Here is a 52267-nt window from a genome sequence, read left to right as displayed (position 1 = left end):
GATACAGTCATGACCCAACCCTCCCATTCCCTCGAATAGAGTTGAATCAGAGATCTCCAATATCCGCAACTGTAGTACTAGGCATGGGCAAGCGGCGGATCGGTCCAGTAGCCGTCGGTTTGCTGCATGAACAGCGCAAGGTTCACCGCCGCGCTGGTCTCGCCCAGGCTGACCGCTTCCTGATAGAGGGTAAAGGCCGCCACCGGATCGACCGGGCCGCCCTGCCCCAGCTCGTGCATCACGGCCAGTTGCGCCATCGCCGGGCCATCGCCCATTCGGGCAGCACGGACAAGGACGCTGCGGGCCCGGGCATAGTCCTGCGGCAGATCCGTGCCTTCGATATACAGCCCCGCCAGCGCCAGACCGGCTTGCGGGGCACCAAGATCCAGCGCGGTCAGCAGCAGTGCGGCGGCGGCGGTCGGATTTGCCGGTGCCCCGGTGCCGTCCAGCATCATCTGCGCACGCGCCAGGTAGGCATCGGGCACACCTTGCCCCATGGCCCGTTTCAGCCAGTCCGCCGCAAGCTGCGGATCGGGCGGCACTCCCTCGCGTCCGTTCAGCGCGATCAGACCCAGCGCCAGTAGCGCAGGACCATGGCCCTGATCGGCGGCGCGGGTGAACCAGTCCTGCGCCAGCGACGCCGACTGCGCCTTGCCCTGCCCGGTGTCATAGGCCGTGCCAAGCAAGGTCTGCGCCACCGGATCGCCTGCGCGCGCGGCAGGTTCGATCACCGACAGGGCCTCGTCAAACCGGCCTTCGGCAAAATCCTGCTCGGCAGCCCGCAGCGCCGCATCATCGTCCTGTGCCGCCGCAGGCATCGCAAGGCACAACATCAATGCAACAAGAACGACACGCATGGCTTGATCCCCGGGCAGATTCCGGCCCAAACTACAGCATGACCCCGTATCAGCAAGACCGAGCGCAACCAAGATGATCCACCTTTTGCGCATGGCCCGTTGGGCACGCCACCCGCCAAGCTGGAAACGCGTCAAGCTGGTGCTGATCGTGCTTGGGCTGTGCCTGGCCCTTTTGGGCATAGAATGGATTTTCGGCTGGCCCGAGGTTCTGACGCCCAACAGTGGCGGCGGGCGGTTCATGCGGTAGGTTGCGCGCGCTCACGTTTTGGTGACTGCACCAAACCGTCATATGCAATGAAAAAAGCGATGTTAAGCTGGAAGGTACAGCCAAAGAGCCAAAAGGGAGCGTCACTATGAAGACCATGACAATTGCAGGGCTGACCGCCGCCTGCCTTCTTGCAACACCCAGCTTTGCCCAGGATTTTTCCGCCGAGCTGAAGGCACGTCAGGGCCAGTTTCGCATCATGGCGCTGAACCTTGGCATCATCGGCAGCATGGCGCAGGGCCAGCGCGAATACGACGCCGAGGCCGCGCAATCGGCTGCTGACACGCTGGTGGCGGTGTCGATGATCCAGCAGGGCCCGCACTGGCCCGAAGGGTCGGACGACATGAGCATCGACGGCACCCGCGCCCAGCCTTCGATCTGGGAAGACATGGATGATTTCTCGTCCAAATGGGCGGATTTCGGCGAGGCGGCACAGGCCATGCAAGCCTCGGTTGCCAACGGTCAAGAGGCTCTTGGCCCGCTGATGGGCGAGATCGGCGGCACCTGCAAGGCGTGCCATGACAACCACCGCGCCCCTGAAAGCTGATCCTTGCGGTTCATTTTGACAACGGTGGCGGTGCTGGGTCTTCTGGGGCTTGGCGCCGCCTGGTGGATCACGCGGCCCGACCCCCTGCCCGAGGATGCGCTGGCCGGGGTTACCGGCGATGCAGATCGGGGCGAGGCAGTGTTCTGGGCTGCGGGATGCGCGTCCTGTCATGCCGCCCCCGACGGCGACGATCCCCTTATCCTGGCAGGCGGTCAGGCGTTTCCCAGTGAGTTTGGCACGTTCCATGCGCCCAACATCTCGATGGACCCGCAGCACGGCATCGGGGACTGGTCCGATCTTGATATGGCCAACGCGGTGATGCGCGGGCTGTCTCCGTCTGGCGCGCATTATTACCCAGCCTTTCCCTACACCGGCTATGCGCGGATGCAGACGCAGGACATGGCCGATCTGGTGGCGTTCCTGCGCACCCTGCCCGCGGATGCCACGCCCAGCCGCGACCACGACGTCGGCTTCCCCTTCAACATCCGCCGCGCGGTGGGGGGGTGGAAGACGCTCTATGCCGACCCCGACTGGGTTTTGAGTGATCCCGAAACCGAGCAGGTCGAACGAGGCCGCTATCTGGTCGAGGTTCTGGCCCATTGCGGCGAATGTCACACACCGCGCAACGCGCTGGGGGGCATGGACCGCAGCCAGTGGCTGCGCGGTGCGCCCAACCCCTCGGGCAAGGGTCGGATTCCGGGCATTGCGCCGGATCAACTGGACTGGAGCGCGGGCGAGATCGCCTATTACCTCGAATCCGGTTTCACCCCCGACTATGACAGCGCGGGCGGGTCGATGGCCAAGGTCGTCAGCAGTTTTGCCCGGCTGACCGCCGAGGATCGCGAGTCGGTGGCCGCCTATCTCAAGGCGCTATAGCCCCGCCACTGCGTGATGGTGATCGGTCAGCGGGCGGCGGATGATGCCAAGCCGGCGCGCCTCGTCCGTCTTGCCCTGCCGCATCAGCGCCGACATCAGCGTGTATTCCAGCAGGTCGCGCTGCGCACGGCTGCCACCGAGCCGCGCGTGATCGGCCATCACCGGCAGGATCGCCGCCTCGGCCCCCGCCCAATCCTGCGCCGCCATGGCGCGAAACGCCCGCGCGCAAGGCGCCACAAGATCGGCCGAGGGACCGGCGGCCCCCTCAAGGATTCGGATCAACGGTTCGTCGCGCCCGGCCATGGCATGGGCCAAGGCCGCGTGAATGTCGGCAAACCCCAGCGCAGGGGACGGAAAGCAGCGCGCGGCATAGTCCGACACCTGCGCCCAACGCGCAGGGGGGACGGTCACGCCCGCCATCTCGGCCCGCCACAGCAGCGAGGCCAGGTCGGTCAGCAGGTTCAGAGGCGGCACCTCGGCCCGCTCTGGTGACAGATCGGTATCGGCTATGGCCCACATCGCGTCCGTGTCGCCCATGGCCAGCGACCACAGCGCCACGTGCCAGGCGTTGTGCCCGTGCATCAGCCCCGTGCGGGCGTATTCCGCCATCCAGCGCGACAGGTAATCGCGCCCCTGTTCGGTCTGGCCCGCCTCGTAGAACAGATGCGCGCGCACATGCGCCCCGTGCCCGGACCGCGGACGCTTGGCCATCGCGGCGTCGATCGTGGTTTCCGCCTGCGCCAGTTGCCCCACCTCGACCTGCGCAAAGGCCAGTTGCCCCAGAAACCAGCCGTCATCGCCATAGGCCGGGGCCAGTTGCTCGGCCACGGCCAGATGCGCCGCCTCGCGCCCCGGCTGGCCGGAAAAGCCGATCAGCGAGAACACCCCAAGCACGCTTTGCGCCACCAGCGTGTCGCGCGGATAGTCCAGCAGATGCGCGCGGATCATGGCATAGCCCTGTGCCGCGCGGCCATGGATCAGGTGATCGAAGATCGCCACATGGGCGGCAGCCTGCGCAGGCAGGACCGGCGCCACCTGCATGGCGCGGGCGATGCTGTCGCGCGCCTCGTCCATGCGGGCAAAGACCTGCGCATTACGCGCTTTCAGCACCCAGGCCTGCACAAACTGCGGATCGGCGGCCAGAGCACGGTCCAGCGCATCCTCGACCCCCGGCAGCGCATCCAGATAGACGTAAAGCGCCACGTTATAGGCGTCAGCGGCCTGCGCGCTTTCGGTGTGCAGCGGGTTTCCGTAGGGGTCTGTCAGCATCGCAACGCTCCGGTCGGGTTGGCAATCTTGCCCACCCTACGCGCAGCGTCGTGCGGATGCCTAGGCCCGTCCCAGCTTTTTCAGTCGGTTTTCCCGCAGCCGCGCAAAATCGTCGCCCGCGTGATAGGATGACCGCGTCAGCGGTGTGGCCGAAACCATCAGGAACCCCTTGCCATAGGCCGCTTTTTCATAGGCAGCAAACTCTTCGGGAGTCACGAACCGATCCACCGCATGATGCTTCGGCGTCGGTTGCAGATACTGCCCGATGGTCAGGAAATCGATATCGGCGGCGCGCATGTCCTCCATCACCTGATGCACCGATTGCCGGTCCTCGCCCAGACCCACCATGATGCCGGATTTGGTGAACATGGTCGGGTCCAGTTCCTTGACCCGTTGCAGCAGGCGCAGGCTGTGGAAATAGCGCGCACCCGGCCGCACCCCGGGGTAAAGCCCGGGCACGGTTTCCAGGTTGTGGTTGAACACGTCCGGTCTGGCGGCCACCACGACCTCCAGCACCTCGGGGGCGCATTTCAGGAAGTCGGGCGTCAGGATCTCGATCGTCGTGCCGGGGCTGCGGTGGCGGATGGCGCGGATGGTCTGGGCGAAATGCTCGGCCCCGCCGTCCTCCAGATCATCGCGGTCCACGCTGGTGATCACCACGTGGTTCAGCCCCAGTTTCTGCACTGCATCGGCCACGCGGCCCGGCTCGAACGCGTCCAGCGTCTGCGGCTTGCCGGTGGCGATGTTGCAGAAGGTGCAGCCGCGCGTGCAGATGTCGCCCATGATCATCATGGTGGCGTGCCCCTGGCTCCAGCATTCACCGGCATTGGGGCACCCGGCCTCTTCGCAGACCGTCACCAGCTTGTGCTCGCGCATGATGTCACGAGTCTTGCGATAGCCGTCGGATGTGGGCGCCTTGACCCTGATCCAGTCAGGCTTGCGCGGCTGGGCATTGTCGGGGCGATGCGCCTTTTCGGGGTGGCGTTGCTCGGGGATTTTCAGATCGCGCACGTGCGGTGTCCTGTCGTTTGAGTCCCCTTGACTATAGGCGCGCGTGACGGGAATTGCCAGCCGACGGGCATGTGACCCTATGGCCGCGGATTTGCCTACATTGTGTTTACAAGTTGGTGCTATAATCGGCCCGAGGCAGGTCGGGTGCGTGGCGTCAAACCGGTATCGTGCGATAACGAGTAACCTGCCGGTGTTCCACTCTCCCATGGTATTGCGCCCTGCCCTTGGCGGTATATGCTGGCCACATATGCGCGACGGAGGCCGCGATGGATGGGCAGAACCAGCGTCAGACAGCGCACAAGCTGGGGCGCGTTCAGGAGTTTCTGAAACAGATCGTCTATGGCGGCAATGACGGCATCGTGACCACATTTGCCATCGTCGCGGGCTTTGCCGGGGCAGCGGCTGATGGCGTGGCCCAGATCGGCGCGCTGGCTGTGCTGGTCTTCGGGCTGGCGAACCTGTTTGCCGATGGCGTCAGCATGGGGCTGGGCGAGTTCCTGTCCGCGCGCAGTCAGGCAGACCTGTATCACGCGCGTCGCCATACTGCGCGCCACGACATCGCCCGCGACCCCGAGCACGAGCGCGCGGGGCTGATCGACATCCTGCGCCGGCGCGGCCTGCCCCTGGCCGATGCCCGGGACACCGCAACGATCATCGCGCGCCATCCCGATTTCATGGCCGATCTGGTGATGACCTATGGCATCGGCATGTCCGACCCGGCCGAGGATACCCCGGCGCTGAACGGGATGATGACCTTTGCCAGCTTCGTGGTGTTCGGCGTGGTGCCGCTGGTGCCGTATTTCCTGCTGGAGCCTGTTGCCGGCACCTTCGCGTTGTCGGTGCTGTCGACCTTTCTGGCGCTGACAGCCCTGGGCCTGCTGCGCTGGAGCGCGACGGGCGAGCGGCTGCTGCGCTGCGTGGGGGAAACCGTGCTGGTCGGTACGATCTGCGCGGTGGTGGCTTACGCCGTGGGCTGGATCGTCGGGGGGTAAGCGATGAGCACGCCGGTTTCCAGCATTCGCAACCTTGGCCCGGCGTTCGAGGCGCAATGCGCCCGCGCGGGCATCCACAGCGCCGAAGATCTGCGCGCGCTGGGGGCCGATGCGGCCTATGCGCGGATGCTGGCCACCGGGGTGCGGCCGCATTTCATCGGCTACTATGTGCTGGTCATGGCGTTGCAGGGCCGTCCGTGGAACGATTGCAAGGGAGAGGAGAAAATTGCCCTGCGCGCCCGGTTCGACGCCTTGAAGGCGCAGACCGCAGCGCTTGCCGATGACAGCCTGCCGCGCGATCTGGCGACTTTCCTCGAGGCACATGGATTGCATCGGAAGCCGCGCGGCACATAGCGATTTCTTCAAGAAGAAATCGGCACTGAAACTCTGGAAGTTTCCGTGTTGCCCGCCCCGAACGAAAACCGCCGCCCTCTTTCGGGGCGGCGGTATGGTCCGTCAGCGCTGAAAGACGGGCTCAGCCCACCAGTTCGAGGCCCGAGAAGAAATAGGCGATCTCGGCCGCGGCGGTGTCTTCGCCGTCCGAGCCGTGAACCGAGTTCTCGCCGATCGACAGGGCGAATTCCTTGCGGATCGTGCCTTCGGCAGCGTCGGCGGGGTTGGTGGCGCCCATGACTTCGCGGTTCTTGGCAATGGCGTCTTCGCCTTCCAGCACCTGCACCACGATCGGGGCAGAGGCCATGAATTCGCACAGTTCGCCGTAGAACGGGCGTTCCTTGTGCACTTCGTAGAACACACCGGCCTGCGCGGGGGTCAGGTGAATGCGCTTTTGCGCGACGATGCGCAGGCCTGCGGCCTCAAGCTTGGCGTTGATCGCGCCGGTCAGGTTGCGCGCGGTGGCGTCGGGCTTGATGATCGAGAATGTGCGCTGAATGGCCATTTTATGTCGTCCTGTCTGGGTGTGGCCGCGACCCGATGCCGCCGCCGATGTGGGTTCGGCCGGGCCTTAGCATGGCTGTACGGGGTTGAAAAGCCACCCCGGATCCATCTGTCAGCCAAGCGCCATGCGCGCCTCGATCCGGTAGGCATAGCTGGCCGAGATCAGCGCCAGCGCCGAGACCACCACCAGCAGCGACAGCAGCGCCGCCGCCCCGCCCGTGCCGCCGACGACAAGGCCCGAAATCGCCGTCAATGCCGCTCCGCCGCCCAGCGTCAGCGCGCCCGACAGGCCCGATGCGCTGCCCGCCAGATGCGGGGCGACGGACATGACGCTGGCATTGACGCCCGGAATGGTCAGCCCGTTGCCCAGCCCGATGAACATCACGCAGCCGAACATCAGCAGCGCGCTGTCCGCCCCCAGCGCGAACAGTGCCACGCCAATGCCCGGCCCGATCAGCGCCAGCCAGCGCCCTGCCAGAACGATGCGCGACAGCGCCACCCGCCCCGACAGCCGACCCGTCAGGTAGTTGCCCAGCATGAACCCGGCCGAAATGCTGCCCATGCCAACCCCGACAAGGGCAGGCGTCATGCCGAACTGTGCCTCGGCCACCTGCGGCGCGCCGCCCAGAAAGGCGTAGAACCCGCCGACCGAGAACACCAGCGCGCCGCAATGCGCCCAGAACAGCGGAACGCCCAGCAACTCGGGGTAACTGCGGAACTGCGCGGTAAAGCTGGGATTGCGCATGGTGTTGGTCTCGGGCAGGTCCACCCAGGTCAGCGCGAACAGCCCCACCCCCATCAGCACAAAGGCCGCAAAGCTGGCCCGCCAGCCGAAAAGCTGGTCCAGCACGCCGCCCAGAACCGGCCCCAGCAGCGGGGCCAGCGCCATCGCCGTGCCGATCAGCCCCAAAAGGCGCGCGGCCTGATCGGCGGGGGCGATGTCGCGCACTACCGCGCGGCTGATCACCATGGCGCAGACCACCGTGCTTTGCAGCAAGCGGAACCCCAGGAACACCCAGATATCCTGCGCCAGCAGGCACCCGATCGAGGCGACGATGAAGATCCCCAGCCCCGCCAGCAGCACCGGCCTGCGCCCGTACATGTCCGACAGCGGCCCCATGATGACCTGCAATACCGCCGACACCGCCAGATACCCGCCGATGGACAGCGACACGAGGGCGTAATCCGCCTCGAACTCGGCCGCGATCCGGCTGAGCGAGGGCAGAAACAGGTTCAGCGACAGCACGCTGATTGCGGTCAGCAGGATCAGCGTCAGAAGCGACGGTTTTTTCGGCAGGGTCATGGTGGCGGGGCGTTCCTTGTTGCCCGCAATGGGTAGGCCGGGAACCGCACGGGTGCAAGTGCGCTGCCTCTGGCAGAGGCGCAAACCCTCTGCTAAAGGGCGCGCATGTTGAAGATTTCAGATATCACCTATTCGGTCGAAGGCCGCCCGCTTTTCGAAGGCGCGAGCGCCACCATTCCCGATGGCCACAAGGTCGGCCTGATCGGGCGTAACGGGGCCGGCAAGACCACGCTGTTCCGGCTGATCCGCGGCGAGCTTGTGCTTGAGGGCGGCAGCATCACCCTGCCCTCGGGCGCGCGTGTGGGCGGCGTGGCGCAAGAGGTGCCGGGCAACGAGGTCTCGCTGATCGACACCGTGCTGGCCGCCGATACCGAGCGTGCCGAGCTGATGGCCGAGGCCGAAACCACGACAGATCCGACCCGCATCGCCGACGTTCAGACCCGTCTGGCCGACATCGACGCCTGGTCGGCCGAGGGGCGGGCCAGCGCGATCCTGCGCGGACTGGGCTTCGATGCCGAGGAGCAGCGCATGCCGTGCAGCGCCTTTTCGGGCGGCTGGCGGATGCGCGTGGCACTGGCCGGTGTGCTGTTCGCGCAGCCCGACCTGCTGCTGCTGGACGAACCGACCAACTATCTGGACCTTGAAGGCGCCTTGTGGCTGGAAAGCTATCTGGCGCGTTATCCCCACACGGTGATCATCATCAGCCACGATCGCGGGCTGCTGAACCGCGCCGTGGGGTCGATCCTGCATCTCGATGAGCGGCGGCTGACCTATTACACCGGCAACTACGACCAGTTCGCCCGCCAGCGCGCCGAACAGCGCGCCCTGCAAGCTGCCGCCGCCAAGAAACAGGACGCGCGCCGCGCGCATCTGCAATCCTTCGTGGATCGCTTCAAGGCCAAGGCCAGCAAGGCGCGCCAAGCCCAAAGCCGGGTCAAGATGCTGGAAAAGATGGAAACCATCCGCGCGCCAGAGGATGCGGCCCGCACGGTGTTCACGTTCCCCGTGCCCGAGGAACTGTCGCCGCCCATTCTGGCCACCGAAGGCGTCAGCGTCGGGTACGATGGCGTGCCTGTGCTGCGCAAGCTGGACCTGCGCATCGATCAGGACGACCGGATCGCCCTGCTGGGCAAGAACGGTCAGGGCAAATCGACACTGGCCAAGCTGCTGTCGGACCGTCTGGCGCCGATGGAGGGCAAGATGCACCAGTCGTCCAAGCTGCGCATCGGGTTCTTTGCCCAGCATCAGGTGGACGAGCTGCACATCGACGAAACGCCGCTGCAGCATCTGGCCCGCGCCCTGCCCGACGTGATGCCGCCCAAGCTGCGCGCGCGGCTGGCGGGGTTTGGCCTTGGCGCCGATCAGGCCGAATCGCAGGTCGGCCGCCTGTCGGGCGGGCAAAAGGCGCGGCTGTCGCTGCTGCTGGCCACCATCGATGCGCCGCATCTGCTGATCCTCGACGAACCGACCAACCATCTGGACATCGAAAGCCGCGAGGCGTTGGTCGAGGCGCTGAATGCCTATACCGGCGCGGTGATCCTGATCAGCCACGACATGCACCTTCTGTCGCTGGTGGCCGACCGGCTGTGGCTGGTCAAGGATGGCGCGGTGCGCCCTTACGAGGAGGATCTTGAATCCTATCGCAAGATGCTGCTGACGCCCGATGCCCCGCCCAAGGCGCAAAAGCCCAAGGCCGAAAAGAAGCGCGCCACCCGCGACGAGATCCTGGCCCTGCGCTCCGAGCTGCGCAAATGCGAGGAGCGCGTGACCAAGATCGAAGGCATGCGCGACAAGCTGGCGAAAAAGCTGGCCGATCCGACCCTGTACGACGACGGGCGCCTGGGCGAGCTTGAGGTCTGGAACAAGAAATACGCCGAGGTGATGGACGGTCTGGAACGCGCCGAGGCGATGTGGGCCAAGGCGCAGGAAAGGCTGGACGTGGCGCAGCAAGGCTAGGCCGCTCTGGCAAAAGCCGCGGCCAGCCCCTAAACCCTCTGCCATGGACTCCGCATTTTTCATCACCGCCTTTGTCACGCTGTTCGTGATCATCGACCCGATCGGCCTGACGCCGCTGTTCGTGGCGCTGACCCAGGGGATGACGGCCAGGGCGCGGCGGGCCATCGCCCTGCGCGCCTGCATCATCGCGGCGCTGATCCTGTGCCTGTTCGCCGCCTTCGGCGAGGCGGTGCTGGGCTTTGTCGGTATCTCGATGCCCGCGTTCCGCATCGCGGGCGGTGTGCTGCTGTTCCTGACCGCACTCGACATGCTGTTCGAACGCCGCACCAAGCGCCGCGAGGGTCAGGCGGACGAGGATGAAGGCCCCGATCCGTCGGTCTTTCCGCTGGCTATTCCGCTGATCGCCGGGCCGGGGGCGATTGCCTCGGTCATCCTGCTGTCGGGGCAGAACCCGGGGATCGAGGGGCTGGCCGCCACGCTGGGCGTGATGCTGGCGGTGCTGGCCATCGTGCTGGTGCTTTTCCTGGGGGCCGGGCTGCTGGAACGTGCACTGGGCAAGACCGGGATCAACGTGGTCACGCGCCTGTTGGGCATGCTGCTGGCCGCTTTGTCGGTGCAGTTCGTGCTGGACGGGCTGCGCGCCTTCGGCTTTGCCGGCTAGCGCGGTTGCCGCGCCTGCCCTGCCCGCCTATATCAAGGCGATGCGCGCCACGAGGCACCGAAGATGAGCGATATCCAACTTGGTAACCTGTTCTACCTGATCCTGCTGGGTGCAGCGATCACGTTCTGGTTCATTGCGCAAAACCGCAATGCACTGGGCAAGACCCTGCAACACGCGATGGTCTGGGGGCTGATCTTTGTGGGGGTGATTGCGACGGTCGGCCTGTGGGGAGATATCCGCCGCACGGTGATGCCACAGCAGTCGGTGATGGCCGGCGAGGGCCGGATCGAACTGCCGCGCGCGCAGGACGGGCATTACTACATGACCGCACAGATCAACGGCCACCCCACCCTGTTCGTCGTGGACACCGGCGCTACCGAGATCGTGCTGAGCAAACAGGACGCCGAGGCCGCCGGCATCCGGCCCGAGGACATGATCTTTTCGGGTCGCGCCTACAGCGCCAATGGCCCCGTTGCCACCGCGCCCGTGCGGCTGGACAGCCTGTCCATCGGCCCGATCGAGGATCGCGGCGTGCGGGCATTCGTCAACGATGGCGAGATGCGCATTTCGCTGATGGGGATGAGTTACCTCAACCGCTATTCCAAGATCGAGATCACCGACGGTGCGCTGGTGCTGACGCGCTAGCAAGCCTTGGCCCGGTGCGAAAGAAGCTGACATCATTGGTGAATATGCTTTCCGGCATCAGCCGGATCAGACGGCCCTTGGGATCGCTGATACGCGCGATGTTTTCAAGGAACCACGGGTTCCATGCGGTTTCATCGGGCCCAAGATAGCGGGTCAGCAGCCGCCGGAACAAGGCGCGGTCCATCGGCATGACCGTGGCGCGGCCCCGCAGACCGACATGGCGCATGAGGCCCTGCGTGTTGTCGTAATCGACGATTTCCACGGCCACGCGCGAGTCATGCCCGATCCTGCGCACCGAACTTGCGCCCTCGTCCGACAGCATGAACAAGGCCCCGTCTTCCCAGTGAAACCAGACCGGGGCGTTGCGCGGCGCGCCGTCGGCCGCGCAAGTGGCCAGATTGGCGACGAGCGGCAGGCGCAGGACGTCTTCGGGATCAACGGGTGTGGGCATGAAGTTCCTGCTTTCTGGACACACCTCACAGTAAATGGCCACAGCCGGACCCACGCAAGGCGGGAATTTCCGGAACAGATGGGCGGTCTGTTCAGGCGGTGCGCGCCCGCGTCAGGCCTTTTGCGCCTTCATTTCCCAGCGCCCGGATGCTTCCGACCAGTATTGCGCGGGGCAGCCCGCATCGGTCAGGGACTTCCATTGCACCCGCGCGGCGGCAAGCGCGCGCTCGTCATTGCCGTCGAACAGGATGCACACCCGCTCCAGCCGCTGCACCTCGTCCGGGGCCACGTCGGCCCCGTCCACCGACATCAGGCAGGCTGGATCGTTCGGGGCATCCGCCGCGCAGGTCAGCAGCACGGGTTGCAGCGCGTCATGCGGCCCACCGGCCAGACCGTGCGGCAGAAAGCCATCCTCGGCCCCCTGCCACAGCTTCTGGTCCAGCCAGTCCATGCGCGCAGGGTCCGTGCCGCGCACCGACACCCGCCAGCCATTGCCCAGCGACCGGTCCAGCAGCATGGGCAGCGCGCGCTCCAGCGGGCTGTGCGTCAGGTGATAGAAGAACGCGGCACCCACGGCCCGGCCTAGCCTTCCAGCGTGTCGGCGATCAGCCGGTTCAGCGCCATCACGCCCCAGCCGCTGACGCCCTTGGCGGCATAGGCGCTGTCGCTCGGCGTGCGCGTGACGCCCGCGATGTCCAGATGCACCCAGGCGCAGTCGTCCTTAACGAACCGTTGCAGGAACTGCGCGGCGGTGATCGACCCGGCGGTGCGCCCGCCCACGTTCTTCATGTCGGCAATCGGGCTTTTGATCAGGTCGTCATAGGCCTTGCCCAGCGGCAGACGCCATGCGCCTTCGCCCTCGGCCTGCGCGGCCTTCAGGAATTGCCCCGCCAGATCGTCATTGTTGGAAAACACCGCCGCGTTCTCGTGCCCCAGCGCGATGATGCAGGCCCCGGTCAGGGTGGCCAGGTCGATCATGCCGCGCGGGCTGAATTTTTCCTGCGCGTACCACATCACATCGGCCAGCACCAAACGCCCTTCGGCGTCGGTGTTGATCACCTCGATCGTGTCGCCCTTCATGGATTTCACCACGTCGCCGGGACGCGTGGCATTGCCCGAGGGCATGTTTTCGACCAGCCCCACAAGGCCCACGACATTGGCCCTGGCCTTGCGCAGCGCCAGCGCGCGCATCACGCCCGCGACCACACCGGCCCCGCCCATGTCCATGGTCATGTCTTCCATGCCGGCCGCCGGTTTCAGGCTGATGCCGCCGGTGTCGAACACCACGCCCTTGCCGACCAGCGCCAGCGGTGCCTCGCCCGCTGCGCCGCCGTCCCAGCGCATCACCACCAGCTTTGACGGGCTGTCGCTGCCCTGACCCACCGACAACAGGCTGCCCATGCCAAGGGCCTGCATGTCGCTTTCTTCCAGCACCTCGACGGTCAGGCCCAGCGATTGCATTTCGGTCAGACGATCGGCGAATTCTGTGGTTGTCAGGATGTTGGCGGGCTCGTTCACCAGATCGCGGGTAAAGAACACGCCCTCGGCCACGGCCAGCAGAGGTGCGGCGGCGGCCTGCGCCTCGTCGGGTTTCGACACCATCACGGTGGCCTCGGGGCTGGTGTCATCGTCCTTGTCGCTGGTGCGATGGTCGGTGAACGCATAGGCGCGCAAGGCCAGACCCAGCGCCACATGCTCGGGCCGGGTGGTGGCCCCCAGCAGCACCAGCAGCGGCTTGCCGCCCTGCACCTTGGCCAGTTCCGCACCGGCGCGGCGGGCCTGATCGACAGACGGGCGGCGCGGCAGGCAGATCACGTCCAGCGCCTCGGCCTCGAAACCCACCGGCATGGCAAGGCTGATCACATCGCCCGGCTTGGCCTTTTCCCAACGCGTGGTTTCCACCAGCCGCGCCAGCGCGCCCTTGGCCAGCCGGTTCACCCGGCGCGCGCCGGGGTCCATCTTGCCTTCGGGTGTCACGGCCACCGCGACGCGGCCCTGCGCCCCGGCAATCGCATCGAGATCGGTGGCGGCGAAACGGATGGTCTGCGGCGTGGTCATGTCTGTCCCCTTGATACTGTGCTGGCCCGAGTCCTAGCGCGCCCCTGCCCCATTGACCAGATAGCAGTTTTCGCCGCCCCGGCGATGGGCTAACAACAGACCATTCTGAACGTGCCCGAGGGGGATTGGTGTCACGATTCGACAGATATGTGCTGTCGCAGCTGATTGTGCTGTTTGGGTTCTTTGCGGTCGTTCTGGTGTCGATCTACTGGATCAACCAGGCGGTGCGCCTGTTCGACCGGCTGATCGGCGACGGGCAGACCGCCTTCGTGTTTCTGGAATTCACTGCGCTGACGCTGCCCAACGTGATCCGGCTGGTGCTGCCGATGGCGGCTTTTGCCGCGTCGGTCTATGTCACCAACCGCCTGAGCAGCGAAAGCGAGCTTGTGGTGATGCAGGCCACCGGGTTCAGCCCCTGGCGGTTGGCGCGTCCTGTGCTGGTGTTCGGCCTTGGCGTGGCGCTGATGATGTCGGTCCTGACCCATCTGCTGGTGCCTGCCAGCCTGTCGCAGCTGCAACTGCGCGAGGCCGAGGTGGCGCGCAACGTCACCTCGCGGTTCCTGACCGAGGGCACGTTCCTGCACCCGACCCAGGGCATCACCTTCTATATCCGCGAAATCGACGCAGATGGCGCCCTGCAAGGCCTGTTCCTGTCGGACAGGCGCGACCCGGCCCGCACGGTGACCTATACGGCGGCACAGGCCTATCTGGTCAATGACGGCGACGGTGCGCGGCTGGTGATGGTCGATGGTCTGGCCCAGACCCTGCGCAACGCCGATCAGCAATTGCTGACCACGCATTTCAGCGATTTCACCTATGATATCAGCGCCCTGATGGAGCGCGCGCAGGACCCGCGCCTGCGCGTGCGCGACATACCGACCCATGCGTTTCTGGCCGATTTCAGCGGCGTGTTGCGCGACCGTGGCTTTGACAGGGGCGACGTGACCGAGGAACTGCACAGCCGCATGGCGCAAGCCTTGTTATGCGTGGTCGCCGCGCTGATCGGCTTTGCCACGCTGCTGGTCGGCGGGTTTTCGCGCTTTGGCGTCTGGCGGCAGATCATGGGCGCGCTGGTGCTGCTGGTCGTGGTCAAGTTGATCGAAGGGCTGGTGACCGACCCGGTGCAACAGGATCCACGGCTTTGGCCGCTGCTCTACCTGCCGGTGGTGTTCGGCCTGAGCGTGGCGGCCGGGCTTTTGTGGTTTGTCGCGCGGCCGCGACGGCCCAACCGTGCGGGGGCGGCGGCATGATCCTGCATTTCTATTTCGCGCGCAAATTCGCACTGTTCTTTGCCGGCGTTCTTGGGGTGTTCCTTCTGCTGCTGGTGCTCATCGATCTGGTCGAGCAGCTGCGCCGTTTTGGCGACACCGGGATCAGCTTTGGCGCGGTGCTGGAACTGACGCTGCTGAACGCGCCCGAGGGGATCTACGGCATCATGCCGCTGATCATGATCCTGGCCACGGTGGCGATGTTCCTGGGCCTGGCGCGGTCGTCCGAGCTGGTGGTGACACGGGCGGCGGGTCGATCCTCGCTGCGCGCCCTGCTGGCCCCGGTGACGGTGGCGCTGCTGATCGGCGGGCTGATGGTGGGCATGCTGAACCCGATCGTGGCGGCCACCTCGAAACGCTACGGCGAATTGCAGGAACGGTACCAGAGCGGCGGGCGCGAGGCGTTCTCGATCTCGGCCGAAGGGCTGTGGCTGCGGCAGGGCAACGAAACGGGCCAGACCGTGATCCGCGCCGCCCGCGCCAATCCCGATGGCACGGTGCTTTACGAGGTCACGTTCATCGCCTTTGCCCCGGGCGGTGGTCCCCAGCGCCGGATCGAGGCGCGCAGCGCCCGGCTGACCCCCGGCGCGTGGGAGTTGACCGATGCCAAGGTCTGGCCCCTTGTGGCGGGCCTGAACCCCGAGGCGACAGCAGCCCGGCACGACACGCTGCGCGTGCCCTCAAGCCTGACGCTGGACCGGATCCGCGACAGCTTTGGCGATCCGTCGGTGATCTCGGTCTGGGACATGCCGGCCTATATCGCGCAACTCGAAGAGGCCGGATTTTCCGCGCGCCGCCATGCCATGTGGTTCCAGATGGAACTCGCCAGACCGCTGTTTCTGGTGGCCATGCTGCTGGTCGGCGCGTCCTTCACCATGCGCCACGCGCGGGCCGGGCGTGCCGGCGTGGCGGTGCTGTCGGCGGTGGTGCTGGGCTTTTCGCTTTATTACATCCGAAATTTCGCGCAGATATTGGGGGAGAACGGTCAGATACCCATACTGCTAGCGGCCTGGGCCCCTCCCGTGGCTGCGCTGTTGCTGGGGCTTGGCCTGCTTTTGATCCTTGAGGAGGGCTGATGCGCGCCCTGATCCTTGCCCTTGGCGTAATGCTTGCCACCGTTCTGCCCATCGCCGCACAGGACGCGCGACGCCCCGCCGCCGTGCTGGTGGCCGACCGCGTTTCAGTGACCGCCGACGGCCGCCTGATGGCCGAGGGCAATGTCGAGGCGCTGTATGATACGACCCGGATCACCGCGCAGCGCATCACCTACGATCCTGACGCCGACAGGCTGACGCTCGATGGCCCGATCATGCTGATCGAGGGGGACAACGCGATGATCCTGGCCGATGCCGGGGCGCTGGACGCAGACCTGCGCAACGGGTTGCTGCGCGGTGCGCGGCTTGTGCTGGAGGACCGCGTGCAGCTGGCCGCCAACCGCATCGACCGCGTGGGCGGGCGGTATACGCAGCTGTACAAGGTGGCGGCGACCTCGTGCCGGGTCTGCGCCAGCGACACGCCTCCGATCTGGCAGATCAGGGCGCGCCGGGCGATACATGACCAGCAGGAAAACCAGATTTATTTCGATCAGGCGCAATTGCGCGTGCTCGACGTGCCGATCCTGTGGCTGCCGCGCCTGCGCCTGCCCGATCCGACGCTGAAACGCGCCACCGGCTTCATGATTCCGTCGCTCAGCCAGGATTCGCAACTGGGCGTGGGAATCCGCATCCCGTATTTCATCCGCATCGGCGATCACCGCGACCTGACGATCACGCCCTTCATCTCTGCCGACAGCAAGACGCTGGAACTCCGCTATCGTCAGGCGTTTCGCAACGGCGATCTGGAAGTCACCGGCGCATGGTCCGACGATACCCTGCGCCCCGAAAACCGCGGCTACGTCTTTGCCGAAGGCGCGTTCGACCTGCGGCGCGGGGTTACGCTCAGCTTTGATATCGAGGCGGTAACCGACAAGGCCTATCTGGTCGACTACGGGTATTCCGACAAGGACCGGCTGGACAGCGAGATCGCGCTGACGCGGGTCCGGCGCGACGAATATGCCAACGCCAGCCTGATCACCTATCGCACCCTGCGCGATGGCGAGGAGAACTCGGATATTCCCACGATCATCGGCGATCTGCGCTATGAACGGCGGCTGTTTCCCAGAGGGCTGGGTGGCGAGCTGCGCATGGGGTTCGAGGCGCATGGCCACCGCCGCTATTCCGATGTGGACGTGCTGGGCCGCGATGTCGGGCGGGCCGAGGCCGATCTCGCATGGCTGCGCGACTGGACCCTGCCGGGCGGCGTGCTGGCGCGTCTGGAAACCGGGCTGACCGTCGACACGTTTCGCACCCGGCAGGACAGCACCCGCGACCGCACCGCCGGGCAGGCGACCCCGCGCGCGGGTCTGACCCTGCGCTGGCCGATGGTGAAGTACGGCGGCAACGGGATCACGCAGATACTGGAACCCGTGGCCATGATCGGCTGGGTCGGCGGCGACCGGCCAAACATCGCCAATGACGAAAGCACGCGGGTCGAGTTTGACGAGGGCAACCTGTTGTCGCTGTCGCGCTTTCCGGCCGCAGACCGGCGCGAGCGTGGTGCATCAGCCGCCTATGGCATCAACTGGTCGCGGCTGGACAGCAATGGACGCCGCGTCGCGCTGACCCTGGGCCATGTGCTGCGCCAGGATGCCGATCCCGATTTCACACTGACCTCGGGGTTGGACGGCACCAGCTCGAACCTGCTGGTGGCCGGGCAGTATGTCACCCCTGACGGTCTGGCCCTGACCAGCCGAACCCTGTTCAACCATGACTTCGGCCTGTCCAAGGCCGAGGCGCGCGCCGCATGGATCAGACCCGATCTGGGGCTGGGCGCGTCCTATGTCTGGCTGGCCGCCGATGCGGCGGAAAACCGCAACGACTCCGTTTCGGAATGGTCCGTCGATGGCAGCTACCGGCTGTCGCGACACTGGACGGGCACCGCCAATTGGCGTTACGACGTCAGCAGCGACCAAACGGCAGAGGCGGGGCTTGGCTTGCAATACCGCAACGAATGCGTCGAGGTGAACCTTTCGCTCTCGCGCCGCTTCACCTCTTCCTCTATCGTCGATCCGTCGACGGACCTTGGGATCACCGTCGGGCTTCTTGGCTTTTCCGGTCAGGGCTTTGACAACAGTTACACCCGCACCTGCAGGAACTAACACGACATGAAACCACAGATCAGCCGGATCGCCCCTGCCCTCGCCCTGGCCCTGACCGCCGCCACTGCCCTGCTGGGCGCCCCGCTTGCGGCGCAGGCCCAAAACCTTTTTGCCCCGGTCATCACCGTCAACGACACGGCGATCACCGGATACGAGCTGGAACAGCGCGAACAGATGCTTCGCCTGTTCCGCGCGCCCGGCAATGCAAGCGAGTTGGCCCGCGAGCAACTGATCGAAGAGCGGCTCAAGATCGAGGCGGCCCGGGACGCAGGTGTCGAGGTGACGCAGCAAGGGCTGGACGCGGGATACGAGGAATTCGCCGCGCGTGCCAACATGTCGCCCGAGGAGTTCCTGCGCGCGCTGGAAGGCGGCGGCGTGTCCGAGGAAACGTTCCGCGATTTCGTCCGCAACGGCGTGCTCTGGCGCGAAGTGGTGCGGTCGCGGTTCGCCGGCCGCGTGCAGATCACCGATTCCGAGATCGACCGCGCCCTGAACTCCATATCCGGCAGCAGCTCGGTCCGGGTTCTGCTGTCCGAGATCATCATGCCCGCCCCGCCGCCCGAGATGCAGGCGGTGATGCAGCGCGCCGAACGGATCAGCCAGATCACCTCGACCGATGCGTTCTCCGCCGAGGCGCGGCGCTTTTCCGCCGCCTCGACGCGCGACCGTGGCGGTCGGATGGACTGGATCGCGCTGGCCGAGCTGCCCGCGCAGTTGCGCCCGGTGATCCTGGCGCTGGCGCCGGGCGATGTGACCGATCCGCTGCCGCTGGACGGGGCCGTGGCATTGTTTCAGTTGCGCGCCATCGAGGAAACCGATGTGCAGGCCCCGACCTATTCGGAAATCGAATACGCCGCCTATTACATCGACGGGGGGCGCAGCGAGGCCGCTCTTGCGCGCGCGGCAAGGATCCGCTCGCAGGTCGATACCTGTGATGACCTCTATGGCGTGGCCAAGGGTCAGCCGCCTCAGGTGCTCGAGCGTGACTCGCGCGCGCCCTCGGAAATCCCGCAGGATATCGCTCTGGAACTGGCCAAGCTGGATGCCAACGAGGTCTCGACCACGCTGACCCGCGCGAATGGGCAGACGCTGGTGTTCCTTATGCTGTGCAGCCGCACCCCCGATCTGGGCGAAGAGGTGGACCGCGACCAGGTGCGCAACCAGTTGCGCGCGCAGCGGCTGGAATCCTATGCTCAACGCTACCTTGACAGGCTGCGCGCCGACGCCCGCATCGTTCAGCAATGACCGACCGGCCGATTGCCCCGGTCGCGCTGACCTGCGGCGAACCAGCGGGCATCGGTCCAGAAACGGCGGCCCGCGCGTGGGAGCAGCTCCGCGACAGCCTGCCGTTCTTCTGGATCGGTGATCCGCGCCAGCTGCCCGACGATACGCCGATTTGCGAGATCGACGCCCCCGCTGATGCACCCGCCGCCATGACACAGGGCCTGCCGGTGCTGCGCCATGCGTTTCCCGGCCCCGCCACACCCGGACAGCCCGACCCGGCCCATGCACAGGGCGTGATCGACGTGATCGCCCGCGCGGTGGACCTTGTGCAATCGGGGGAAGCCAGCGCCGTGTGCACCGCGCCGATCAACAAAAAGGCGCTGAAAGACGGGGCCGCCTTCGCCTACCCCGGCCATACCGAATACCTGGCCGCGCTGGCGGGTGGTGCGGATGTGGTGATGATGCTGGCCTGCGATGCGCTGCGCGTGGTGCCTGCGACCATTCATATTCCGTTGAGGGACGTGCCTCAGGCGCTGACGCCCACCGGGCTGGCGCAGGTCATCCGCATCACCCATGCCGCGATGATCCGCGATTTCGGCCTGGCCGCGCCGCGCATTGCCGTTGCGGGCCTGAACCCCCATGCCGGCGAAGGTGGCAGCATGGGGACCGAGGAACTGGACTGGATCGCGCCGCTGCTGGACGATCTGCGCGCCGAAGGGTTGGCGATCACCGGCCCCCTGCCTGCCGACACGATGTTTCATGCCGCTGCGCGGGCGCGATACGATGTGGCGGTTGCGATGTATCACGATCAGGCGCTGATCCCGATCAAGACGCTGGATTTCGCGGGCGGTGTGAATGTCACGCTGGGCCTGCCCTTTGTGCGCACCTCGCCCGATCATGGGACCGCCTTTGACATCGCGGGGCAAGGCGTGGCCGATCCGTCGTCGCTGGTGGCCGCGCTGCGCATGGCGGTGCAGATGGCACAGGCAAGGGTCGGATGAGCGGTATCGACACGCTGCCGCCGCTGAGGCAGGTCATTGCCAGCCACGGCCTGTCGGCGCGCAAGTCGCTGGGGCAGAACTTTCTGCTGGATCTGAACCTGACAGCCAAGATCGCGCGGCAGGCCGGGGATCTGACCCAATGCGACGTGCTGGAAATCGGGCCCGGCCCCGGTGGCCTGACCCGTGGGCTGCTGGCCCAGGGCGCGCGCCATGTGCTGGCGGTGGAAAAGGACGCCCGCTGCCTGACCGCGCTGGAAGAGATCGCGGAGGCCTATCCCGACCGGCTGACCGTGCTGAACGCCGACGCGCTGGACATCGATCCGCTGGCGCATCTGACCCCGCCGATCCGCATCGTCGCCAACCTGCCCTATAACGTGGGCACCGAGTTGCTGGTGCGCTGGCTGACCCCGACGCAATGGCCGCCCGCGTGGACCAGCCTGACGCTGATGTTCCAGCGCGAGGTGGCCGAACGCATCGTGGCGCAACCGGGGTCAAAGGCCTATGGCCGCCTGGCCCTGCTGGCGCAGTGGCGCGCCCGCGCGCAGATCGTCATGTCTCTGCCGCCCGAGGCGTTCACCCCCGCGCCCAAGGTCAGCTCTGCGGTGGTGCACCTGACCGCCCTGCCCGAGCCGCGGTTTCCCGCCGATCCGGCCAAGCTGGAACGGCTGGTTGCCCGCGCCTTCAACCAGCGCCGCAAGATGCTGCGCGCCGCGTTGAAAGGCGTGGCCCCGGATATCGAGGACAAGTTGCTGGCCGCGGGCATCCAGCCCACCGACCGGGCCGAGACCGTGGATCTGGAACGCTTTTGCGCCCTGTCGCGACTGTTATAGGATATAATAAAAGAAGCTGACCCGGGCCAGTCCGGTGCATTCCGAGCCATGCTTGGGGAGGCTGTCCGACCTCGCTAAAGTAGCAATCCGAGCCGGAACAGGGTCTGGCGTGACTGCGCACACAGTGCGTCATTCCTGACGCCCCGATAGTAGCTCAACGCGATGACAGCACCATACAACGCCCAGCCCTTGGCTCTGAGCCAGTCGTTATCATCCAATTCCAGGTGGTCACGGAAAGCCGTGCGCGCGGGCGGATCGATCCAGAACCACGCGGTTGCATAGTCGGCTGCCGGATCGCCGACCGCGGACAATCCCCAGTCGATCACGCCCCGCAGCCTACCGTCCCGGACGATCAGGTTGTCAGCTTTCAGATCGCCGTGCAGCCAGACTGGCTGCCGAGCGAATCCCGCTGCGCAGGCTGTGTCCCAAAGCTGACGGGCACGTCGCACGTCTATTTCGTCTGCAACGATTTCGATGGCACGAAGCGCCGCCTCGCTCAGATCGCTCAGCGGGACGCCCCGTCTGCTGTTGCTCGCGCCTGCGCGTGGCGCGCCGCTTGTGCTTTTCAAATGAAGTGCTTTCAGGAAGTCTGCAAGGGCGCGGGCTGCATCCTGCCAATTGGCCAGGTAGTCGGGCTTGGCGATCTGGCCTTCCATCCAGTCAAGGACGCCGAACTCGAATGTCACACCCTGCCTGGCCCGTCCTCTGAACCGCAAGTTCGGCACTTCAAGCGGCAACTCTTGAAGATGTGGCAGCCAGTCGAGTTCTTTTGAAAGAAGGGCTACCGCTGGGACGCGGCGGGGTATCCTGACCGACAATGTGTCCCCAAGCCGGAACATGGCATTGTCCGTCCCCGACGACGCGATGCGACGAAGCGGGAGCTGCGCCCATTGCGGAGCCTGTGCCGCTATCAGGCGGGCGACAAAGGCGTCACTGACAGGAATTTCATCAGGGTCTGCTGTCATTTTTCTGGCGATAGCCAGTTTCGATCACATCGGCATGACACGTCAGCGAAACCCGGAAAGGGCTCGAAGAGATCATCAGCGCATCGAGCCTTGGAGCACATGCGAGCCACACCAGGATGTGCAACGCGCTGCGCCCCCGAGGACGGCGCGTTGTCTTTCCCTCTATGCAGATCACTCCGCAGCGTTGTCGCTGGCCTGCGGCGTGGCTGCGGCGTCGTTGGGTTCCTCGCCCTTGTCTGCACCCTTGGTCTTGGCCTTGGGCGCGGCGGGTTCCTTTTTGGCGGCCGGAGTGCGAGGCTTGCGCACGCGCTTGGGCTTTTCGACCACCACCTCCGACTTGCTTTCGGGCGTTTCCACCAGACCGCTGTCGCTGTCATCGCTGCGCAGTTCGACGACATCGTCGCCCGGGCCGCTTTGGGGGCGCGGCTGCTCGTTCCGAGGCTGCTCCTGACGGGGCTGATCCTGACGGGGCTGTTCGTGGCGCGGCTGTTCGTTGCGCTGTTGCTCGTGCCGGGGTTGATCCGGCGTCGAGTCGGACTGTGCATTGTCGTTGCCGTCCCGGTCGTTGCGCGGGCCGCGTTCGCGGTCACGCTCGGCCTGGCGTTCGCGGTTCTGGCGTTCCTGCTCTTCGCGGCGGGCGTCCATTTCCTTTTGCGCGGAACTGAGCATGCGCAGGTAATGTTCGGCGTGCTGCTGAAAATTCTCGGCCGCCACGCGGTCGTTGCCAAGCTGCGCGTCGCGCGCAAGCTGGTTGTACTTGTCGATGATCTGCTGCGGAGTGCCGCGCACCTTGCCCTCGGGGCCGGAACTGTCGAACACCCGGTTGACGATATTGCCAACCGTCGAGCGATTGTTGTTGTTGCTGCGATTGCTCTTGGACCGCGAGCGGGATTTAGAAGATCTCATGTTCAAGATGTCCAGCCTTCGTATGCTGCAATGTGCCACCGGATGTGCGCCTCGTGCGCCGCTTGAAAGCCGGTGTGGCAAATTTTTCTGGCTTGGTGTCACGCGGGACCGCACAAGGGCATCCACCGCACTGACAGGGGTATGAGTAATCATGAGTGGGCAGGCCTGACAAGGGGGCTTGGTGCAAAAATGCAGAAAAACCTTCATATTTGTTGCGCTTGGCCCGTGGGATCACCCTGCGCGCCCGCACACGACCCGGTCGCGCCCGTCCAGATCGGGCAGTATACACACGTCCGACAGCCCCGCGTCACGGAACAACGCCGCCACCGCAGCGCCCTGCCGGTGACCGATTTCGACGATCAGCGCGCCGCCCGGGGCCAGATGTGCCAGCGCCCCCGCGCAGATCGCGCGATAGGCCGACAGCCCGTCACCCTCGTCCGTCAAGGCGATGCGCGGCTCGTGATCGCGCACTTCGGGCATCAGCGTGCCCATCTCGTCGGCGGCGATATAGGGCGGGTTGGACACGATCAGGTCGAACCGGCCCGTGATCGCCACAAACCAGTCCGAACGCAGCAGCGTCGCGCGATCCTGCACGCCAAGCTGCACGGCATTGCGCCGCGCCACGGCCAGCGCGGCATCGGAAACATCGGTGCCCGTGCCCGCAGCCCCGGGCCGTGCAGCCAGCAGCGACAGCAGGATCACGCCGGACCCGGTGCCAAGGTCCAGCACCCGGCGCCACGGCAGGGCCAGTGCCGCCTCGACTAGGGTTTCGGTATCTGGGCGCGGGTCCAGCACGTCGGGCGTGACGATGAAATCGTGTTTCCAGAACGCCCGCCGGCCAAGGATCTGCGACACCGGCTTGCGCGCCGCGCGCCCGCTCAGGGCAATATCGAACATCTCGCGCGTCAAGTCGTTCGGGGTGTCGCGGGTCTGCGGCTCGGGGGCCTGTTGTCCGATGGCATAGGCCCAGTCGAACAGCCGCCGCGCATCGCCTGCCGGATCGGGCACGCCTTGTGCTGCCAGATGCTTGATGGCGGCGGAGAGGTTCATCCTTCCATCTCGGCCAGAAGCGTGGCCTGATGATCGGAAATCAGCGCGTCGATCACATCGTCCAGATCGCCCTGCATCACCTGATCCAGCTTGTAGAGCGTCAACCCGATGCGGTGATCGGTCAGCCGCCCTTGGGGAAAATTGTAGGTGCGTATCCTTTCGCTGCGATCGCCGCTGCCGACCTGCGCCTTGCGGCTGGCGGCGCGTTCGCTGTCGGCGCGCTGGCGTTCCAGATCGAACAGGCGTGATTTCAGCACCTGCATGGCGATGGCGCGGTTCTGGTGCTGGGATTTCTCCGAACTCATCACCACCAGGCCGGTCGGGATATGGGTGATGCGCACCGCCGAATCGGTGGTGTTGACGTGCTGCCCGCCTGCCCCGCTGGCCCGCATCGTGTCGATGCGCAGGTCGTTCGGATCTATATGGATATCCACATCCTCGGCCTCGGGCAGCACCGCCACCGTGGCGGCGGAAGTATGGATGCGCCCGCCGGATTCGGTGCTGGGCACGCGCTGCACCCGGTGCACGCCCGATTCGAACTTGAGCCGGGCGAACACCCCATCGCCCTTGATCATGGCGACCACTTCCTTGATACCGCCAAGCTCGGTCTCCTGCATCTCGACGATCTGGAAGGTCCAGCCGCGCGCCTCGGCATAGCGTTGATACATCCGCAGCAGATCGCCTGCGAACAGCGCAGCCTCGTCCCCGCCGGTGCCGGGGCGGATTTCTATCATCGCGGGGCGGGCGTCGGCGGCGTCGCGCGGCAGCAGCGCCAGTTGCAGCGCATGCTCGGCCTCGGGCAAACGGGCGCGCAGGACAGGCAATTCCTCTTCGGCCAGCGCGCGCATGTCGGGATCGGTCAGCATCTCCTGCGCCCCGGCGATGTCGTCGCACAGGCGCAGATAGGCGGTGATCTGGTCGACCACGGGACGCAGGTCTGAATATTCACGCCCCAGCGCGGCAATATCGCCGCCGCCCTCGGACATGCGCGCCTCGAGGTACTGGAAACGCTGGGTGATCTGGTGCAGGCGGTCATGTGCAATCATGCTAGTGCCATTCCCGATCTGCGCGGGCGGGTCAAGACCTGCGCGTGCTCAGCCCTGCCCCAGACGCGCCAGCCAGTCGGTGACACGGGCGCGGTTCACGCCCATGTCGGAACTGCCGAACCGCAGACGCGCATGGATCAGAAGATCGCCGTCGCGGGTTTCGACCGTGGAATAATCCGGAAAGCCCCAGAGCTTCGAGCGGGTGATGTAGGTCACGCGTCCTTCGGCCACCGACCCGGCAAGCAGGCGTGTGCGCGGCGTGGCGCGGATGATCGCATCCAGTTCGGCCAGCCGGTCGGCCTGCCCCGGCAGCACGCGGATCACCCCGCCGGGCCTGTCGCTATCCTGCGCCTCAGGCACTGCAACATGCCAGCGCGCAGGGTCGCTGGGGGCTGCCCGCACCCATCCGCCAAAGGCCAGAACCATCGCCACAATCGCCAGTATCAGCCAGCCCATCAGCCGCCTCCCTTTCAATCCGTGCTCCGTCGGGTCCAGCCCCACAGGCAGATCAGCTCCATCGCCACATGCGCCGCGGCGATGGCCGTGGCGTCGGTGGTGTCGAACGGCGGCGACACCTCGACCACGTCGCCGCCCAGCAGGTTGATGCCCGCGATCCCGCGCAGGATCGCCGCGGCCTGCGCCGTGCTCAGCCCGCCCCAGACCGGCGTGCCGGTGCCGGGCGCAAAGGCCGGGTCCAGCGCGTCGATGTCGAACGTCAGGTATGTCGGATGATCGCCCAGAATATCACGTATTTTCGCGGCGGTCGCTTGCGCTCCGATGCGGTGCACCTCGGGCGCGTCGATGATGTGAAACCCCATCGTGTCGTCGTTATGCGTGCGGATTCCCACCTGAACGGATCGGGCCGGGTCCACGATGCCCAGCTTGACCGCCTTGTACATAAAGGTGCCGTGATCCACCCGGTCCATCCGGTCATCCACCCATGTGTCGGTGTGCGCGTCGAATTGAAGCACCGAAAGCGGGCCGAACTTGTCGGCGTAAGCCTTTAGAATCGCGAGGGTTATCGAATGATCGCCCCCCAGCGTGATCGCCGCCGCCCCGGCATCTAGGATGCCGGCGACATGCGCCTGCAAGGCGGCAGAAAAGGCTGGCACATCGGCATAGTCGAACGCCAGATCGCCATAATCGGCAATGGCCAACTCGCCAAGCGGGTCATAGCCCCAGCCATAGGGCGCGTCGGGCGATTGCAGCGCGCTGGCCTCGCGGATCGAACGCGGACCCAGTCGCGTGCCGGGGCGGTTCGTCACTGCCTGATCAAAGGGCACGCCGGTCACGGCGATATCCACCCCGGTCAGAACCTTGGTATAGCGCCGCCGCAAGAAGGATGGCGCACCGCCAAAGGTGTTCTCGAACGATGGTCCACGTAAATCCTGCCGCGTAAAGGCATGATCTACCTGTGTTTTCGCATCCTCGAGACTCATGTTTTACTCCTTTACCGGTTGTGCGGTTTCGACCAGCCGGGCAAAGAACGACGCGCCGACCGGTGCCACCGCATCGTTGAAATCATAGCCCGACTGGTGCAGGCCAGCCCCTTCGCCCTGCCCAAGGAACAGGAACGCTCCGGGCCGCGCCTGAAGCATGTAGGAAAAATCCTCGGCCCCCATTTCGCGGTTTGTGTTGTCCACGACGTTGTCCTTGCCCACGACCTCGCGCGCGACCTGCGCGGCAAAGGCCGCCTTTTCCGCGTCATTCACCGTGGCGGGATAGCAGGTGATATACTCAAGCTCGGCCGTCACGTCATAGGCCGCACCCGTTCCTTGCACGATCTGCGCCATGCGACGTTGCACCATCTTCTGCACATTCGGGTCAAAGGTACGCACCGTCCCGCCCAGATAGGCGGTTTCGGGCACGATGTTCTCGGCCGAGCCGGCATGGATCTGCGTGACCGAGATCACCAGATCATCCAGCGCATAGTGATTGCGGCTGCTGATGGTCTGAATCCCCTGCGCAATCGCCAGGGCGGCCACCACCGGGTCACGCGTGTCATGCGGCGTGGCCCCGTGCCCGCCAAGCCCGCGAATGTTGATGTTGAACGTGTCGACCGCTGCCATCAAGGGCCCCGGCGCGGTGAAAAACTGCCCCTCGGGCACGCCCGGCGCGTTGTGGATGCCATAGACCTGCGCGATGTCGAACCGGTCCATGATGCCCTCGTCGACCATCACGCCGCCACCGCCGCCCTCTTCCTCTGCGGGCTGGAAAATCAGCGCCACGCGCCCTGCGAAATTCCGCGTTTCCGCCAGGTATCGCGCCGCCCCAAGCAGCATCGTGGTATGACCGTCATGGCCGCAGGCATGCATCCGCCCCGGCACGGTCGAAGCATAGGGCAGCCCGGTTTCCTCGGTCATCGGCAGGGCATCCATGTCGGCACGCAGCCCGATGGTGGGGCCGTCGCCCCGCCCGTTGATGATCGCCACCAGACCCGATTGCGCGATGCCGGTGTGGATTTCGGAAATACCGAAACCTTTCAACTGTTCCTCAACGAATCCCGCCGTTGTATGGCAGTCGAATCCCAGTTCCGGATGGGCATGCAGGTGCTGGCGCCACGCGCACATGTCCTCGGCAAAGCCGGCTATTCGGTTGATCACGGGCATGGGTGGACTCCGGCGGGTTGGTTGCGCACTGTCGCACCAAATCGCATTAACGAAAGCACCGCAATGCCCGATGACGCCCTGATCCACGATCCTCATGGCGGAATGCCGCGCCTTCTGGAGATCATGCGCCGCCTGCGCGATCCAGACACCGGCTGCCCGTGGGACATCGCGCAGGATTTCGCCACCATCGCCCCCTACACGATCGAAGAGGCCTATGAGGTGGCCGATGCGATCGAGCGCGAGGCCTGGGACGAGTTGAAGGGCGAACTGGGCGATCTGCTGTTCCAGTCGGTGTTCCACGCGCAGATGGCGGCAGAACGGGGCCTGTTCACCTTTGACGAGGTCGCCGACACGATGTCGGACAAGATGGTGGCGCGCCATCCGCACGTCTTTGGTGATGAAACCCGCGACAAGAGCCCCGAACAACAGACCGTGGACTGGGAGGCGATCAAGGCGGAGGAGCGCGCTGCAAAGGGTGCGCGCGGCGTGCTGGACGATGTGGCCACGGGCCTGCCCGCCCTGTTGCGCGCGCACAAGCTGCAGAAACGGGCCGCGCGCGTGGGCTTTGACTGGCCGCAGACCACGCAGGTGCTGGACAAGATCGTCGAAGAGGCCCGCGAGGTGCAAGAGGCGCACGAAACTCTTGGCCCCGATCAGGTCGAAGAGGAAATTGGCGACCTGTTGTTCGTCATGGCCAACCTGGCCCGCCATCTGGGGGTCGAACCCGAATCCGCCCTGCGCCGCGCCAATGCGAAATTCATCCGTCGCTTTGGCCGGATCGAGGCCCTGCTGGCCGAGCGCGGCAAGACGCCAGATCAGTCCGACCTGGCCGAGATGGACGCGCTGTGGAACGTCGCCAAATCCGAAGACAAGGCGCGGGCAAGGGCCAGTCAGAAGGTCAGTCAAAAATAACCGACCATAAAAATCAGGTATTGATCCGACTATTTTACTCAGCTATCAATCGGGGCGAAAATTCGTGCAGACAGACAGGAGTTCCCATGTTCGCACCCCTTCGCACCACCGCCACCGTCGCGCTGATCACCGCGATCGCCGCACCCGCCATCGCAGACGAGGTGAACCTGTATTCGTACCGTCAGCCCGACCTGCTCAAGCCGCTGACCGACGCCTTCACCGCGGAAACCGGCATCACGGTCAATGTCGCCCACCTGGACAAGGGCATGGTCGAACGGCTGCAGGCCGAGGGCGACCGCTCGCCCGCCGATCTGGTGTTCACCGTCGATATCTCGCGTCTGGCCGCCGTCGTGGATGCCGGCCTGACCCAGGCCGTCGACAGCGAGGCGCTGCGCACCAACGTGCCCGAAACCTATCGCGACCCCGAAGGCCATTGGTGGGGCCTGACCACCCGTGCGCGCATCGTCTATGCCAGCAAGGAGCGCGTCGCTGAAGGCGAGGTCACGACCTACGAGGATCTGGCCGATCCGAAATGGGAGGGGCGAATCTGCACCCGCTCGGGAACCCACCCCTACAACGTGGCGCTGGTGTCCGCCGTGCTGCATCACCACGGCGAAGACGCCACCAAAACATGGCTCGAAGGCGTGAAATCCAACCTGGCGCGCAAGCCGCAGGGCAATGACCGCGCGCAGGTCAAGGCGATCTGGGCCGGCGAATGCGACATCAGCCTAGGCAACACCTATTACATGGGCAAGATGCTGGAATCCGAAGAACAGCAGGAATGGGCCGAGTCCGTGAATATCGTGTTTCCCACCTTTGACGACGGCGGCGCGCATGTGAACATCTCGGGCGTGGCGATGACCAAGGCCGCCCCGAACCGCGAAAACGCGCTGAAGATGATGGAATTCCTGGCATCGCCCAAGGCGCAGGAAATCTATGCCGAGGCGAACTACGAATACCCCGTGGCCCCGGGCACCGAGCCCGTCGAACTGGTCCAGAGCTGGGGCGAGTTCACCGCGGATGATGTGAACCTGATGGATCTGGCCAAGCTTCGGCCCGATGCCCTGAAACTGATCGAGACCGTCGATTTCGACGGCTGAACCTGATCAATCCACAACAGGAAAACGCCGCAAACACTTGGTCTGCGGCGTTTTTCTTTCTGCAGATTTCCCCTCTCCAGAAATATCCCGGGGGAGCGCGAGGGGGCTGGCCCCCTCGTTCCGGCCCGATCAGCCATGACTGACATTCAGGTGTCGGCACGCGGCCCGCCACACGCAGCCCGAGGCTCCGGCCGACGGCCGGGGCCGAGACATCCAGCGCGGCGCAGCCGCTCCTTTGGATCAGGCCGCCGCCGCCTCTCGCACGCTCTGGCGGGGAAACGGAACCAGCCGCCCCGCCTCTTCGTCCCACAGCTTCAGCCGGAACGAGGCCAGCGCCTCGGTCCAGCCGATCCGGCGCATCGGGGCCACCGCGTCCAGCGCAAAGTGGCATTTGCGCAGCCGGTAGCTTGGGATGCGCGGGTTGAAATGGTGGATGTCGTGATAGCAGATATTGCCCGTGCCAATGTCCCACCAATGGCCCAGGTTCAGGCAGGATGACCCCATCAGCGCGGCGTATTGCGGGTTCAGACCGGGGCGACGGTCCCAGTGCGTATCTTCGAAATTGTGCTGCAAATAGACCATGAACACGCCGATCACCCCGGCCACCAGACCCGAGGTGCCCAGCATGATCAGCCCCGGCACACCCGCGATCAGCCATAGCAGCCCCAACCAGCCCAGCACCGCCAGATTGTGCAGCAGCACCCCCGCCACGCCCACGTCGCGCGTGTTGCGCGGCCAGCGGTAGCGGATGAAATAGGTATACAGACCCCCCAGCCCCAGCATCACCGCCGGGTTGCGGTACAGCCGATACATCAGGCGCTCGGCCCGACCCGCACGCTGCCATTCCGCCAGCGTCATCGTGTAGACCTCGCCATCCTCGCGATGATCCAGATTGCCCACATGGGCGTGGTGCAGGTTGTGATTGTGCCGCATCACCGCATAGGGCGTCAGCGTGAACACCGACAGCACGTGCCCCGCCAGATCGTTCCGGTTGCGCGTGGAAAACAGCGAGGCGTGCCCGCAATCATGCTGCAACACATAGAGCCGCACCGACGCGAACCCCAGTATCACCATGAACGGCAGGGCCGCGATCCAGTGCCAGGACGTCAGCGCCCAGACGCCCAGACCCATCGTCAGGGCATAGACTGCGAAGGTCGAGAAGTAACTGAGCGCGGCCAGCCGGTCGTCCTTGTCCGTATAGCCATGCGTAAAGGCGCGAATGCGTTTGATATCCATGTCACTCCCCGCTCGTTTCCAAGTCTTGCACGCATGCCGGTGCATCAGCCCTACCCGCCTCATGTCACAGGATATTGAATGCCGGAGTTTTTGTTCAAGTCCCTGCCGCCGGGGGTTTTTATCCTGTCGCCGCGCCCCATCTCATTAGTCATGACACAGAATGACGAAATCCGCGACACCCGCCGCATGGCCGCCATCCTTCAGGTGACGGGCGCGGTGATCTTTGCCGCCTCGCCGCTGTTCGTGGGCGGGTTCAACGGGTTTGCCCCCGATCAGTTTCCCGTGCCGCAGGTGGATGTGCCGGTACAGCCCGCAGGCTATGCGTTCTCGATCTGGGGTCTGATCTATGTCTGGTTGATCGCGGCGGCGGGCTATGGCCTTTTCCAACGCTCGGATGCCTCCGACTGGGCCGGGATGCGCCTGCCGCTGACAGCCTCGCTGGTCGTGGGCGCTGGATGGATTCCTGCGGCGCAGGCGTCGGTTCCCGTCGCAACGGTGATGATCTGGGTGATGTGGGCGCTGGCGGTCTGGGCGCTGCTGCGCGCCGGACAGAGCGACCGCTGGTGGCAGCGGGTGCCGGTGGCCCTGTATGCCGGTTGGCTGACGGCGGCGTCCTGCGTGGCGCTGGGGCTGGTGCTGGGCGGCTATGGCGTGATGAGCAACACCGCTGCCGCCGTTCTTTGCATCGTGCTGGCGCTGACCCTTGCGCTGGCGGTGCAGCGCGCACGGCCTGACGAGCCGATGTATGCCGTTGCCGTGATCTGGGCGCTGATTGGCATCATCATGGCCAACCTGTCGGTTGGACCGTTGCCGGTCGCCATGCTGGCCGGTCTGGGGGCCGCGCTGCTGGCGGCGCAGGCCGCACGCGGCAAGTTGGCGGGTTGACTTTTCCGACTTAAAAAGTCAGGTTCCGATCAGCCACATCCTGCTACCGGGTGCACCATGATCGTCTGCCACTGCTCTCATATCACCGACAACGACATCCATGCCGCGATCGACTGGATGCGCGCCGCCGACCCGGCGACCATCATCACACCGGGCAAGGTGTACCGTGCCCTGGGCAAGAAAGCGGATTGCGGTGATTGCCTGTCAGGTTTCATCGACACCATGATGTCAAACCCGGCCCTTGAAGTACCGGCACCGCTGCGTAGGTTAAGACACTCACTAAAACAAAGGACGACCCCATGAAAGGCGACGCAAAGGTTATCGAATACCTTAACGCAGCATTGCGCAGCGAATTGACCGCGGTCAGCCAGTACTGGCTGCATTTCCGCCTGCAAGAGGATTGGGGCTATGGCCGCATCGCCGCAAAGTCGCGCGAGGAGAGCATCGAAGAGATGCACCATGCCGACAAGCTGATCGAGCGGATCATCTTTCTGGAAGGCCACCCCAACCTGCAAAAGCTGGACGCGCTGCGCATCGGCCAGACCATCAAGGAAACGCTGGATGCCGATCTGGCGGCCGAGCACGATGCCCGCACGCTGTATATCGAGGCGCGCAATCACTGTGACAGCGTCGGCGATTACGTCAGCAAGAACCTGTTCGAAGAGCTGATCGCGGACGAGGAAGGTCATATCGACTACCTCGAAACCCAGATCGACCTGTACGAGACGCTGGGTGCCACGTCTTATGGCCTGCTGAACGCCAAACCGGCGAACGAGGCCGAATAGGCGATTATGGTTGAACCGGCCTTTGGTCAACGAAGTCCGGTTCAGGAAATTCTATGATCTGTCTGGGCGCGTCGTTCCCGGAAACGGCGCGCATGTTCCATTTCCCGTTAGATCTCGGACGACCGCGCCCGATTCTTTGCGCGAATTCAGGGCGACGCCCCACGTGGGCTTTGCGCGGCCCACATGGGCCAGGCATCTTGTTTTCGATCAAGGGGATCACCACTTGATGCGGATCAAACCGTTGCCCCGCGGGGGCAATGCGAACTTCTTGCAAAGGACACCATGCTTAGCCTGTTCCTTCTCTTTCTCGTTCTGTCTATCGCGGTTTCATTCATCTGTTCCCTGTGGGAGGCCGTGCTTCTGAGCATCTCGCCCTCGTACATGCAGATCGAGCTGAACAAGCAAAGCAAGTCCGGCCTGATCCTCAAGGATTTCAAAAGCAATATCGACCGGCCGCTGGCGGGCATCCTGACGCTGAACACGATCGCCCATACTGTCGGTGCGATTGGCGTGGGCGCGCAGGCAACCCTGATCTGGGCCGACAGCAACCCGTTGATCACTGGCCTGATCGTTCCGGTCCTCATGACCGCCGCGATCCTGATTCTGTCCGAGATCATCCCCAAGACCATCGGCGCCACCAACTGGCGCGCGCTTGCCCCGTTCACCATCCGGTCGCTGGATCTGGTGCTGAAAATTCTCGCGCCGATCGTCTGGCTGTGCCAGAAGATCACCGGCGTCTTCAATTCGGACAAGGAAAAGCAGATCTTCAGCAGGACCGATTTTCTGGCCATGGCCCAGATCGGCTCGCAGGAGGGCGACCTTGATCCCAGCGAGATCCAGTTCATCGAAAGCATCCTGCACTTCAAGACCAAGAAGGTGCGCGATGTCATGACGCCGCGCACCGTGGTGGTGACCGCGCCACAGACGATGACGGCGCGCGAATTCTACGATCATCAGGACGAGCTGACCTTTTCACGCATCCCGCTGCGCGAGGATGTCAGCGCGGAAACGATCATCGGCTACGTTCTCAAGGATGATGTTCTTGAGCATCTCATCGACGATGACAACGACAAGCCGCTCGGCAGTTTTGTACGTGAAATCCTTGTGGTGCCGGAAACCTACAGCATCTTTCAGCTCTTCAACGATTTCATCCAGAAACACGAGCATATGGCGCTGGTCGTCGACAGCTATGGCGGCACGGCGGGCATCGCGACCATGGAAGACGTGATCGAAACCCTGCTTGGGGCCGAGATCGTGGACGAGACCGACACCACCGTCGACATGCAGGACATGGCCCGGCAGTTGCGCAAGAAACGCTTCAGCCAGGCCTGACCGGGCCGGTCAGCCCTTTTTCTTGTCCAGATGCTTTTGCAGCGCTCCGGCGTTCCGGTCGCGCTTGCCCTTGTAGGGGTTGCGATCGCCCTGCCCGCGCATGAACAGCCGGATAGGGGTGCCGGGCATGTCGAACCCTTCGCGCAGCCCGTTGACCAGATAGCGCGCATAGCTGTCCGGCATCTTGTCGGGATGGCTGCACATCACCACGAACCCCGGCGGCCGCGTCTTGGCCTGGGTCATGTAGCGCAGCTTGATCCGGCGGCCCTGCGGCGCGGGCGGCGGGTGCGCCTCGACCATGCCGGCCAGCCAGCGGTTCAGCGCGGCGGTAGGCACGCGGGCATTCCAGACGGTATAGGCCTGTTCCACCGCGTCGCGCAGCCGGTCCAGCCCCTTGCCGGTCTTGGCCGATACCGTGACCAATGGCGCACCGCGCAATTGCGGCAGCAGCCGTTCAAAGGCTTCGCGCAGGGCGCGCAGCTTGTCCTGCTTGTCGTCCTCGATGTCCCACTTGTTGACCGCGACCACCACGGCGCGGCCCTCTCGTTCAGCCAGGTCGGCGATGCGCAGATCCTGCTGTTCGAACGGAATCGCTGCATCCAGCAGCACGATCACCACCTCGGCAAACTTGACCGCGCGCAGCCCGTCGCCCACCGACAGCTTTTCCAGTTTTTCCTGCACGCGGGCCTTTTTGCGCATGCCCGCAGTGTCCCAGATCCGCACCGGCAGACCGTCCCAGTCCATCGCCAGCGAGATCGCATCGCGGGTGATTCCGGCCTCGGGGCCGGTCAGCAGGCGGTCCTCGCCCAGCAGCGTGTTGATCAGGGTGGACTTGCCCGCGTTGGGCCGCCCCACCACGGCGATCTGCATCGGGCGGTCCGGCGTGGGCCAGCGCATTTCGCCCGCGCCATCCTCGGCCTCTTCCTCGGTGATCGTGACGTCGGTTTCCGGGGCTTCGGCCACCGCGCGATCCTCGAACGCGTCGGCCAGCGGCATCAGCACATGAAGCAGATCGCCCAGCCCCTCGCCATGTTCGGCCGACAGGCGCAACGGCTCGCCCAGACCAAGGCTGTAGGCCTCAAGCGCGCCATCCTCGCCGGCGCGCCCCTCGGCCTTGTTGGCGGCGACGATCACATGCTTGGCGCGGCGGCGCAGGATTTCGGCGAACACCTGATCCGTCGGAGTGATCCCCGTGCGGGCATCCACCATGAACAGGCAGATATCGGCCATATCCACAGCGCGTTCCGTCAGCCGCCGCATCCGGCCTTGCAGGCTGTCGTCCGTCACCTCTTCCAGTCCTGCGGTGTCGATCACGGTAAAGCGCAGATCGCCCAGCCGTGCGGCCCCTTCGCGCAGATCGCGGGTCACGCCCGGCTGGTCATCGACCAGTGCCAGGCGTTTGCCCACAAGGCGGTTGAACAGCGTGGATTTGCCCACATTGGGGCGGCCCACGATGGCGAGTGTGAATGACATTGGTCGCTCCAGCGGTAATCAGACCGCTGCGATACAGGATTTAGCCGTCAACGGAAAGCGTGGAGTTGCCCGCGCTTGCTGACGACATAAAGCGTGCCACCGGCAACCACCGGCGCCGTGCTGGCCCCGCCCGGCAGCTCGACCTGACGCACAAGGTCGCCCGAGGTGGGATCGAAGAACCGCACAAACCCGTCGCCCGAGGCGACAACCACCTGCCCACCGGCCACGACGGGGCCGTAATGGGCAAAGACCGCCACCTGACGGCGCGCGCGGTTCCGGGTAAAGCGGGGCAGTTCCTGCACCCAGACGCGGCTGCCATCCTCGGTCGACAGGCGCACCAGTTCGTTACGGTCATTGACCAGGAACAGCGCATTGCCCGCAGGCCAGACCGGGTCCATCGCGCCGTCATCGGCTGTCCATATCCGCTCGCCATTGCCGGCTTTCAGCGCGACGGTGCGGCCGGAATGGGTGCCAACATAGACGGTGTCGCCCAAGACGACCGGATCACCCGTGATATCCACCACCTTGGTCGAGGCACGGAACCGGCGCTGACCCGCGATCGGGGCATCCCACATGCGCAGCCCGCCCTTGCGGAACGCCGCCTGAACGTCTCCGGCGCCGAAGGCAAAGATCACGAACTGATCGGTCAGCGCGGGGGCGGCACCGCCGATCACGTTCCCCACCTCGGGGGCCGCGCTGAGTTGCCACTCGATGCGGCCATTGTCCTTGTCGATGGCCCATGCGGTATCGTCGCCCGACACCAGATAGACCAGATCGCCCGCAACCGTGGGCGTGCCCGAGCCCGTCGCCTCGAGCTTTTGCTGCCAGATCACCGCGCCGGTTTCGGCATCCATCGCCGTCATCAGGCCATAGCCGCTGGAGGCATAGATGCGCCCGTCGTCATAGGCCAGACCGCCACCGCTGGCCTGCCCTGCGCGTTCGCGTTCGCGTTCGGGCCGCAGATCGCGTGCCCAAAGGCGGCTGCCGTCCAGCCCGTGCGCCATCACCTGCGCGCCCGCATCCAGCGTGAACACACGCCCGCCCGCAACGATCGGATTGGCCGTGATGCGCCCACGGCGGCTGTCACCGTCGCCGATGTTGGCCGACCACAGAAGGCTGGGCGCGCTGCCAAGGGCGGGGTGATCGGTGCGGAACATCGCGCTGCCGTGCGCCTGCGCCCAGTTCGCATTTGTCTGCTGCGCGGGCAGTGACACCGGCAGGCTGCGGTTCACCGTCTGGGTCAGGTCGCGCGCATCCGGGCGGATATCCTCGCGCGGGCCGGGCAGGATTTCCTGCCGTTCTGCACAGGCTGACAGCGCAAGCGCGCCGATCAGTCCGATCATCCACCCGGTTTTCACCATACCCATGTTCCCGTCCTGGTGCTTTGGTTACTCTTGCACCGGCGCCATGGCCCCGGTTGCAGCGGTTTGCGGCACCTCGCCCCCCAGCGCCACAATCATCTGAGTTGCCCGGCGGCGCAAGCCCGCGCTGGCCTCGGAGTCATCGAGGATGCGCTGTGCGCGTTCGATCGCGGCGGCAGTGTCCCCGGTTTCGATGTCGATCAGCGCCAGTTGCTCTTCGGCCAGCAGGCGCAGGATGCCACCTTGCGACAGATAGGCCTCGAATTGCAGGCGGCGGTCTTCGGCGGGGAGATCAGGCTGCAGGGTCAATGCGCGAAAGCCCGCGATCCGGGCGTAAATCTGTGGCACATCGCCGGTGCTGGCGATCTGTTGCAGCAAGGCGACTGCGGCCTCGGTATCGCCTGCCGCAACCAACTCTCCGGCGCGGGCGAAATCCACCACGATCCGGCGGGCGGCATCATCCGCCTCGATCGCGGCCAGTGCTTCGGCGCGGTCTTGCGGGCTGCCGCCTTCCAGCGCGGCCATCATCGCATCGCCCGTGGCCTCGGCCGATGAACGCTCCTGCGCCTTGCGCCATTCGTTCCACGCCGCCCCGCCGACGATCAACACGACGGCCAGCACCGCGATCCACGCATAGCGCCGCATCAACGCGAACAGCCTGTCGCGACGCACCTCGTCCGAGACTTCTTGAATGAAACTGTCGGTGTTGCTCACGCCTGCGCCCCGTTGTCGTTTCCCCCCTCTTATCCGCTTGCCCCCGCCCTGCCAAGGCCCCCTCTGGCAGATGCGTGTGCCGCACTTGCGAAGAGACCGCGAAAAGTTTAATCTGAACCGATCAGTTTAGCGTATATTGCACACCCCCTCAGGGCGGTTATGTAAGAAAGCATTGCCAGTTGCTTGCAAAGGACCACCGATGCGCCCGATTCCCGTTCTGACCGCCATCGTCGTGTGCGTGTCGCTTTATCTGCTGGTCATGCAGCGGGATGCCCTGTTTGCCTTTGCCACCGACGGCACCGTGCCCTCGCTGGAACAACTGTCCGATCCCGGCGCGGCACAGGCGCAGGCCGCGGATGCCACCGCCGCGGCCACTGCCGCGCCCGCCCCCGAGAACGGCGAAAAGCCGGTCGCGGTCATCGCCCGCCGCTCCGAGGCGCGGGTGATCGACAGCGCGGTGATCCTGCGGGGCGAAACCCGCGCCGTGCGGCAAGTCGAGGTGCGCGCCGAAACCGGCGGTCAGGTGATTTCGGACCCGCTGCGCAAGGGCAATTTCGTCGAGAAGGGGCAGATCCTGTGCGAGATCGACCCGGGCACGCGCCCTTCGACGCTGGCCGAGGCGCAGGCGCGCCTGGCCGAGGCGCGCACCCGCGCCCCCGAGGCCCGCGCCCGTCTGGCACAGGCCGAAGCCCAGTTGCGCGAGGCGCAGTTGAACCAGACCGCCGCCGCGCGCCTGTCGCAGGACGGCTTTGCCTCGCAGACCCGGCTGGCCGCGACCGAGGCGCAGGTCAGCAGCGCCGAGGCCGCGGTTGAATCCGCCCGTGCCGGGCTTGAGGCTGCAAGTTCCGGCGTGCAATCCGCCGAATCCTCGATCGCCGCCGCGCAAAAGGACATCGAGCGCCTGACCATCACCGCGCCCTTCGACGGCTTGCTGGAAACCGACACCGCCGAGATCGGCAGCCTGATGCAGGCCGGATCGCTCTGCGCGACCGTGATCCAGCTCGACCCGATCATCCTGGCCGGATACATCCCCGAAACCGACATCGACCGGGTCGAACTGGGGGCCGTGGCCGGCGCGCGTCTGACCGGCGGGCGCGAATTGCAGGGGCGTGTCACCTTTCTGTCGCGTCAGGCCGATCCGGCTACCCGCACCTTTCTGGTCGAGGTCGAGGTCTCCAACAGCGACCAGTCCGTACGCGACGGGCAGACCGCCGAGATCCTGATCCAGGCCGATGGCAAGGACGCCCATCTGCTGCCGCAATCGGCGCTGACGCTGAATGACAACGGTGCGCTGGGTGTGCGCATCGTCGGTGCGGACAACCGGGTGGAGTTCATGCCGCTGACGCTGGTGCGCGACACCGCCGAAGGTGTCTGGGTCAACGGCCTGCCGGAAACGGCGAACGTGATCACCATCGGTCAGGAATACGTGCGCGAAGGCGTTCTGGTGGCCCCGACCTTCAAAGAGGCAGACCAATGACAGGGATCGTCGACTGGGCCGCGTCACGCGCCCGCATGGTCATGGCCTTTATCGCGCTCAGCCTGCTGGCAGGCGGGTTTGCCTATACCGGCCTGCCCAAGGAGGGCGAGCCGGACATCGAGATACCGGCGCTTTTCGTCTCGGTCCCCTTCCCCGGCATTTCCGCCGAGGATTCGGAATCCCTGCTGGTCAAGACCATGGAAACCGAGCTGTCGGATCTGGACGGGCTCAAGACCATGACCTCGACCGCCGCCGAAGGCTATGCCGGTGTGGCGCTGGAGTTCGAATTCGGCTGGGACAAGACCAAGATCATGGCCGATGTGCGCCAGGCCATGAGTACCGCCGAGGGCAAGTTTCCCGACGGATACGAGAAATATTCGATCAACGAGATCAATTTCAGCGAGTTTCCCATCATCATCGTCAACCTGACCGGCGATGTGCCCGAACGCACAATGGCCCGCGTCGCCAAGGATCTGCAGGAACGGGTCGAGACGCTGGATGCCGTGCTGGAGGCCGGGATTGCCGGCAACCGCGACGAGATGGTCGAGGTGGTGATCGACCCGCTGCGGCTGGAATCATACAACGTGACCGCGGGCGAATTGATCAACGTGGTGCAAAACAACAACCTGCTGGTCGCCGCGGGCGAGATCGAAAGCGCGCAGGGTGCCTTCAGCATCAAGATTCCCAGCAGTTTCAGCGAGCCGCGCGACATCTATTCGCTGCCGGTCAAGGTCAATGGCGACCGGGTGGTGACGCTGGGCGATCTGGCCGAGATCCGCCTGACCTTCGAAGACCGGCTTGGCACCGCGCGCTTCAACGGCGAGCCGACGGTGGCCCTGCAGGTGGTCAAGCGCAAGGGGTTCAACCTGATCGACACCGCCGCCGAGGTACAGCGCCTTGTCGATGCCGCCTATGCCGAATTCCCCGAGGATCTGCGCGCCACCGTGCAGGTCGGCACCTCGAACGACCAAAGCCGCGTTGTCGAATCCATGGTGGGCCAGCTTGAAGGCTCGGTTCTGACCGCCATCGCGCTGGTGATGATCGTCGTGCTGTCCGCCCTTGGCAGCCGCGCGGCGCTGCTGGTGGGGTTTGCCATTCCCACCTCGTTCCTGCTGTGCTTCGTGCTGCTGGCGGTGATGGGCATAACGATCTCGAACATCGTTATGTTCGGCCTGATTCTGGCTGTTGGCATGCTGGTGGATGCGGCCATCGTGGTGGTGGAATACGCCGACAAGCGCATCGCCGAGGGCACCGGCCCGATGCACGCCTATGTCGAGGCCGCCAAGCGCATGTTCTGGCCCATCATCAGCTCTACCGCGACCACGCTGTGCGCGTTCCTGCCGATGCTGTTCTGGCCCGGTGTCCCGGGCGAATTCATGGGGATGCTGCCGGTCACGCTGATCTTCGTGCTCTGTGCCTCGCTGATCGTGGCGCTGATCTATCTGCCGGTGATGGGTGGTGTGACGGGCCGCATCAGCCGTGTGTTCGCACATGCCTCGGACGCGCTGACCGCGCGGCTGCCATGGATCGTTCGTGCGGCTCTGGTGCCGGTCGCGATCTATGCGATGTTTCTGGGCGCGATGCAGACCATCAACCCCGATTACCTGTTCCGCCCCTTTGGCGCGACCAACCCGCTGACCGGCCCCTTGGCCGCCCTGCCGGGCGCGCTGATGTTCATTGCCGCCGCCTTTGCCGCGTCGATCACGCTGGGGGCGGCCAAGGTCACCTGGGGCCGCCGCAGGGTGCAGGCCGGAACCCGCCGCACGCCCTTTGGCTGGCTGATCAAACTGATCGCGGGCAATCCGATCATGCCGCTGGTCACCATAGCACTGGTGATCGGTTTCGTGATCTCGGTGTTCACCTACTTCGCCGAGAACAACAACGGGGTGGAGTTCTTTACCGATTCCGAGCCTGAGCAGGCCATCGTCTATGTCCGCGCGCGTGGCAACCTGTCGCTGCCGGAAAAGGACGCGCTGGTGGCGCAGGTCGAAGAGGTGGTCCTGACCCATCCCGGCGTGATGAACGCCTTTGCCTTTGCCGGTGACGGCGGGCTGGACAACAACACCGGCGGCGCGCAACCACCACTGGACACCATCGGGCAGGTCCAGCTTGAAACCATCCCGTGGGAGGATCGCCCGGCCTTTGCCCGCGCCACCGACGGCGTGTCGCTGGCGCAACTGGACGGCGATGTGATCATCGCGGACCTGACCGCCAAGATCGAGCAGATCCCCGGACTGCGGGTCGAGATTCTGGCCCAGGCGCGTGGCCCGGCCAGCGCCAAGCCCGTGCATCTGCGGCTCAAGGGCGAGGACTGGGACGCATTGCGCACCGCCACCGACAGCGCCCGCACCCGGTTCGACGAAACGCCCTCGCTGACCCTGATCGAAGACACGCTGCCCCTGCCCGGCATCGACTGGCAGATCGACGTGGATGTGGAAAAGGCAGGCCGCTTCGGGGCCGATGTGGCCACGGTGGGCGCGATGGTGCAGCTTGTCACGCGCGGGCTGCTGCTGGACACGATGCGGGTCGATACCTCGGACGAGGAAATCGACATCCGCGTGCGCCTGCCTGAACAGTACCGCGTGCTCTCCACCCTTGATACGCTGAAGGTGCGCACCGCCGACGGGCTGGTGCCGCTGGCCAATTTCATCTCGCGCCAGCCGGTCCCCAAACTGGCCGAGATCAAGCGGATCAACGGCAAGCGCTATTTCGACGTCAAGGCCGGGGTCGCCTCGGGGCACCAGAGCCTGCGCCGCGTCCTGGGCGAGGGCTATGACACGCTGGCCACGCTGGGCCCTGCCGACAGCAGGGGCGAAACGATCACCCTGCGCGATGGCACGACCCATGGCCTGATCGCGCTGGAACCCGGTGTCAGCCGCGACGACCTGCGTGCCGCGATCGCGCAATCCGAACTGCGCACCGTGCCGATCACCGCGAATGACCGGATCAACCTGCTGACCGAATGGCTGGACAGCGGTGTTCTGCCCGATGGCATCGAATACGAATGGACCGGCGATCAGGAGGATCAGGCCGAAAGCCAGGCCTTCCTGCAATCGGCCTTTGCCGCCGCCCTTGCGCTGATGTTCATCATCCTGCTGGCGCAGTTCAACAGTTTCTACAACGCCACGCTGGTGCTGATCGCGGTGGTGCTGTCCACCACGGGCGTGCTGATCGGGATGCTGGTGATGAATCAGCCGTTTTCGATCATCATGACCGGCACCGGCATCGTGGCGCTGGCCGGGATCGTGGTGAACAACAACATCGTGCTGATCGACACCTATCAGGAATACAGCCGCTACATGCCGAGGATCGAGGCTATCATCCGCACCGCCGAGGATCGCATCCGCCCCGTTCTGCTGACCACCGTCACCACGATGGCCGGGCTTGCACCGATGATGTTCGGCCTGAGCCTTGATTTCATCAACGGCGGCTATTCCGTCGACAGCCCGACCGCCCTGTGGTGGAAGCAGCTTGCCACCGCCGTGGTCTTTGGCCTTGGCATCGCAACGGTGCTGACGCTGGTGTTCACCCCGTCGCTGCTGGCGTTGCGGATCTGGGCAGGAACATATGTCACCGCGCTTGGGCGTCTGCTTGCCATCGTGACGCGGGGCCGGTCCAGCCGGGCCGCGCGCGACTGGGCGCTGCGCCGTGCCGCGCGCCGGCTGAAAGCGCCCGAGATCATCTGGGAAGAAGAAACCGGCCCTGCCGTCACCGCACCGCCCACACCGCTAAGCGCGCCCCCGTTGAAGGCGGCGGAATAGGCCGGCCCAGCCCGTTGTTGCAGCAGGGTCAGGCCGCGTCCTGTTCGCTGGCCTGACGCTGCCACAGGCTGTGGTAACGGCCCTGCCGCACCAGCAATTCGGCATGGGTGCCGCGCTCGACGATCTGGCCATCTTCCAGCACGATGATCATGTCGGCATCGGCCACGGTGGACAGCCGGTGCGCGATGGTCAGCACCGTGCGCCCCTCGCCCGCGCGGCGCAGCGCGCCCTGGATCTCGCGTTCGGTCTCGGTGTCCAGCGCGCTTGTCGCCTCGTCCAGCAGCAGGATCGGCGGGTTCTTGAGCAGGGTGCGCGCGATCCCCACGCGCTGCTTCTCGCCGCCCGACAGCTTGAGCCCGCGTTCACCCACCGCCGTGTCATAGCCCTGCGGCAGGCGCGAAATGAAATCGTGGATCTGCGCGGCCTGTGCTGCGGCAATCACCTCGTCCTCGGTGGCGCCATCGCGGCCATAGGCGATGTTGTAGCGGATGGTGTCGTTGAACAGCACGGTGTCCTGCGGCACCACGCCGATCGCGTCATGCAGGCTGTCCTGCGTCACGTCGCGCACATCCTGCCCGTCGATCTTCAACGACCCGCCCGACACATCATAGAACCGGAACAGCAGCCGCCCGATGGTGGACTTGCCCGACCCCGAAGGCCCGACGATCGCCACCGTCTGCCCCGGCTCCACGTCCAGCGACACGCCTTTCAGGATCGGGCGTTCGGGATCATAGCCAAAGTGCAGATCCTCCAGAGTCACCCGTCCGCCCGACACCTTCAGCGCGGGCGCGCCGGGCTTGTCTGAAATCTCGGAAGGCTGCTCCAGCAGGTCGAACATCTCGCCCATGTCCACAAGGCTTTGCCGGATCTCGCGGTACACTGTGCCCAGAAAGTTCAGCGGCATGGTGATCTGGATCATGTAGGCGTTGACCATCACGAAATCGCCCACGGTCAGCGCGCCCGACTGCACACCGATGGCGGCCATCACCATCACGATCACCAGCCCGCCGGTGATCAGGAACGACTGCCCGAAGTTGAGAAAGGACAGCGAGTACGAGGTCAGCAGCGCCGCCCTCTCGTATTGCTCCATCGCGCGGTCATAGCGGGCGGCCTCGCGCGATTCGGCCCCGAAATACTTGACGGTTTCGAAATTCAGCAGGCTGTCGATGGCCTTTTGATTGGCGTCGGTGTCCTGATCGTTCATCTCGCGGCGCAGTTTCACGCGCCATTCGGTGACCTTGAAGGTGAACCAGACGTAGACTGCGATGGTCCCCGCCACGACCGCCAGATACCAGGCGTCGAACAGGAAGAACAGGATGCCCGCGATCAGCAGCAGTTCCAGCACCAGCGGCCCGATGCTGAACAGCATGAAGCGCAGCAGGAAATCCACGCCCTTGACCCCTCGTTCGATGACGCGGCTCAGCCCCCCGGTCTTGCGGGTGATGTGATAGCGCATCGACAGGCGGTGAATATGGGTGAACGTCTCCAGCGCCAGTTGGCGCAGCGCGCGCTGGCCGACGGCAGCAAAGATCGCGTCGCGCAACTGCTGGAACCCGTTGGTCATCAGCCGCGCCATACCCCATAGGCCACGGTCAGCCCCACCGCCCCCAGCGCCAGCATCGGCACGCCCTCGTCCGACAGGGCGTTGACCGCATCGCGATAGATCATCGGCGTGTAGACCGCGATCAGCTTGGACGCCAGCAGCGCCACCAGCGCCAACACCACGCGGCGTTTGACCCAGGGTTTGTCATCTGGCCACAGATAGGGGGCGACGCGCCGGATCGTCCGCCAGCCCGAGCGCCGTTCGGCCCGGTCGATCTCGTCTTCGTTGGCGGTGTGGAAATTGCGCATGTCTGCCCCGGTTCTTTATCGTGTTCCCGGTGATATGGCGCTTTTTCGTGAAAGGCCAGTCAGGGCAAGCGATCAGGGGCCAGGTTCAGGGGCGCACGATATGGCCCGCGCGCGGATCGGCGCGGCCCGCCGCCAGATTGGCCCAGAGGGCGGGCACATCCGTCAGCCCGTCATGCACCACGATATCCAGCCAGTCGCCCGCATCGGCCGCGATGCGTTTCCACGCCGCGGTGATCCGCGCCTCGATCTCGCCCGGCCCCCAGTCATCGCGCCGTTTGGCGATCTGAGACGGGGCGAAAAAGAACTGAGGCTTGGGCCCCGGCAGGTCGCGCGGCGGGGCGAACTTGTCCCAATGGCTGGTGCCCACGGCGGCGGAATGGCGCAGGTGATCGCCCAGATGGGTGTGCAGCGCGAGTTTCACCCCGGCATGACCCGCCATGTCGACATAGACGCTGGGGCGCTGGTCCAGATCCTCGATCTCGTCATAGCTCAGCACCGTATCGCAGGCCCCCAGGTTTTCCACGAAATCGCGATTGCCCGCCCCGGTCAGCCCGACGATGCGATAGGCGCGATCGCCGGGTTCGGTCAGAAACTTGCACAGGCCAAGGCCGGTCTTGGAGGACGCGCTGCCGATGATGATCTGCTCGGCCCCGAACCAGTCGTTGTCCGCCAGCCAGTCGAACAGCAGGTAGGACGTGGCCAGCAACGGCTGCAACAGCGCGCGCAGATGATCCTCCTCCGGCTGACCCGCCTTGACCTGCGTATAGGTGTTGTAGACCGCCGCCAGCCCGGCGCGATGCGGCGCGCGGTCGATGAACACGCCCGGTGCCACCTGTTCAGGGGTGATCACCAGCGCCTCGGCCATCGGGAAATAGCCATAGATCCGCGTGCCCGCCCCCAGATCGGCGCACAGGCTTTCGTCGACCACTGCGGTGCCCCAGACCGGCACGATGCCCTGCCCTTCAACCCCGCTGGGAAAAAACGTCCAGTAATCCAGCACGAAACCGGCGGCGGCATAGGTCACGTTGTTGGCGGTCAGCGCAAAGCTTTCCAGCACCAGACGCGCCGCCCCCGGACCCAGCGGTTCTTGCGGGACATCGCTCAATTGCGCTTGCGTGATATCGGATTGATCGACAAGTATCGTCTGCATCTGGGCCTCCCTTATCGGGATACCTTGCCCGCGCCCTGCCCCGTCCGTCACCCGTGACGGCGCGTCACGGATCGTCCGGCAGGTCGAACACCTGCCCGGGATAGATCAGGTCGGGGTCGCGGATGCGATCGCGATTGGCGTTGAACACCTCGACATAGCGGATGCCCTCGCCATAGCGGTCGCGCGCGATGGCCCACAGGGTAAAGCCCGGCTGCACCGTGATCACCTGCGCCGCCGCATCGCGCCCGGCACTGGCAGCGGCCAGGGCGGCGGGGGCTTCGCGCTTGAACGGGGTTTCCACACGGCTGACAACCGCGCCCTGCGCATCCACCTGATCCACGCGCAGGGTGTAGATGCCGCTGTCGACCTGCGGCAGGTCGCTGCGCCACGATCCGTCGACCGCGATGCGCGAGGTGGTGATGGGCGTGTTGTCGAGATAGATGCGCACAAAGCCCTGGCCGGGGCTGCGCCCGGCAAGGGCCACATCGCCGCTGTCGGAATAGGTGATCGCGTCGATGGCGACCGTATCCATCACCTCGGGCGCACGTCCCGGCTGCATCACACGCACGCCATCGCTGTCTGACAGCAGGACGGCGGGGGGCGCCGGCGCGGCGGCCTCGGGCGTTGGGGCGACGGACAGGGTGAAGGGCGGCGCGATGCCCCTGGCGGGTTCCACGAAAGTCGTGGGCGGCGGGGCCTGTGTCATCGCCGAGGTTGCCGGTTGCGCGTCGTCGGACCGGGTCGCCTGCGTGGGTGGTGCGGCTTGTGCGGGCTCTGAGGATGAAGGAACTGCCGCTGCCACCTGCGCGGTCTCTTGCGGTGCGGGGGCGTCCACCGAGGCGCGATCTTCAACGGTTTGTCCGGGGTCGGTCTGCGATACTGCAGCCGGTTCGGGCTCTGCCATCGTTCGTGTGTCGGCGATGGCCTGCGCAGGCGTTTCTTCGGGCACAGCTTCGCCAGGCGCGGCATCGGCCAGTTCTTGGTTTGGGCTTGTCTCGGCGATCACCTCGGTCGGGGCGGCGTCACTCACCGTCTCGATTGGCGCATCATCGCGCGACTGTTCACTCTGGTCCAAGGGCGCGGGTGTCGGGGATGCGGCGCTCTGACGCGCCTCGGGCATTGCTGTATCCACCGGAGTGTCCGGTTCGGGCGTCTCGCCCTGCGCTGCCTGTTGCCCGACCACATCCACCTGCGCGGTCTCGACCGTGGCATCGGCGACCGGCTTAGGGCTGGGGGCGATGATCACCTCCTGTTCGGAGTCCACGCCGGTCCCGTCCACCACGCTGCGCAGCCGCATCAGGCGCGGCGCATTCGAGGGCGGCAGATCGAGGATGGTCGCAAAGCTGCCGTCACGGCCAGCCGTCACCTCGCCCACCTTGGTGTCATCTATCAGCAGGTCGACCACATCGCCCGGCGCGGCCCGGCCTGCCACCTGTGTCAGCCCGTCAGCCTCGACCCGCACCAGCGCGAATTCGGGCAGTTGCGGCGCGGCCGGGCTGTCCGGCATCACGGGTGTCTCTGCGGGTACGGGCTGCTCCGTTGTCTGCGCCTGAGGGTCAGATGCGGGCTGCGGATCGGGCTGCGGCGTCTGCAAGGTGTCCTGATCGACCGGCTGCGCTGTGTCCTGACCCACGGGCTGCGGCGGTGGCGCCTGCCGGTTCCATACAACCACGCCAGCCACGGCCAAACCGATGGCCACGGCCCCCCCGGCCAAAACGCCGACCGGTCCGGCAAAGATCGCATTCTTGCTCATTACCTATCCCAAGCACCCCAGTCACCGCGCATGTGGCGGTTGAGCGACAATAGCAACACAGCTATCAACGGTCAAAACCAACCACCAGAGCAAAGGCGCGCCCATGTCCCCCACACCCTCTGTCTGTGTCTTTTGCGGCTCGCGCCCGGGCGCAAACCCCGCTTTTGCCGAAGCGGCCGAGGCCGTGGGCTATGCGCTGGCCGACAATGGCTGGCGGCTGGTCTATGGTGCGGGGGATGTCGGGCTGATGGGGCTGGTCGCGCGCGCCGCGCAATATGCGGACGGGCAGACATTTGGCGTGATCCCCATCCACCTGATGCAGGCCGAAGTGGGCAAGCGCGACCTGTCACAGTTCGTGGTGACCGAGAACATGCACGAACGCAAAAAGGTCATGTACATGAACTCGGACGCCATCGTTGTGCTGCCGGGCGGTGCCGGCAGCCTCGACGAGTTTTTCGAGGTGCTGACATGGCGGCAACTGGGCCTGCACAGGAAACCGATCTTCCTGCTGGACACCGAAGGCTACTGGCANGCAGCCGCTGGTCGCCCTGATCGATCACGTGATCGATCAGGAATTCGCCGATCCGTCGCTGCGCGATTTCATCCGCGTGGTTCAGGACGTGCCGACATTGACCAGCGCCCTGCGCGCCGCCCTGTCCTGACGCCAGGTGGCGATCGTGTAGATCACCAGCGCGGTCCAGATCAGCGCAAAGGCCACCGCGTGCCAGCCGCCAAATGCCTCGCCAAAGATCAGCACGGCCACCAGAAACTGCAGTGTGGGGTTGAGGTACTGCACCAGCCCGATGGTGCCCAGCCGGACCCGTTTGGTGGCGTAGGAGAACAGGATCAGCGGCGCGCCCGTCAACACCCCCGACAGCATCAGCAATGCGCTGTCTGCGGTGCTGGCACCAAAGGCCGCCGCGTCGGTCGAGCTGTGAAACCACGCCAGCACACCCAAGGCGATGGGCGACAGCAGCAGCACCTCGGCGGTGACCGACACCACCGGGCCGACCTCAAGCCGCTTTTTCACCAGACCATACAGCCCGAACGTCCCCGACAGGATCAGCGCGATCCACGGTGCCACGCCCAGCCCCCATGTCAGCACCGCAACCGCCAGCGCCGCCAGCGCGACCGATACCGACTGCATCCCGGTCAGACGCTCGCCAAAGGCGACGCGCCCGATGGCCACGGCCACCAGCGGGAAAAGGTAGTAGCCCAGGCTGGCCTCTGTCACGCGGCCAATCTGGACCGATGTGATGAACAAGAACCAGTTGAGCGAGATCATGAGCGCCGCAAACCCGATGATCGCCGCCGCGCGTGGTGATCCAAGGGCCGCGCGCAACTGGCCCAACCGGCCCTGCACGGTCAGAACAAGGGCAAAGAACACCAGCGACCACAGGGTGCGATGGGCCAGAACCTCGATCGGGGGGATATGGGCCAGCAGCTTGTAATACAGCGGCGACAGGCCCCAGACCGTGCAGCACACCACCATCGCGGCGATTCCGCGTCCTGCCGTACTGATCATCCGCCTGCCCCTTTTGCCGCGCGCAGGTCTAGCAAGCGATCCGGGCGGTGAACAGGCCCTAGTGCGCGCGGGCGCGCGCCTCGGTCACAAGGCGCATCTCGTTGCCCAACAGGCACATGTCGCGGGTGCGGGGTGGCAGGCGGCCCGATTGTTCGAACAATGTCATGAAATCAAGGAAGTTCGTCGCCTCGCAGACGCGGTCGCCCCTGAAACGTGCCATCAGGTAGGCCATGCTGGATACCTCGCGCCCGTTGACCGTGTCCACCGCATGCACACGGAACGTCAAGGCCACCAGAGACCCCTGCTCCAGCCCGGTCACCTCGCCGATGCGGATCGTCTCGAACTGTCGCGTCAGCATGCGATGAAAGGCGCCGAACTCGGCCGGGCCCATCATGTCCACTTCCTCAAGCCCGTGAATGATGGCATCGCTGGTGAACATCTGCCCCAAGGCGGCCGCATCTGCGCGTTCCCAGACACGTCTGATCAGAAATTCGGTTCTTTCGACAAGTGTCATTCTCTCCTCGCTAACCCCCCTCAAGACACGACACTAGGCGATAGCGGCGCGAAATAGAAGAATTTAAATACAACTGAAGGTAGCCATGCCTCAAAAACGAAAAACCCGCCAATCGGCGGGCTTTCCAGAGGGCTTGGCCGTCAATGAAAATTACTTCATGCGGCTGGCAACGTTTTCCCAGTTTACCAGATTGTTCAGGAAGTTGGTCAGGTACGCAGGCCGCTTGTTGCGGAAATCGATGTAATAGGAATGCTCCCACACGTCGCAACCCAGCAGCGCGTTCTGGCCAAAGCACAGCGGGTTCACGCCGTTCTCGGTCTTGGTCACCTTCAGGCTGCCGTCCTTGTCCTGCACCAGCCAGGCCCAGCCGGAGCCGAACTGCCCGGCACCTGCGGCCGAGAACTCGTCCTTGAACGCGTCGACCGAGCCGAACGCCTCGGTCAGCGCCTTTTCCAGCTCGCCGGGGATCTTCTTGTTGGCGCCCGGGCCCATCATTTCCCAGAACTGGGCGTGGTTCCAATGCTGGCTGGCGTTATTGAAGATGCCGCTTTGGGCGACGGCGTCGGCCTTGTAGGTGCCGGTCACGATATCCTCGACCGACTTGCCCTCCCATTCGGTGCCGGAAATCAGCTTGTTGCCGTTGTCCACATAGGCCTTGTGATGCAGGTCGTGGTGGTACTCCAGCGTCTCGGCGGACATGCCAAGCTCGGCCAGCGCGTCATGGGCATAGGGAAGGTCGGGAAGTTCGAAAGCCATGGGTTCACCCTTCGTTGTTGAATTCGCTAACTGTTAGATGAGAGCCGGGGGCAGCAAGGTCAACCCCCTACCCACAGGTCACACAATGCCCGCGAACCGCTCGGGCAGCTTGAACAGCGTGTCCGCGCCCTTGCGCTTGAAGTGATACAGTTCGTTGTTGCGATGGGTGAAGGTCTTGCGCATGTATTTGCGATATTCGCTGAAATCCCAGCTGTCGTCGACGTCGCGCTCGGCGAACGGCGCAAACACCGCCGCATCGTCGCGCTCGTCCTCGAACCAGACGGCCTTGGTCTTTTTCTCTTTCATCTCGGTCACGCCCGCCGCCTTGACCATGTCGCGGCGACGATCCAGCATGTCGACATACAGATCGAAGTCACAGTATTTCATGTGAAAGAGATACAGGAAATCCGGCGCGTCCAACTTGTCCCAGGTCGCATAATGCCCGCCCCGCGACAGCCGTGCGGGATGCGAGATCACGCAGGGCTTGGAGTACCACGGGTTCAGCTGCACATGCCGGCGGGGCCCCAGGATCGACTGGTCGATCCCCTCGGGCTCGCGGTCCCTGAGATGCAGGACCTCCAGACCCAGCGCGGTGCGCACACGGCCAGGGTTGGCCACGTCCAGAAGCCACGACCCCAGGTCCTGCCCGCTGTCAGGATCGACCACGATGAATTCGTCCACGTCGCAGACGATCACATGGGTTTACCATTGCCGCAAAGCCGACAGCAGACCGTTCTGCGTGCGCCAGCGGCGGATGTTGAAGTTGCTGGTGTCCTTGTCCGGGATCGGAAACAGGTTGCAGCCTGCCGCGATCTCGCGCACCGCCGCCTGATTGCCGTGGTTGATGACATACAGCGCCTCTTTGCCGAAGAAGCCGCCGTAATACTCCACCCATTTGTTCAGGAAAAAATCGTCGTCACGCACCGTGGTGATGACCGCCACCCTTGACTGCATCTTGAAAGCTCTCGTTCCTGCCTCGTTTGCGTGCAGCATAGAGCAGTCAGGCCCGCCCGAGAATCCCCAAAAAATCAACGACGCGCAACGCGCACGATCTTGGCAACCAGCAGCGCGAAGGGCGCGCCGTGCATCGCAAGGTCAAGTATATCCATCGGGCGGGTCAGCGTGCCCTGCCCCAGCATGCGCAGCTTTTCCACCAGATGCGGTTCGGGCACGAAAGGTGCGCCGCCAAGAACCACGCACAGCAGGATGACCACGGGCCAAGATAGATTGTCCAGCACGGTCATATGTCGGCAGTCCTGTGGTCTTGGGGAAAATGGCGCGGTTGACGGGGCTCGAACCCGCGACCCCCGGCGTGACAGGCCGGTACTCTAACCAACTGAGCTACAACCGCGCGTGACGGCGTGATTAGCCGCCCCCGCCAATTGCGTCAATCGCAAAATCGGGGACAAGGAAACTTTCGACCCGCATCCAAGACCGCCGTCCACATGGCCACGGTCCAGGCGTGAGCCCGGCATTAGTTCGGAACGCTTTTGTCGAAAGGAAGAAAAGTGGCGCGGTTGACGGGGCTCGAACCCGCGACCCCCGGCGTGACAGGCCGGTACTCTAACCAACTGAGCTACAACCGCGCATCTTATCTCCGGGTCACCCCGGCGTGATGGGCGGAATAAGCCAAGCGCACCGACCCGTCAAGCGCCAAGCTCCCGTCACGTGCGTTTTTTCTCCGCTGGCCGTACTGTCGCGGATATTCGGTTGAATGAGCTAGTCACCTGAATCTGAAGTTCCTGCCAGTGTTTTCTGGCAGAACCTTTTGACGGAGGCGAGGATTTCGTCGGCGGACTT

The 52267-nt window shown here is 65.1% G+C and carries 48 protein-coding genes, 2 tRNA genes and 3 pseudogenes; 23 read left to right on the top strand and 30 right to left on the bottom strand.

What is annotated here, in order from left to right:
* Positions 1-77: 77 nt before the first annotated feature.
* Positions 78-857, bottom strand: a complete 780-nt coding sequence (locus tag ACFTOW_RS04915) for a tetratricopeptide repeat protein (RefSeq protein ID WP_379913649.1) — start codon at positions 855-857, stop codon at positions 78-80.
* A gap of 73 nt (positions 858-930) precedes the next feature.
* On the opposite strand from ACFTOW_RS04915, the gene ACFTOW_RS04910 reads away from it, so the two are divergent.
* From ACFTOW_RS04910 to ACFTOW_RS04900, 3 genes are all read left to right on the top strand, one after another.
* Positions 931-1104: a hypothetical protein gene (locus ACFTOW_RS04910; RefSeq protein WP_379913647.1), complete on the top strand. Its 174-nt coding sequence runs from the start codon at positions 931-933 to the stop codon at positions 1102-1104.
* 106 nt (positions 1105-1210) lie between these two features.
* On the top strand, positions 1211-1669 hold the full coding sequence (locus ACFTOW_RS04905; RefSeq protein ID WP_379913645.1) for a c-type cytochrome: 459 nt from the start codon (positions 1211-1213) through the stop codon (positions 1667-1669).
* 3 nt (positions 1670-1672) lie between these two features.
* Complete coding sequence (locus tag ACFTOW_RS04900) at positions 1673-2545, top strand: c-type cytochrome (protein WP_379913643.1); 873 nt, start codon at positions 1673-1675, stop codon at positions 2543-2545.
* Here ACFTOW_RS04900 and ACFTOW_RS04895 read toward each other — a convergent pair.
* Both ACFTOW_RS04895 and lipA read right to left on the bottom strand, forming a co-directional pair.
* The gene (locus ACFTOW_RS04895) at positions 2540-3814 is read right to left on the bottom strand and encodes a tetratricopeptide repeat protein (protein ID WP_379913641.1); all 1275 of its coding nucleotides are present in this window, start codon (positions 3812-3814) and stop codon (positions 2540-2542) included. The two genes, ACFTOW_RS04900 and ACFTOW_RS04895, sit on opposite strands and share 6 nt — an antisense overlap.
* Positions 3815-3874: 60 nt before the next feature.
* Complete coding sequence (lipA, locus tag ACFTOW_RS04890; protein WP_379913639.1) at positions 3875-4825, bottom strand: lipoyl synthase; 951 nt, start codon at positions 4823-4825, stop codon at positions 3875-3877.
* A gap of 266 nt (positions 4826-5091) precedes the next feature.
* Here lipA and ACFTOW_RS04885 point away from each other — a divergent pair, with 266 nt between their 5' ends.
* Together ACFTOW_RS04885 and ACFTOW_RS04880 are read left to right on the top strand one after the other, a co-directional pair.
* Positions 5092-5817: a VIT1/CCC1 transporter family protein gene (locus tag ACFTOW_RS04885; protein WP_379913637.1), complete on the top strand. Its 726-nt coding sequence runs from the start codon at positions 5092-5094 to the stop codon at positions 5815-5817.
* Between the two features lie 3 nt (positions 5818-5820).
* Positions 5821-6171 (top strand): TfoX/Sxy family protein, encoded by a 351-nt coding sequence (locus tag ACFTOW_RS04880; protein ID WP_379913635.1) that lies wholly within the window; start codon positions 5821-5823, stop codon positions 6169-6171.
* Positions 6172-6292: 121 nt separating this feature from the next.
* On the opposite strand, the gene ndk is transcribed toward ACFTOW_RS04880, so the two are convergent.
* Both ndk and ACFTOW_RS04870 read right to left on the bottom strand, forming a co-directional pair.
* Entirely contained in the window at positions 6293-6715 is a 423-nt protein-coding gene (ndk, locus tag ACFTOW_RS04875) for a nucleoside-diphosphate kinase (RefSeq protein ID WP_379913633.1), read from the bottom strand.
* Positions 6716-6826: 111 nt separating this feature from the next.
* The gene (locus ACFTOW_RS04870) at positions 6827-8017 is read right to left on the bottom strand and encodes a multidrug effflux MFS transporter (protein WP_379913630.1); all 1191 of its coding nucleotides are present in this window, start codon (positions 8015-8017) and stop codon (positions 6827-6829) included.
* 105 nt (positions 8018-8122) lie between these two features.
* On the opposite strand from ACFTOW_RS04870, the gene ACFTOW_RS04865 reads away from it, so the two are divergent.
* From ACFTOW_RS04865 to ACFTOW_RS04855, 3 genes are all read left to right on the top strand, one after another.
* The gene (locus tag ACFTOW_RS04865) at positions 8123-9973 is read left to right on the top strand and encodes an ABC-F family ATP-binding cassette domain-containing protein (RefSeq protein WP_379913628.1); all 1851 of its coding nucleotides are present in this window, start codon (positions 8123-8125) and stop codon (positions 9971-9973) included.
* Between the two features lie 43 nt (positions 9974-10016).
* The gene (locus ACFTOW_RS04860; protein ID WP_379913626.1) at positions 10017-10634 is read left to right on the top strand and encodes a MarC family protein; all 618 of its coding nucleotides are present in this window, start codon (positions 10017-10019) and stop codon (positions 10632-10634) included.
* 63 nt (positions 10635-10697) lie between these two features.
* A complete protein-coding gene (locus tag ACFTOW_RS04855) occupies positions 10698-11279 on the top strand; it encodes a retropepsin-like aspartic protease family protein (protein WP_379913624.1) in 582 nt (193 codons plus the stop codon).
* On the opposite strand, the gene ACFTOW_RS04850 is transcribed toward ACFTOW_RS04855, so the two are convergent.
* The 3 genes from ACFTOW_RS04850 to ACFTOW_RS04840 form a co-directional block, all read right to left on the bottom strand.
* Positions 11248-11730: a pyridoxamine 5'-phosphate oxidase family protein gene (locus ACFTOW_RS04850; RefSeq protein WP_379913621.1), complete on the bottom strand. Its 483-nt coding sequence runs from the start codon at positions 11728-11730 to the stop codon at positions 11248-11250. The two genes, ACFTOW_RS04855 and ACFTOW_RS04850, sit on opposite strands and share 32 nt — an antisense overlap.
* A 111-nt stretch (positions 11731-11841) precedes the next feature.
* On the bottom strand, positions 11842-12303 hold the full coding sequence (locus ACFTOW_RS04845; RefSeq protein WP_379913619.1) for a DNA polymerase III subunit chi: 462 nt from the start codon (positions 12301-12303) through the stop codon (positions 11842-11844).
* Between the two features lie 8 nt (positions 12304-12311).
* On the bottom strand, positions 12312-13787 hold the full coding sequence (locus ACFTOW_RS04840; protein WP_379913617.1) for a leucyl aminopeptidase: 1476 nt from the start codon (positions 13785-13787) through the stop codon (positions 12312-12314).
* Between the two features lie 128 nt (positions 13788-13915).
* On the opposite strand from ACFTOW_RS04840, the gene lptF reads away from it, so the two are divergent.
* Genes lptF through rsmA form a run of 6 tightly spaced genes read left to right on the top strand, consistent with a single transcriptional unit; the run spans position 13916 to position 21306 of the window.
* Positions 13916-15037 (top strand): LPS export ABC transporter permease LptF, encoded by a 1122-nt coding sequence (gene lptF / locus ACFTOW_RS04835; RefSeq protein ID WP_379913615.1) that lies wholly within the window; start codon positions 13916-13918, stop codon positions 15035-15037.
* Positions 15034-16131 carry an LPS export ABC transporter permease LptG gene (gene lptG, locus ACFTOW_RS04830; protein WP_379913613.1) on the top strand — a complete coding sequence of 366 codons (1098 nt, stop codon included), beginning with the start codon at positions 15034-15036 and terminating at the stop codon, positions 16129-16131. The genes lptF and lptG overlap by 4 nt, the downstream gene beginning before the upstream one ends.
* Positions 16131-18251 (top strand): LPS-assembly protein LptD, encoded by a 2121-nt coding sequence (locus ACFTOW_RS04825; RefSeq protein WP_379913611.1) that lies wholly within the window; start codon positions 16131-16133, stop codon positions 18249-18251. Before lptG ends, ACFTOW_RS04825 begins: the two co-directional genes overlap by 1 nt.
* Before the next feature lie 6 nt (positions 18252-18257).
* Positions 18258-19496: a peptidylprolyl isomerase gene (locus ACFTOW_RS04820; RefSeq protein WP_379913609.1), complete on the top strand. Its 1239-nt coding sequence runs from the start codon at positions 18258-18260 to the stop codon at positions 19494-19496.
* A complete protein-coding gene (gene pdxA / locus ACFTOW_RS04815; RefSeq protein WP_379913607.1) occupies positions 19493-20476 on the top strand; it encodes a 4-hydroxythreonine-4-phosphate dehydrogenase PdxA in 984 nt (327 codons plus the stop codon). The genes ACFTOW_RS04820 and pdxA overlap by 4 nt, the downstream gene beginning before the upstream one ends.
* Positions 20473-21306, top strand: a complete 834-nt coding sequence (rsmA, locus tag ACFTOW_RS04810) for a 16S rRNA (adenine(1518)-N(6)/adenine(1519)-N(6))-dimethyltransferase RsmA (RefSeq protein WP_379913605.1) — start codon at positions 20473-20475, stop codon at positions 21304-21306. Before pdxA ends, rsmA begins: the two co-directional genes overlap by 4 nt.
* 74 nt (positions 21307-21380) lie before the next feature.
* Here rsmA and ACFTOW_RS04805 read toward each other — a convergent pair whose 3' ends face one another.
* The 7 genes from ACFTOW_RS04805 to ACFTOW_RS04775 all read right to left on the bottom strand — a co-directional run bounded on the left by ACFTOW_RS04805 (position 21381) and on the right by ACFTOW_RS04775 (position 27882).
* The gene (locus tag ACFTOW_RS04805) at positions 21381-22271 is read right to left on the bottom strand and encodes an aminoglycoside phosphotransferase family protein (RefSeq protein WP_379913602.1); all 891 of its coding nucleotides are present in this window, start codon (positions 22269-22271) and stop codon (positions 21381-21383) included.
* Positions 22272-22442: 171 nt separating this feature from the next.
* Positions 22443-23177 (bottom strand): DUF4167 domain-containing protein, encoded by a 735-nt coding sequence (locus tag ACFTOW_RS04800; protein ID WP_379913600.1) that lies wholly within the window; start codon positions 23175-23177, stop codon positions 22443-22445.
* A gap of 231 nt (positions 23178-23408) precedes the next feature.
* A complete protein-coding gene (gene prmC, locus ACFTOW_RS04795; protein ID WP_379913598.1) occupies positions 23409-24227 on the bottom strand; it encodes a peptide chain release factor N(5)-glutamine methyltransferase in 819 nt (272 codons plus the stop codon).
* The gene (gene prfA, locus ACFTOW_RS04790; RefSeq protein WP_379913595.1) at positions 24224-25273 is read right to left on the bottom strand and encodes a peptide chain release factor 1; all 1050 of its coding nucleotides are present in this window, start codon (positions 25271-25273) and stop codon (positions 24224-24226) included. The genes prmC and prfA overlap by 4 nt, the downstream gene beginning before the upstream one ends.
* 48 nt (positions 25274-25321) lie before the next feature.
* A complete protein-coding gene (locus ACFTOW_RS04785; RefSeq protein WP_379913593.1) occupies positions 25322-25729 on the bottom strand; it encodes a DUF1499 domain-containing protein in 408 nt (135 codons plus the stop codon).
* A 14-nt stretch (positions 25730-25743) separates the two neighbouring features.
* Positions 25744-26712, bottom strand: a complete 969-nt coding sequence (gene speB, locus ACFTOW_RS04780; protein WP_379913591.1) for an agmatinase — start codon at positions 26710-26712, stop codon at positions 25744-25746.
* A 3-nt stretch (positions 26713-26715) separates the two neighbouring features.
* A complete protein-coding gene (locus ACFTOW_RS04775; protein ID WP_379913589.1) occupies positions 26716-27882 on the bottom strand; it encodes a M20 aminoacylase family protein in 1167 nt (388 codons plus the stop codon).
* A 63-nt stretch (positions 27883-27945) separates the two neighbouring features.
* On the opposite strand from ACFTOW_RS04775, the gene mazG reads away from it, so the two are divergent.
* A complete protein-coding gene (gene mazG, locus ACFTOW_RS04770) occupies positions 27946-28794 on the top strand; it encodes a nucleoside triphosphate pyrophosphohydrolase (RefSeq protein WP_379913586.1) in 849 nt (282 codons plus the stop codon).
* An 86-nt stretch (positions 28795-28880) separates the two neighbouring features.
* Entirely contained in the window at positions 28881-29894 is a 1014-nt protein-coding gene (locus ACFTOW_RS04765; protein ID WP_379913584.1) for a Fe(3+) ABC transporter substrate-binding protein, read from the top strand.
* A 240-nt stretch (positions 29895-30134) separates the two neighbouring features.
* On the opposite strand, the gene ACFTOW_RS04760 is transcribed toward ACFTOW_RS04765, so the two are convergent.
* Positions 30135-31130 carry a fatty acid desaturase gene (locus tag ACFTOW_RS04760; protein WP_379913582.1) on the bottom strand — a complete coding sequence of 332 codons (996 nt, stop codon included), beginning with the start codon at positions 31128-31130 and terminating at the stop codon, positions 30135-30137.
* A gap of 150 nt (positions 31131-31280) precedes the next feature.
* Between ACFTOW_RS04760 and ACFTOW_RS04755 the strand changes: the two genes are divergently transcribed.
* The 4 genes and pseudogenes from ACFTOW_RS04755 to ACFTOW_RS04740 all read left to right on the top strand — a co-directional run bounded on the left by ACFTOW_RS04755 (position 31281) and on the right by ACFTOW_RS04740 (position 34132).
* On the top strand, positions 31281-32015 hold the full coding sequence (locus ACFTOW_RS04755) for a hypothetical protein (RefSeq protein ID WP_379913580.1): 735 nt from the start codon (positions 31281-31283) through the stop codon (positions 32013-32015).
* 57 nt (positions 32016-32072) lie between these two features.
* Positions 32073-32349: pseudogene (locus ACFTOW_RS04750) on the top strand ((2Fe-2S)-binding protein).
* Entirely contained in the window at positions 32315-32800 is a 486-nt protein-coding gene (bfr, locus tag ACFTOW_RS04745; RefSeq protein ID WP_024812280.1) for a bacterioferritin, read from the top strand. The pseudogene ACFTOW_RS04750 and the gene bfr overlap by 35 nt, the downstream one beginning before the upstream one ends.
* Positions 32801-33082: 282 nt before the next feature.
* Positions 33083-34132, top strand: a complete 1050-nt coding sequence (locus ACFTOW_RS04740; RefSeq protein ID WP_379913577.1) for a CNNM domain-containing protein — start codon at positions 33083-33085, stop codon at positions 34130-34132.
* A 9-nt stretch (positions 34133-34141) separates the two neighbouring features.
* On the opposite strand, the gene der is transcribed toward ACFTOW_RS04740, so the two are convergent.
* Genes der through ACFTOW_RS04725 form a run of 3 tightly spaced genes read right to left on the bottom strand, consistent with a single transcriptional unit; the run spans position 34142 to position 37680 of the window.
* Entirely contained in the window at positions 34142-35605 is a 1464-nt protein-coding gene (der, locus tag ACFTOW_RS04735) for a ribosome biogenesis GTPase Der (protein WP_379913575.1), read from the bottom strand.
* A 47-nt stretch (positions 35606-35652) separates the two neighbouring features.
* Positions 35653-36972: a PQQ-like beta-propeller repeat protein gene (locus ACFTOW_RS04730; protein ID WP_379913573.1), complete on the bottom strand. Its 1320-nt coding sequence runs from the start codon at positions 36970-36972 to the stop codon at positions 35653-35655.
* 21 nt (positions 36973-36993) lie between these two features.
* A complete protein-coding gene (locus tag ACFTOW_RS04725) occupies positions 36994-37680 on the bottom strand; it encodes a hypothetical protein (protein ID WP_379913571.1) in 687 nt (228 codons plus the stop codon).
* A gap of 199 nt (positions 37681-37879) precedes the next feature.
* Between ACFTOW_RS04725 and ACFTOW_RS04720 the strand changes: the two genes are divergently transcribed.
* On the top strand, positions 37880-39157 hold the full coding sequence (locus tag ACFTOW_RS04720; protein ID WP_379913569.1) for an efflux RND transporter periplasmic adaptor subunit: 1278 nt from the start codon (positions 37880-37882) through the stop codon (positions 39155-39157).
* Entirely contained in the window at positions 39154-42918 is a 3765-nt protein-coding gene (locus tag ACFTOW_RS04715) for an efflux RND transporter permease subunit (protein ID WP_379913567.1), read from the top strand. Before ACFTOW_RS04720 ends, ACFTOW_RS04715 begins: the two co-directional genes overlap by 4 nt.
* Positions 42919-42946: 28 nt before the next feature.
* On the opposite strand, the pseudogene ACFTOW_RS04710 reads toward ACFTOW_RS04715, so the two are convergent.
* The 3 genes and pseudogenes from ACFTOW_RS04710 to ACFTOW_RS04700 form a co-directional block, all read right to left on the bottom strand.
* Positions 42947-44769: pseudogene (locus ACFTOW_RS04710) on the bottom strand (ABCB family ABC transporter ATP-binding protein/permease).
* Positions 44770-44854: 85 nt separating this feature from the next.
* Positions 44855-45919, bottom strand: coding sequence for a DUF2855 family protein (locus ACFTOW_RS04705; protein WP_379913565.1), 1065 nt, complete (start codon positions 45917-45919; stop codon positions 44855-44857).
* 64 nt (positions 45920-45983) lie between these two features.
* Positions 45984-47672: a LysM peptidoglycan-binding domain-containing protein gene (locus tag ACFTOW_RS04700; protein ID WP_379913562.1), complete on the bottom strand. Its 1689-nt coding sequence runs from the start codon at positions 47670-47672 to the stop codon at positions 45984-45986.
* 103 nt (positions 47673-47775) lie between these two features.
* Here ACFTOW_RS04700 and ACFTOW_RS04695 point away from each other — a divergent pair.
* Positions 47776-48334: pseudogene (locus ACFTOW_RS04695) on the top strand (LOG family protein).
* Here ACFTOW_RS04695 and rarD read toward each other — a convergent pair.
* From rarD to ACFTOW_RS04655, 8 genes are all read right to left on the bottom strand, one after another.
* Complete coding sequence (gene rarD / locus ACFTOW_RS04690) at positions 48286-49194, bottom strand: EamA family transporter RarD (RefSeq protein WP_379913652.1); 909 nt, start codon at positions 49192-49194, stop codon at positions 48286-48288. The pseudogene ACFTOW_RS04695 and the gene rarD sit on opposite strands and share 49 nt — an antisense overlap.
* Before the next feature lie 61 nt (positions 49195-49255).
* The gene (locus ACFTOW_RS04685) at positions 49256-49711 is read right to left on the bottom strand and encodes a nuclear transport factor 2 family protein (RefSeq protein WP_379913560.1); all 456 of its coding nucleotides are present in this window, start codon (positions 49709-49711) and stop codon (positions 49256-49258) included.
* Between the two features lie 150 nt (positions 49712-49861).
* A complete protein-coding gene (locus tag ACFTOW_RS04680) occupies positions 49862-50467 on the bottom strand; it encodes a superoxide dismutase (RefSeq protein WP_379913558.1) in 606 nt (201 codons plus the stop codon).
* 78 nt (positions 50468-50545) lie between these two features.
* Entirely contained in the window at positions 50546-51148 is a 603-nt protein-coding gene (locus tag ACFTOW_RS04675; protein WP_379913556.1) for a hypothetical protein, read from the bottom strand.
* 21 nt (positions 51149-51169) lie between these two features.
* Positions 51170-51421 carry a hypothetical protein gene (locus tag ACFTOW_RS04670; protein WP_379913554.1) on the bottom strand — a complete coding sequence of 84 codons (252 nt, stop codon included), beginning with the start codon at positions 51419-51421 and terminating at the stop codon, positions 51170-51172.
* A 74-nt stretch (positions 51422-51495) separates the two neighbouring features.
* Positions 51496-51711, bottom strand: a complete 216-nt coding sequence (locus tag ACFTOW_RS04665) for an RND transporter (RefSeq protein ID WP_379913552.1) — start codon at positions 51709-51711, stop codon at positions 51496-51498.
* A gap of 30 nt (positions 51712-51741) precedes the next feature.
* Positions 51742-51818 (bottom strand) — tRNA-Asp (locus ACFTOW_RS04660).
* Between the two features lie 158 nt (positions 51819-51976).
* Positions 51977-52053, bottom strand: a tRNA-Asp gene (locus tag ACFTOW_RS04655).
* Positions 52054-52267: the final 214 nt, after the last annotated feature.

Source organism: Lacimonas salitolerans, assembly GCF_042677865.1.
Classification (GTDB): domain Bacteria; phylum Pseudomonadota; class Alphaproteobacteria; order Rhodobacterales; family Rhodobacteraceae; genus Lutimaribacter; species Lutimaribacter salitolerans.
Note: the sequence above shows the minus strand (reverse complement) of the source record. Positions and strands in the feature narration are given on the sequence as shown.

Coding starts and splice junctions, on each gene's coding strand:
- prmC (WP_379913598.1), bottom strand. CDS start 24,227: ATGAACCTCTCCGCCGCCATCAAGCATCTGGCAGCACAAGGCGTGCCC.
- lptG (WP_379913613.1), top strand. CDS start 15,034: ATGATCCTGCATTTCTATTTCGCGCGCAAATTCGCACTGTTCTTTGCC.
- bfr (WP_024812280.1), top strand. CDS start 32,315: ATGAAAGGCGACGCAAAGGTTATCGAATACCTTAACGCAGCATTGCGC.
- prfA (WP_379913595.1), bottom strand. CDS start 25,273: ATGATTGCACATGACCGCCTGCACCAGATCACCCAGCGTTTCCAGTAC.
- ACFTOW_RS04775 (WP_379913589.1), bottom strand. CDS start 27,882: ATGCCCGTGATCAACCGAATAGCCGGCTTTGCCGAGGACATGTGCGCG.
- ACFTOW_RS04895 (WP_379913641.1), bottom strand. CDS start 3,814: ATGCTGACAGACCCCTACGGAAACCCGCTGCACACCGAAAGCGCGCAG.
- speB (WP_379913591.1), bottom strand. CDS start 26,712: ATGAGTCTCGAGGATGCGAAAACACAGGTAGATCATGCCTTTACGCGG.
- der (WP_379913575.1), bottom strand. CDS start 35,605: ATGTCATTCACACTCGCCATCGTGGGCCGCCCCAATGTGGGCAAATCC.
- ACFTOW_RS04720 (WP_379913569.1), top strand. CDS start 37,880: ATGCGCCCGATTCCCGTTCTGACCGCCATCGTCGTGTGCGTGTCGCTT.
- pdxA (WP_379913607.1), top strand. CDS start 19,493: ATGACCGACCGGCCGATTGCCCCGGTCGCGCTGACCTGCGGCGAACCA.
- ACFTOW_RS04685 (WP_379913560.1), bottom strand. CDS start 49,711: ATGACACTTGTCGAAAGAACCGAATTTCTGATCAGACGTGTCTGGGAA.
- ACFTOW_RS04910 (WP_379913647.1), top strand. CDS start 931: ATGATCCACCTTTTGCGCATGGCCCGTTGGGCACGCCACCCGCCAAGC.
- ACFTOW_RS04825 (WP_379913611.1), top strand. CDS start 16,131: ATGCGCGCCCTGATCCTTGCCCTTGGCGTAATGCTTGCCACCGTTCTG.
- ACFTOW_RS04680 (WP_379913558.1), bottom strand. CDS start 50,467: ATGGCTTTCGAACTTCCCGACCTTCCCTATGCCCATGACGCGCTGGCC.
- ACFTOW_RS04765 (WP_379913584.1), top strand. CDS start 28,881: ATGTTCGCACCCCTTCGCACCACCGCCACCGTCGCGCTGATCACCGCG.
- ACFTOW_RS04705 (WP_379913565.1), bottom strand. CDS start 45,919: ATGCAGACGATACTTGTCGATCAATCCGATATCACGCAAGCGCAATTG.
- ACFTOW_RS04905 (WP_379913645.1), top strand. CDS start 1,211: ATGAAGACCATGACAATTGCAGGGCTGACCGCCGCCTGCCTTCTTGCA.
- ACFTOW_RS04730 (WP_379913573.1), bottom strand. CDS start 36,972: ATGGGTATGGTGAAAACCGGGTGGATGATCGGACTGATCGGCGCGCTT.
- ACFTOW_RS04740 (WP_379913577.1), top strand. CDS start 33,083: ATGCTTAGCCTGTTCCTTCTCTTTCTCGTTCTGTCTATCGCGGTTTCA.
- mazG (WP_379913586.1), top strand. CDS start 27,946: ATGCCCGATGACGCCCTGATCCACGATCCTCATGGCGGAATGCCGCGC.
- ACFTOW_RS04700 (WP_379913562.1), bottom strand. CDS start 47,672: ATGAGCAAGAATGCGATCTTTGCCGGACCGGTCGGCGTTTTGGCCGGG.
- ACFTOW_RS04870 (WP_379913630.1), bottom strand. CDS start 8,017: ATGACCCTGCCGAAAAAACCGTCGCTTCTGACGCTGATCCTGCTGACC.
- ACFTOW_RS04760 (WP_379913582.1), bottom strand. CDS start 31,130: ATGGATATCAAACGCATTCGCGCCTTTACGCATGGCTATACGGACAAG.
- ACFTOW_RS04800 (WP_379913600.1), bottom strand. CDS start 23,177: ATGAGATCTTCTAAATCCCGCTCGCGGTCCAAGAGCAATCGCAGCAAC.
- ACFTOW_RS04785 (WP_379913593.1), bottom strand. CDS start 25,729: ATGGGCTGGCTGATACTGGCGATTGTGGCGATGGTTCTGGCCTTTGGC.
- ACFTOW_RS04855 (WP_379913624.1), top strand. CDS start 10,698: ATGAGCGATATCCAACTTGGTAACCTGTTCTACCTGATCCTGCTGGGT.
- ACFTOW_RS04755 (WP_379913580.1), top strand. CDS start 31,281: ATGACACAGAATGACGAAATCCGCGACACCCGCCGCATGGCCGCCATC.
- ACFTOW_RS04805 (WP_379913602.1), bottom strand. CDS start 22,271: ATGACAGCAGACCCTGATGAAATTCCTGTCAGTGACGCCTTTGTCGCC.
- ndk (WP_379913633.1), bottom strand. CDS start 6,715: ATGGCCATTCAGCGCACATTCTCGATCATCAAGCCCGACGCCACCGCG.
- ACFTOW_RS04915 (WP_379913649.1), bottom strand. CDS start 857: ATGCGTGTCGTTCTTGTTGCATTGATGTTGTGCCTTGCGATGCCTGCG.
- ACFTOW_RS04670 (WP_379913554.1), bottom strand. CDS start 51,421: ATGCAGTCAAGGGTGGCGGTCATCACCACGGTGCGTGACGACGATTTT.
- ACFTOW_RS04820 (WP_379913609.1), top strand. CDS start 18,258: ATGAAACCACAGATCAGCCGGATCGCCCCTGCCCTCGCCCTGGCCCTG.
- ACFTOW_RS04860 (WP_379913626.1), top strand. CDS start 10,017: ATGGACTCCGCATTTTTCATCACCGCCTTTGTCACGCTGTTCGTGATC.
- ACFTOW_RS04880 (WP_379913635.1), top strand. CDS start 5,821: ATGAGCACGCCGGTTTCCAGCATTCGCAACCTTGGCCCGGCGTTCGAG.
- ACFTOW_RS04715 (WP_379913567.1), top strand. CDS start 39,154: ATGACAGGGATCGTCGACTGGGCCGCGTCACGCGCCCGCATGGTCATG.
- rsmA (WP_379913605.1), top strand. CDS start 20,473: ATGAGCGGTATCGACACGCTGCCGCCGCTGAGGCAGGTCATTGCCAGC.
- ACFTOW_RS04865 (WP_379913628.1), top strand. CDS start 8,123: ATGTTGAAGATTTCAGATATCACCTATTCGGTCGAAGGCCGCCCGCTT.
- ACFTOW_RS04850 (WP_379913621.1), bottom strand. CDS start 11,730: ATGCCCACACCCGTTGATCCCGAAGACGTCCTGCGCCTGCCGCTCGTC.
- ACFTOW_RS04885 (WP_379913637.1), top strand. CDS start 5,092: ATGGATGGGCAGAACCAGCGTCAGACAGCGCACAAGCTGGGGCGCGTT.
- ACFTOW_RS04665 (WP_379913552.1), bottom strand. CDS start 51,711: ATGACCGTGCTGGACAATCTATCTTGGCCCGTGGTCATCCTGCTGTGC.
- ACFTOW_RS04840 (WP_379913617.1), bottom strand. CDS start 13,787: ATGACCACGCCGCAGACCATCCGTTTCGCCGCCACCGATCTCGATGCG.